Origin of the sequence: Flavobacterium subsaxonicum WB 4.1-42 = DSM 21790 (assembly GCF_000422725.1) — a bacterium.
GTDB lineage: Bacteria > Bacteroidota > Bacteroidia > Flavobacteriales > Flavobacteriaceae > Flavobacterium > Flavobacterium subsaxonicum.
This window is the reverse complement of record NZ_KE383910.1, coordinates 260,388-318,058: the sequence shown is the minus strand read 5'-3', so window position 1 is coordinate 318,058 and position 57,671 is coordinate 260,388. Positions and strand designations below refer to the sequence as shown.

At 41.6% G+C, this 57,671-nt stretch carries 49 protein-coding genes and 1 tRNA gene (1 of these 50 only partly in view); 19 read left to right on the top strand and 31 right to left on the bottom strand.

Annotated elements, in window-relative coordinates; all coding sequences use genetic code 11:
• Both G509_RS0118160 and G509_RS0118155 read left to right on the top strand, forming a co-directional pair.
• Positions 1–1,625, top strand: partial view of a S41 family peptidase gene (locus G509_RS0118160; RefSeq protein WP_026992840.1) — the 3' portion only. It extends 16 nt beyond the left edge of the window; 1,625 of the gene's 1,641 nt are visible here — the last part of the coding sequence; its start codon lies off the left edge, out of view; its stop codon occupies positions 1,623–1,625.
• A 46-nt stretch (positions 1,626–1,671) separates the two neighbouring features.
• Positions 1,672–2,169 (top strand): DUF2947 family protein, encoded by a 498-nt coding sequence (locus G509_RS0118155; RefSeq protein WP_026992839.1) that lies wholly within the window; start codon positions 1,672–1,674, stop codon positions 2,167–2,169.
• A 135-nt stretch (positions 2,170–2,304) separates the two neighbouring features.
• Here G509_RS0118155 and G509_RS0118150 read toward each other — a convergent pair whose 3' ends face one another.
• Positions 2,305–2,658 (bottom strand): hypothetical protein, encoded by a 354-nt coding sequence (locus tag G509_RS0118150; RefSeq protein WP_026992838.1) that lies wholly within the window; start codon positions 2,656–2,658, stop codon positions 2,305–2,307.
• Positions 2,659–2,700: 42 nt separating this feature from the next.
• Between G509_RS0118150 and G509_RS0118145 the strand changes: the two genes are divergently transcribed.
• From G509_RS0118145 to G509_RS0118135, 3 genes are all read left to right on the top strand, one after another.
• A complete protein-coding gene (locus tag G509_RS0118145; protein WP_026992837.1) occupies positions 2,701–3,552 on the top strand; it encodes a sulfurtransferase in 852 nt (283 codons plus the stop codon).
• A gap of 196 nt (positions 3,553–3,748) precedes the next feature.
• Positions 3,749–5,734, top strand: coding sequence for a KUP/HAK/KT family potassium transporter (locus G509_RS0118140; RefSeq protein ID WP_026992836.1), 1,986 nt, complete (start codon positions 3,749–3,751; stop codon positions 5,732–5,734).
• A complete protein-coding gene (locus tag G509_RS0118135; protein ID WP_026992835.1) occupies positions 5,734–6,549 on the top strand; it encodes an OmpA family protein in 816 nt (271 codons plus the stop codon). Before G509_RS0118140 ends, G509_RS0118135 begins: the two co-directional genes overlap by 1 nt.
• Positions 6,550–6,730: 181 nt before the next feature.
• Here G509_RS0118135 and G509_RS0118130 read toward each other — a convergent pair whose 3' ends face one another.
• The 10 genes from G509_RS0118130 to G509_RS0118085 form a co-directional block, all read right to left on the bottom strand.
• Complete coding sequence (locus tag G509_RS0118130; protein ID WP_026992834.1) at positions 6,731–7,492, bottom strand: LytR/AlgR family response regulator transcription factor; 762 nt, start codon at positions 7,490–7,492, stop codon at positions 6,731–6,733.
• Positions 7,493–7,988: 496 nt separating this feature from the next.
• Positions 7,989–9,032 (bottom strand): sensor histidine kinase, encoded by a 1,044-nt coding sequence (locus tag G509_RS0118125; protein WP_026992833.1) that lies wholly within the window; start codon positions 9,030–9,032, stop codon positions 7,989–7,991.
• Positions 9,025–10,242, bottom strand: coding sequence for an ABC transporter permease (locus tag G509_RS0118120; RefSeq protein ID WP_026992832.1), 1,218 nt, complete (start codon positions 10,240–10,242; stop codon positions 9,025–9,027). Before G509_RS0118120 ends, G509_RS0118125 begins: the two co-directional genes overlap by 8 nt.
• A gap of 296 nt (positions 10,243–10,538) precedes the next feature.
• Positions 10,539–11,285, bottom strand: coding sequence for an ABC transporter ATP-binding protein (locus tag G509_RS0118115; protein WP_026992831.1), 747 nt, complete (start codon positions 11,283–11,285; stop codon positions 10,539–10,541).
• Positions 11,286–11,513: 228 nt separating this feature from the next.
• Positions 11,514–12,764 carry an efflux RND transporter periplasmic adaptor subunit gene (locus tag G509_RS0118110; RefSeq protein WP_026992830.1) on the bottom strand — a complete coding sequence of 417 codons (1,251 nt, stop codon included), beginning with the start codon at positions 12,762–12,764 and terminating at the stop codon, positions 11,514–11,516.
• Positions 12,765–12,773: 9 nt separating this feature from the next.
• A complete protein-coding gene (locus tag G509_RS0118105; protein WP_026992829.1) occupies positions 12,774–14,090 on the bottom strand; it encodes a TolC family protein in 1,317 nt (438 codons plus the stop codon).
• A gap of 594 nt (positions 14,091–14,684) precedes the next feature.
• Positions 14,685–15,131 carry a GNAT family N-acetyltransferase gene (locus G509_RS0118100; RefSeq protein WP_026992828.1) on the bottom strand — a complete coding sequence of 149 codons (447 nt, stop codon included), beginning with the start codon at positions 15,129–15,131 and terminating at the stop codon, positions 14,685–14,687.
• A complete protein-coding gene (locus G509_RS0118095; RefSeq protein ID WP_026992827.1) occupies positions 15,128–16,105 on the bottom strand; it encodes a DUF4837 family protein in 978 nt (325 codons plus the stop codon). Before G509_RS0118095 ends, G509_RS0118100 begins: the two co-directional genes overlap by 4 nt.
• Positions 16,106–16,126: 21 nt before the next feature.
• Positions 16,127–17,866, bottom strand: coding sequence for a lytic transglycosylase domain-containing protein (locus G509_RS0118090; protein ID WP_026992826.1), 1,740 nt, complete (start codon positions 17,864–17,866; stop codon positions 16,127–16,129).
• Positions 17,867–17,958: 92 nt separating this feature from the next.
• A complete protein-coding gene (locus tag G509_RS0118085; RefSeq protein WP_026992825.1) occupies positions 17,959–19,149 on the bottom strand; it encodes a phosphoglycerate kinase in 1,191 nt (396 codons plus the stop codon).
• A 398-nt stretch (positions 19,150–19,547) separates the two neighbouring features.
• Here G509_RS0118085 and G509_RS0118080 point away from each other — a divergent pair, with 398 nt between their 5' ends.
• The 4 genes from G509_RS0118080 to G509_RS0118065 all read left to right on the top strand — a co-directional run bounded on the left by G509_RS0118080 (position 19,548) and on the right by G509_RS0118065 (position 24,156).
• Complete coding sequence (locus G509_RS0118080; protein ID WP_161627186.1) at positions 19,548–20,117, top strand: peptidylprolyl isomerase; 570 nt, start codon at positions 19,548–19,550, stop codon at positions 20,115–20,117.
• 40 nt (positions 20,118–20,157) lie between these two features.
• The gene (locus G509_RS0118075) at positions 20,158–21,306 is read left to right on the top strand and encodes a DNA polymerase III subunit (protein ID WP_026992823.1); all 1,149 of its coding nucleotides are present in this window, start codon (positions 20,158–20,160) and stop codon (positions 21,304–21,306) included.
• Positions 21,307–21,312: 6 nt separating this feature from the next.
• Positions 21,313–21,699, top strand: a complete 387-nt coding sequence (locus tag G509_RS0118070) for a hypothetical protein (RefSeq protein ID WP_026992822.1) — start codon at positions 21,313–21,315, stop codon at positions 21,697–21,699.
• 252 nt (positions 21,700–21,951) lie between these two features.
• On the top strand, positions 21,952–24,156 hold the full coding sequence (locus G509_RS0118065; RefSeq protein ID WP_026992821.1) for a beta strand repeat-containing protein: 2,205 nt from the start codon (positions 21,952–21,954) through the stop codon (positions 24,154–24,156).
• Positions 24,157–24,234: 78 nt separating this feature from the next.
• Here G509_RS0118065 and G509_RS0118060 read toward each other — a convergent pair whose 3' ends face one another.
• The 7 genes from G509_RS0118060 to G509_RS0118030 form a co-directional block, all read right to left on the bottom strand.
• Positions 24,235–26,523 (bottom strand): helix-turn-helix domain-containing protein, encoded by a 2,289-nt coding sequence (locus tag G509_RS0118060; RefSeq protein WP_026992820.1) that lies wholly within the window; start codon positions 26,521–26,523, stop codon positions 24,235–24,237.
• Positions 26,524–26,643: 120 nt separating this feature from the next.
• The gene (locus G509_RS0118055) at positions 26,644–27,228 is read right to left on the bottom strand and encodes an OmpH/Skp family outer membrane protein (RefSeq protein WP_026992819.1); all 585 of its coding nucleotides are present in this window, start codon (positions 27,226–27,228) and stop codon (positions 26,644–26,646) included.
• A 231-nt stretch (positions 27,229–27,459) separates the two neighbouring features.
• The gene (locus G509_RS0118050; protein ID WP_026992818.1) at positions 27,460–28,314 is read right to left on the bottom strand and encodes a class I SAM-dependent methyltransferase; all 855 of its coding nucleotides are present in this window, start codon (positions 28,312–28,314) and stop codon (positions 27,460–27,462) included.
• Positions 28,315–28,824, bottom strand: a complete 510-nt coding sequence (locus G509_RS0118045) for a hypothetical protein (protein WP_131450736.1) — start codon at positions 28,822–28,824, stop codon at positions 28,315–28,317.
• Positions 28,825–28,835: 11 nt separating this feature from the next.
• Positions 28,836–30,707: a tRNA uridine-5-carboxymethylaminomethyl(34) synthesis enzyme MnmG gene (gene mnmG, locus G509_RS0118040; RefSeq protein WP_026992816.1), complete on the bottom strand. Its 1,872-nt coding sequence runs from the start codon at positions 30,705–30,707 to the stop codon at positions 28,836–28,838.
• A gap of 98 nt (positions 30,708–30,805) precedes the next feature.
• Positions 30,806–31,225 (bottom strand): rRNA maturation RNase YbeY, encoded by a 420-nt coding sequence (gene ybeY, locus G509_RS0118035; RefSeq protein WP_026992815.1) that lies wholly within the window; start codon positions 31,223–31,225, stop codon positions 30,806–30,808.
• Positions 31,225–34,554 carry a DUF4175 family protein gene (locus G509_RS0118030; protein ID WP_026992814.1) on the bottom strand — a complete coding sequence of 1,110 codons (3,330 nt, stop codon included), beginning with the start codon at positions 34,552–34,554 and terminating at the stop codon, positions 31,225–31,227. The genes ybeY and G509_RS0118030 overlap by 1 nt, the downstream gene beginning before the upstream one ends.
• Before the next feature lie 202 nt (positions 34,555–34,756).
• Between G509_RS0118030 and gltX the strand changes: the two genes are divergently transcribed.
• Positions 34,757–36,268: a glutamate--tRNA ligase gene (gene gltX / locus G509_RS0118025; protein ID WP_026992813.1), complete on the top strand. Its 1,512-nt coding sequence runs from the start codon at positions 34,757–34,759 to the stop codon at positions 36,266–36,268.
• 29 nt (positions 36,269–36,297) lie between these two features.
• On the opposite strand, the gene G509_RS0118020 is transcribed toward gltX, so the two are convergent.
• A complete protein-coding gene (locus G509_RS0118020; protein ID WP_026992812.1) occupies positions 36,298–36,975 on the bottom strand; it encodes an outer membrane beta-barrel protein in 678 nt (225 codons plus the stop codon).
• 53 nt (positions 36,976–37,028) lie between these two features.
• Between G509_RS0118020 and G509_RS0118015 the strand changes: the two genes are divergently transcribed.
• The 3 genes from G509_RS0118015 (at position 37,029) to G509_RS22475 (ending at position 39,447) form a co-directional block, all read left to right on the top strand.
• Positions 37,029–37,820 carry a hypothetical protein gene (locus tag G509_RS0118015; RefSeq protein WP_026992811.1) on the top strand — a complete coding sequence of 264 codons (792 nt, stop codon included), beginning with the start codon at positions 37,029–37,031 and terminating at the stop codon, positions 37,818–37,820.
• A gap of 95 nt (positions 37,821–37,915) precedes the next feature.
• Complete coding sequence (locus G509_RS0118010) at positions 37,916–38,920, top strand: SPFH domain-containing protein (protein ID WP_026992810.1); 1,005 nt, start codon at positions 37,916–37,918, stop codon at positions 38,918–38,920.
• 233 nt (positions 38,921–39,153) lie between these two features.
• Positions 39,154–39,447, top strand: coding sequence for a hypothetical protein (locus G509_RS22475; RefSeq protein ID WP_035739304.1), 294 nt, complete (start codon positions 39,154–39,156; stop codon positions 39,445–39,447).
• Positions 39,448–39,505: 58 nt separating this feature from the next.
• Here G509_RS22475 and G509_RS0118000 read toward each other — a convergent pair whose 3' ends face one another.
• The 5 genes from G509_RS0118000 to G509_RS0117980 all read right to left on the bottom strand — a co-directional run bounded on the left by G509_RS0118000 (position 39,506) and on the right by G509_RS0117980 (position 43,012).
• Positions 39,506–39,958: a hypothetical protein gene (locus tag G509_RS0118000; protein ID WP_026992809.1), complete on the bottom strand. Its 453-nt coding sequence runs from the start codon at positions 39,956–39,958 to the stop codon at positions 39,506–39,508.
• Between the two features lie 95 nt (positions 39,959–40,053).
• Complete coding sequence (locus G509_RS22470; protein WP_035739302.1) at positions 40,054–40,290, bottom strand: DUF6327 family protein; 237 nt, start codon at positions 40,288–40,290, stop codon at positions 40,054–40,056.
• Between the two features lie 3 nt (positions 40,291–40,293).
• Entirely contained in the window at positions 40,294–40,650 is a 357-nt protein-coding gene (locus G509_RS0117990) for a competence protein (RefSeq protein WP_026992808.1), read from the bottom strand.
• Between the two features lie 16 nt (positions 40,651–40,666).
• Positions 40,667–41,011 (bottom strand): YtxH domain-containing protein, encoded by a 345-nt coding sequence (locus G509_RS0117985; protein WP_026992807.1) that lies wholly within the window; start codon positions 41,009–41,011, stop codon positions 40,667–40,669.
• Between the two features lie 315 nt (positions 41,012–41,326).
• Complete coding sequence (locus G509_RS0117980; RefSeq protein ID WP_026992806.1) at positions 41,327–43,012, bottom strand: glutamine--tRNA ligase/YqeY domain fusion protein; 1,686 nt, start codon at positions 43,010–43,012, stop codon at positions 41,327–41,329.
• A 173-nt stretch (positions 43,013–43,185) separates the two neighbouring features.
• Here G509_RS0117980 and folB point away from each other — a divergent pair, with 173 nt between their 5' ends.
• A complete protein-coding gene (folB, locus tag G509_RS0117975; protein ID WP_026992805.1) occupies positions 43,186–43,545 on the top strand; it encodes a dihydroneopterin aldolase in 360 nt (119 codons plus the stop codon).
• Positions 43,546–43,587: 42 nt separating this feature from the next.
• Here the strand turns inward: folB and G509_RS0117970 are convergent, their stop codons facing one another.
• Positions 43,588–45,528, bottom strand: a complete 1,941-nt coding sequence (locus G509_RS0117970; protein ID WP_026992804.1) for an LTA synthase family protein — start codon at positions 45,526–45,528, stop codon at positions 43,588–43,590.
• Positions 45,529–45,684: 156 nt separating this feature from the next.
• Between G509_RS0117970 and G509_RS0117965 the strand changes: the two genes are divergently transcribed.
• Positions 45,685–45,755: transfer RNA gene (locus tag G509_RS0117965), tRNA-Cys, on the top strand.
• Positions 45,756–45,807: 52 nt separating this feature from the next.
• Here G509_RS0117965 and G509_RS0117960 read toward each other — a convergent pair.
• The 3 genes from G509_RS0117960 to rnr all read right to left on the bottom strand — a co-directional run bounded on the left by G509_RS0117960 (position 45,808) and on the right by rnr (position 49,512).
• A complete protein-coding gene (locus G509_RS0117960) occupies positions 45,808–46,491 on the bottom strand; it encodes a LysE family translocator (protein WP_026992803.1) in 684 nt (227 codons plus the stop codon).
• A gap of 55 nt (positions 46,492–46,546) precedes the next feature.
• Complete coding sequence (locus tag G509_RS0117955) at positions 46,547–47,215, bottom strand: head GIN domain-containing protein (protein WP_026992802.1); 669 nt, start codon at positions 47,213–47,215, stop codon at positions 46,547–46,549.
• A 110-nt stretch (positions 47,216–47,325) separates the two neighbouring features.
• Positions 47,326–49,512: a ribonuclease R gene (gene rnr, locus G509_RS0117950; protein ID WP_026992801.1), complete on the bottom strand. Its 2,187-nt coding sequence runs from the start codon at positions 49,510–49,512 to the stop codon at positions 47,326–47,328.
• A gap of 119 nt (positions 49,513–49,631) precedes the next feature.
• On the opposite strand from rnr, the gene G509_RS0117945 reads away from it, so the two are divergent.
• The 3 genes from G509_RS0117945 to G509_RS0117935 all read left to right on the top strand — a co-directional run bounded on the left by G509_RS0117945 (position 49,632) and on the right by G509_RS0117935 (position 52,251).
• Entirely contained in the window at positions 49,632–49,871 is a 240-nt protein-coding gene (locus G509_RS0117945) for a hypothetical protein (RefSeq protein WP_026992800.1), read from the top strand.
• 619 nt (positions 49,872–50,490) lie between these two features.
• The gene (gene rpiB / locus G509_RS0117940; RefSeq protein ID WP_026992799.1) at positions 50,491–50,919 is read left to right on the top strand and encodes a ribose 5-phosphate isomerase B; all 429 of its coding nucleotides are present in this window, start codon (positions 50,491–50,493) and stop codon (positions 50,917–50,919) included.
• 189 nt (positions 50,920–51,108) lie between these two features.
• Complete coding sequence (locus tag G509_RS0117935; protein ID WP_026992798.1) at positions 51,109–52,251, top strand: ATP-binding protein; 1,143 nt, start codon at positions 51,109–51,111, stop codon at positions 52,249–52,251.
• 4 nt (positions 52,252–52,255) lie between these two features.
• On the opposite strand, the gene G509_RS22465 is transcribed toward G509_RS0117935, so the two are convergent.
• From G509_RS22465 to G509_RS22460, 3 genes are all read right to left on the bottom strand, one after another.
• Positions 52,256–53,656: a serine hydrolase domain-containing protein gene (locus G509_RS22465; RefSeq protein WP_051200363.1), complete on the bottom strand. Its 1,401-nt coding sequence runs from the start codon at positions 53,654–53,656 to the stop codon at positions 52,256–52,258.
• A 188-nt stretch (positions 53,657–53,844) separates the two neighbouring features.
• A complete protein-coding gene (locus tag G509_RS0117925) occupies positions 53,845–54,201 on the bottom strand; it encodes a hypothetical protein (RefSeq protein WP_026992797.1) in 357 nt (118 codons plus the stop codon).
• An 86-nt stretch (positions 54,202–54,287) separates the two neighbouring features.
• Complete coding sequence (locus tag G509_RS22460; protein WP_131450735.1) at positions 54,288–55,376, bottom strand: DUF2971 domain-containing protein; 1,089 nt, start codon at positions 55,374–55,376, stop codon at positions 54,288–54,290.
• 37 nt (positions 55,377–55,413) lie between these two features.
• On the opposite strand from G509_RS22460, the gene G509_RS0117915 reads away from it, so the two are divergent.
• Positions 55,414–57,534 carry a Tex family protein gene (locus G509_RS0117915; protein ID WP_026992796.1) on the top strand — a complete coding sequence of 707 codons (2,121 nt, stop codon included), beginning with the start codon at positions 55,414–55,416 and terminating at the stop codon, positions 57,532–57,534.
• Positions 57,535–57,671 lie beyond the last annotated feature (137 nt).

Here is a 57,671-nt window from a genome sequence, read left to right as displayed (position 1 = left end):
AGAAAAAATATGTGCTGCCGGTTGTTGCTGTGGGGTTTCTGTTTGTTGGGGCCAGCTTTAAAGACGATTTTTTTGAGATCGCCAAGCAAATAGAAATTTTTACCACGCTGTTTAAAACCGTTAACACCAATTATGTAGACGAAACCAACCCCGGGCAGCTTATGGATAAGGCCATTAAAAGCATGCTGGCCGACCTGGACCCCTACACCAATTATTTTAACGAGGCCGATGTAGCTAAATTTAAAATTAACAACACCGGAGAGTACACCGGCATTGGTGCGCTTATTACCCGTAAAGAGGGCAAGCTGATTATTAAAGAGCAGTATAAAGATTACCCTGCCGATAAAGCGGGCCTTAAAGCCGGCGACGAGATTATTGAAATTGGCGATATTAAACTGGCCGACTTTAAAGAAGATGCCAGCGAGCTGCTTAAGGGGTCTAAAAACACTAAAATTGCCATAAAATACCTGCGCCAGGGCAAGCCCTATACTACAGACCTTGTTTTAAGCGAGGTAGACGTTAAGGCCGTGCCGTATTTTGGCCTGGTAGGCAAAGAAACCGGCTATATTGTACTGTCGCAGTTTAACGGTAAGGCTTCCGCCGAAACCAAAGCTGCCTTATTAGACCTTAAAGGCCAGGGCGCTAAAAACATTATACTGGATTTAAGGGGCAACCCGGGCGGGCTGCTAAACGAGGCCGTAAACATCTGCAACCTGTTTATTCCGCAGGGCGAAATTATTGTTACCACAAAATCCAAGAACGAAAAATACAACAACACCTACAAAACCACTAAAGCGCCGGTAGATACCGAGATTCCGTTAGTGGTACTGGTAGACGGCAAGAGCGCCTCGGCGTCAGAAATTGTTTCCGGGGCCCTTCAGGATCTGGACCGTGCCGTTATTGTGGGCAGCAGGAGCTTTGGCAAGGGGCTTGTGCAGCGCCCGTTAGACCTAACCTATGGCACACAGGTAAAAGTTACCATATCGCGCTATTACACCCCAAGCGGCCGTGGTATCCAGGCGCTGGATTATACCCATAAAGATGCCGACGGCAAAGCCATACGTATAGACAAAGCCAACTACAACGCCTTTAAAACCCGTGCCGGCCGTACCGTGTACGATGGTGGCGGTATCTTGCCCGATGTAGAGCTGGAAGAATCTAAACAAAGTGCCATTGCCGATGCCCTTGTGCGCAAAGATGGTATTTTTAACTACGCTACAGAGTATTACTATAAAAACCCGAATTTAGGCACCAAGACCCCAACGGTTAGCGATGCCGACTTTGAGGCTTTTAAAGCCTACCTTAAAAAAGAGAAATTCGAGTTTGATACCGAGACCGAAAAAGCCCTTAAAGAAACCCTGGTAGTAGCCAAAAAAGAAAAGGTTGATGCCAGCATTGCCACCGAGTACCAACAGCTGCTTACCGCCCTGCAGCGCAGCGAAGAAAAAGAGCTTACCGCCCACAAGCAGGAAATAAAGCAACTGCTTACCGATGAGCTTATAAAACGCTACCAGTACAAAGAAGGCCTTTACAGGTACTACGTTACCAGCAACCCCGAGATACAAAAATCGGCCACCCTGTTAGGTAACGCCACAGAATATAAAAAGATATTGACTAAGAAGTAATATCAACCCCATCCTGTAACCGGATGGGGTTTTTTATAAGGATGCAATGAAGATTTACGATTTTAACGAATTAGCAAGTAATACCATGCCAATGGAGGATTTTGAGTTAAACTGGCGATTTGACGATGAAAAATACGATAAGCTACCCGAGAAGGATCTCAGGCTGATCAAGCCTTTAAATCCTGTTGTTTCAAAATTTTTATGGGATTATATTTCTAAATCAGGATTACACTCTGATATTCCGTTTAAAAAAGATTATTTCGAAACAATAGAGCAAATTACGATTACTGCTGATAATAAAAAGGATGTCAAAAATTGGCTTTACCAGTGCGATCTTCCATTAGATAATCAGGTCTGCCTATCATGGCTGCCCACAACTGCTATAATGATACCCTGGAAGCTATTTATCCAATATTTTGACAGCTTTTACTATTCAGTCAGCGATGACCTTACAATTGTAGATGAGAGTTTAAGCTGTGCGCTGTTTTTTCATCATTCAGGTGAAATATATTTCGGGAGAACAACCAATTTTACACCAATTTAAATCCTATAGGCACTTGCTACTACGTTACCAGCAACTCAGAAATACAAAAGTCTGCCACGCTGTTAGGTAATGCCACAGAGTCCAAAAAGATATTGACTGAGATGTAAAATCGAGGTTGTTAAATTGAGCTTTTATTTAAACTGTTTTTGGTTTTATAAACAATAGTATTAATGACCAAATTTGAAATAAGCTAACAATGACAGTTATAATTCCATTTAATGGATATTCTTTAAGGTAAGCAATAGTTGCCGGTAAACCCAGCAAGCCAAACAGGAATAAAAACAATAATACATATTTTATCCACTCTTTACCCATTCTTACAAGTATCCCAATACCTATCAATATTCCTAAAGTAAGAATCTCAATACATATCACAAATGCCGATGAAAATATATCCTGAGAAAGTATCGCGTTGATCAGTCCCAGTGCAGTCGATATAAAAATAAGGTTAGATGATTTTATGTAATTTAGATTCGAAGATATTTCCATTTAATTTTTTTTGCAAATATAGATTTAACATAGTACTAAAAAATGAATTTCAATAAGATTCCCTCCCCCATCATCCAGCCCGAAGAACTTATAACTGCTTCCGCAGCAATTATATTGATAGATGCCAGTGCCGGACCCAACGCTCCAGAAAATTACGCCAAGCAACACCTTGCCGGCGCGCTGTATGTAAACCTCAACACCCAGCTTGCCAACGTTCCGGCCAATGCAGGTAACGGCGGCAGGCACCCGTTGCCGTTACCCGGGCAGTTTGCACAAGTATTAGGCCAACTGGGCATTTCGGCACAAAGCCATGTAGTAGTTTACGATGATAAGAATGGTGCCAACGCAGCGGCCCGCTTTTGGTGGATGCTCAGGGCAGCAGGGCACACCAATGTGCAGGTGCTAAACGGCGGTTTTCAGGCGGCGGTTGAGGCTGGGTTTCCTGTAAGCAGCGGTACAGAGCAGCCTCAGCCCACAAGCCCCTACCCTTTTACACACTGGCAACTGCCTACTGCCACGATTGACGAAGTAGAGGCCGCTGCCGCAGATATAAACCACATGGTTATAGACGTTAGGGATGCCGACCGCTACAACGGCCTTACCGAGCCTATCGACCTTATAGCCGGGCACATTCCAGGGGCAGTAAATATTCCGTTTTCCACCAATTTAGATGATAACGGTTTGTTTTTATCGGCTACAGCCTTAAAAGATAAATACATAACTGCCTTAGCGGGTACAGCACCCGCTAAGGCAATAGTACATTGCGGCTCTGGCGTTACGGCCTGCCACACCATTTTGGCTATGGACTATGCCGGGCTACCCCTGCCAAAATTGTACGTAGGTTCGTGGAGCGAGTGGTCGCGCAGCAATAAAAAGCTGGTAACTAAGCCTTAAAAAATTTAGGGTAGTATGCAGGCCTACTGCATTATAGTCAAAAAGCCTATAAGTTGCTAACAAACATTATAATTTAGATAATAAACAGCAACATAGGCGTACGAAACCTGCATTTTCGTTATAAAGTAAATATTAGGCACTAACAATGGCTATTGATTTAAAATCTTGTAACTTTGTTGTTTAATTCAATCTTACTGTGAGTCACAAAAACCTTAACAAGGTAACTGTAGGCGGACTATTAGTTACATTGGGTATTATTTACGGAGACATTGGTACGTCGCCATTATACGTAATGAAACCACTAATAGGAGACCATCCTATAGTACCGGAAATTGTACTTGGTGCTTTATCCTGTATTTTCTGGACACTTACACTGCAAACCACCCTAAAGTATGTTGTGCTTACACTGCAGGCAGACAATAAGGGCGAGGGCGGTATATTTTCTTTATACACCCTTGTAAAAAGGCTTAAGAAAAAAGGGCTCATTATACCGGCCATACTGGGCGGTAGCGCCTTGCTTGCCGATGGTATTATTACCCCACCCATCTCTATATCATCTGCCGTAGAAGGGCTTAAAATGTACAAACCGCATTTAAATACCGTGCCTATTGTTATAGGCATCTTGTTTGTGCTTTTTGTTATCCAAAAATTTGGGTCGTCTATAATAGGCAAGTTCTTTGGCCCCATGATGCTGCTTTGGTTTGGTATGCTGGGCATACTGGGCATTATACCTATGTTCGAAAACCTTGCCGTATTAAAAGCACTTAACCCCTACTATGCCATACACTTACTAAGCATACACCCCGATGGGTTTTATGTATTGGGCTTTGTGTTTTTATGTACCACTGGTGCCGAGGCACTTTACAGCGATATGGGCCACACCGGCCGCAGCAACATTAGGGTAAGCTGGGTTTTTGTAAAAAGCATGCTGGTTATAAACTACTTTGGCCAGGGCGCTTACTTAATAGAGCATTCGGGTAAAACACTTAAAGCACTAAGCACCAACCCGGGCATACCGGCCAACCCGTTCTACCTTTTAATGCCAGACTGGTTCCTTCCTTTTGGTATTGCCATTGCCACATCGGCAGCGGTTATAGCCTCTCAGGCCTTAATTAGCGGTTCGTTTACGCTTATAAGCGAGGCCATGCGCCTTAACTTCTGGCCAAAAGTGTCGATAAAATTCCCGACCGAATTAAAAGGCCAGATCTACATACCGTCTATCAACTGGCTGTTGTTCTGGGGCTGTGTATTTATAGTACTCCATTTTGAAGAATCGGGCAACATGGAAGCCGCCTACGGCCTTGCCATTGTGCTTTGTATGATAATGACTACCACCCTGTTGGGCTACTATATGGTTATGAAACGCTACAACAAGTTTTTTATACTTGCCGTTATAGCCGTATACTTTACCATAGAATTCTCGTTCTTAATTGCCAACATGAGCAAGTTTAACCACGGTGGTTATGTATCGCTTATAATTGCCGGTATGCTGGCCGCCACTATGGGCGTATGGCATGCAGCTAAGAGAATACGCAGCGAATATACAGAGTTTACCAAGATAGACAACTACAAAAACGTACTTGCCGAGCTTAGTAACGATGACACCATACCCAAATATGCCACCCACCTGGTGTACATGACCAACGCTAACCTGGGCGATGAAATTGAATCTAAAATTATCTACTCCATACTGCAAAAAAGGCCTAAACGTGCCGATATTTACTGGTTTGTACACGTAAATGTGGTAGACGAGCCATACCGTATGGACTACCGCGTTAGGGAAATTATGAAGGACGATGTTATACGTGTAGACTTTTACCTGGGCTTTAGGGTGCAGCCGCGTATTAACCTTATGTTTAAGCAGGTAGTGCGCGATATGGTTAAAAAAGGCGAGGTAGATATTACCAGCCGTTATTTATCGCTTAACAGGAACAATGTAATTGGCGATTTTAAGTTTGTAATTATAGAAAAATTCCTGTCGTATGATAACGAGCTGCCTTGGTACGAGCGTATAATTTTGGATATTTACTTTATGCTTAAAAAAGTGAGCCTTTCTGAAGGGCGTGCTTTTGGGTTGGACAGCAGCTCGGTTAAAGTAGAAAAATTCCCTATTGTTATACACCCGCCTGAGGATATCAGCCTGTGCCGTATAGACGACCCTTACCATAATCATCATAGCTAATGACACGTGTTTTGTATTTATTGCTACTCATGCTCCCGCTTGCTGTACAGGCGCAGGAAGAAACAGTTTATTCGGTTTACTTTGAGTTCGATAAATATAACCTTGATGCCAAGCAGGGCAACAATGTGGTGGCTTTTATTAAGGCCATAGACACCGCCCGCATAGAAACCATACAGATATATGGCTATTGCGACGACCGTGGCAAAGATGCCTATAACTTTAAGCTGTCTAACAACAGGGCCAACACCATTAGAGATACCCTTACCGGCCGTGGCATTAAAAACAAGATTATTGTTACCATAGAGGGCAAAGGCCGTATCTTACTGGAAGAAGATATAGACAATGTTAGCGAGGCGCGCTCCAAGAACCGCCGTGTAGACGTTGTGGTAAACTTTAAGCCGGTACCCCCGCCAAAACCTGAGCCCGGTTTTTACACCGCCCTAAAAAAGGACCTTATTGTAGGCGACCGCATTTACCTGGAAAATATTTTGTTTGAACGCGGCAGCAGCAAGCTAACCGCCAAATCGCGGCTGGAGCTCGAAAAAGTAGCCCGCCTGCTGCAAAAATACAAGAACCTTAACTTCGAGATACAGGGCCATATTTGTTGTACGCCATCCTTCCAGAAAGAAGCCATAGACAAAGATACCCGCAAGCGCGAACTCTCTAAAAACAGGGCATTTACCGTTTTTAAATTTCTCGTTTCCAAAAAAATAGCCTCTATACGTATGACGTATAAGGGCTATGGCAACACCCAGCCCCTGGGCAAAGGCACCGAGTACGACAGGCGCGTTGAGCTTGTTATTACAAAGGCGTAGAGTTTCTCATTTTTGTCATTCAGAGCGCAGTAGAAGAATCCTAAAAAGTTAAGAGATTCCTCCTTCGTCGGAATGACACAGCCTGTACCCTATCCTACTTTGACACAGCGCGGGAAAACTGTAAACTGTAAACTGTAAACTGATCACTGCAAACTGCAAACTGTAAACTGTAGACCGCCCCCTAATCAATAGAATTATCCTTAATAAACTCCTTAAAGGCAGCCTTATACTGGTCGGCAACAGTAATCCGCTCTTTGTTGATGATAACCTGGTTACGCTCAATAGTCTCCACTTTATCTAACGATACAATAAACGACCGGTGAATACGCATAAACTTATCTGCAGGCAGGTCTTCTTCCAGCGCCTTCATGCTCATAAGCGTCAGTATGGGCTTAGGGTTGCCTTCAATCCAAATTTTAATATAATCCTTAAGCCCTTCAAAATAAAGCACCTCGCTTAGTTTTATCTTAAGCTGCTTGTATTCCGACTTTACAAAAATAAACTCCTTGTCCTGTTTTGCAGGTGCGGGTGCAGCTACTGCAGTAGCCGCCGGTGCTGCCTGCCCCTGGTTATTAACCAGTGCGAACCATTCTTTTGCGCGCGTGGCAGCGTTATAAAACTCATCAAAGCCAAAAGGCTTCATAAGGTAGTCCAGTGCTTCGGCTTTAAAGCCATCCAGGGCATATTCGTTAAACGCGGTGGTAAATATAACGCGGGTAGTCTTTGGCAGTGTTTTAGAGAGCTCCAGGCCGCTTAACTCCGGCATCTGGATGTCCAGGAAGGCTAATTGCACATTGCCACCGTTAATAGCCTCTAAAGCTTCGAAACCGTTGCTGCATTTTTTAACCAGCTCTAAAAACGGCGTTTTTTGCACATAGCTTTCCAACAGGTTTAGGGCCATGGGTTCATCGTCTACAATTATGCATTTTATTTTAGTAAGCATACCGGGTATAATTTTAACTACAAGTTAGTGAATTTTATTTTTGATGGAACATAGCGGATCTAATGGAACGCGGATCTTACGGATGCTATGCAGCGCGGATTGCCCGTAGAGACGCATTGAATGCGCCTAAAGTACTTATTGGCATTGCCTCGTTTGAAAGACCTTACCCCCAACCTCTCTAAAGGAGGGGAGCGTGGAGACGTATACTGTTTGGTTATATAATTAAAATAGCGATAAGAACAGTTGAGTGAAGCTGCCCCCCTCTCCTTTGGAGAGGGGCCGGGGGTGAGAACTACAACCGTACTATCTTTCTTTTATACCCTGAGTACAGTACAAAACCACCCCGGCTTTCAGCCACCCCTCCAAAGGAGGGGAATGCCACGATTGCTGCAAAAATGCATCATTTACAAGCCCTGACCACCACAAAATACGTAACCCGCAGTGCTATGAATCACTGCGGGCTAACCAACAAATAACCAATCTAACAATAAAAACTTTAATTTTTTATATCTATTTGCAGCCGTGCTATAAAGCTGTCTCCATGGGGTTCGGCGGTAAACGTATATCCCCCGGGATAGATAAGCTGCAGGCGTTTTTTAATATTTTGCAAGCCAATGCCACTACCGCTCCTGTCGGTTTCATTCTTGGGCAGGTTCCTGTTTTTAGTTTCAAAAATAATGGTGCTGCCCTCCATGTGCAGCGAAAAAACAATTTCCTGTTGCTGCGTGGCCGACACTCCGTGTTTAAAGGCGTTTTCGATAAGTGGCACAAACATTAAGGGGGCAACCTGCAAATTAGGTGGCAGCGGCATAAAATTGGTTGTAATAACCGTATTGCCCGATGTGCGCAGCTCCATAAGCTCAATATATTTTTGAATAAATTCTACCTCTTTGGCAAGGCTTACGCGTTCGGTATTTGATTCATACAGCAGGTACCTCATCAGTTTGCTCAGTGCCAGTATGGTTTCTTTAGCCTTATCGGGCGAAAGGTCTACCATTGCATAAATATTGTTGAGCGAGTTAAAGAAAAAATGCGGCTGCAACTGGTAGCGCAAATGCTGCAACTCCGACTCCAATCTTGCATTCTCGGCCTCTTTTTTCTCAGCTTCGGTTTTAATCCAGCGCTCAAATATCTTGAGCATTACCGCAAATATTACCGGTAGTATAAACGAGAGCGCATCTATATAAATAAAAAAGCTCATGGGTGGCCCCTCGCCTTTTGGCTTTCCGGGCATGCCATCCGGGTAAAAATAGTCGCGGGTTACAACACGTATGCCTATAAACAGGGCAATAATAAAAACGTTGATAATAAAAAACACCACTATCCTTTTGGTATGCAAAAACCGGTCTACCAATACAAAATAGTTAAAGTAAAACAGCACGGCATACAACGCCAGGGGTATCCAGGAACGCTCTACCAGCATGTGAATTTCAGACGACTGGCCTGATGATAACAAATACGGCAGGCTAAAGAGCACTGTCCACACCAAAAGATGCAACAGCGGGGTGTAATACTTTTTGTTTTTAAACAGTTTATTCATAACGTAATGCGGTTATAGGGTCTAACGCTGCGGCTTTTTGCGCAGGATACCACCCAAAAAATATACCCGTTACGGCACACACGGCAAACGATATTACTATACTAAACATAGTAACGCTTACCGGCCAGCCCAAAAAGAACGAGATACCCAGGGTAGAACCTAAACCCAAAGCTACGCCAATTATCCCACCTGTAATACTGATTATTATGGCCTCGGTTAAAAACTGAAGCAAAATATCGTTGCCACGGCCCCCTACGGCCATTCGCAGGCCAATTTCGCGGGTGCGCTCTTTTACCGATACGTACATAATGTTCATAATACCAATACCCCCAATTAGCAGCGATATACTGGCAATGGCAACCAGCAACACAGTAAGCATCTCTGATGTGGAGCTGAACATCGTTATTAATTCCTGTTGCGAGAACACGTTAAAATCATCCTCCTGAACATCCGTCAGCTTATGGTTGGCGCGCAGTATTTTGGTCATTTCGGCTACAGCCTTATCGGCATCCGCCTCGCTGGTAGACGATGTTACTATCGATTGTAAATACGTAACCGCCAATATCCTTTTTTGCACGGCAGTGTAGGGTGCCAGTATTACGTCGTCCTGGTCCTGACCAAAGGTATTCTCACCCTTTTCGCCCAGTACGCCAATAACTTTAAAGGGTATGCTGTTAAAACGGATGGTTTTGCCAATTGGGTTTTCATCCTTAAACAAATTATCTACCACGGTTTGGCCTATAACAGCCACTTTGGCAGATGATTTAACATCGTCATCGGTAAACATAATGCCATCTTTAACATCCAGCACCCGTACTTTTAAATACTCCGGTGCTACGCCATAAATGGTAGTGGGCCAGTTTTTTGCCCCGTTGATAGACTGCCCGCTGCTGTTTACCAGTGGCGACGTATTCTCTGTATATTTCGATTCTTTTTTGATAGAAGCCAGGTCGGCCATGGTAAGCGACTGCATCGTGCTGGGGTCCTGCCTTACTCCGCCCTGCATGCCGGCCCCGGGGCGAATGGTTATCATGTTAGAGCCCATACTCGATATTTGCGATTTAATGCTCTCTTTAGAGCCCTCGCCAATAGCAAGCATAGCAATAACCGATGCCACCCCTATTATAATGCCCAGCATGGTTAAAAACGCACGCATTTTGTTTAGCGTAAGCGCCTTAAAAGCTATTTTTAAAAGATTGGATATCTTCATGGTTATTATTTTAATTGTGCTTTTATGGATGATTCATCACTTGCACAAGACTATATGTTCACTCACAACTTTGTAACTCTGTTACTTTGCAACTTTGTAACTGTTTAAAACGGGATCAACAAAGAACACAAAGCCCTGTGTGTAAGGCCCTGTGCCCTTGCTTTTCCCTCAACTAACAATGTGAACAGTAAAAAAATATGAACGTTTTATGTAATCTGTTTTAATGAGCAGCCTATCGAAAAACTTTGAAACTCTGCTACTTTGAAACTTTACTACTCTGCAACTCTGCAACTTTGCTACTCTTCGACCTCCACCGGCAACTCCGCCAGCGATTTTGCGGCATTTTGTATGTTTAGCACCGGGGCATCTTTAGTAATAACACCATCTTTAAGTACTACAGTACGGCCGCTAAACGTAGCAATATCGGGCTCGTGGGTAACAAAGGCAATGGTTTTGCCCTCGCTGTTAAGCTTTTGGAACAACGCCATAATCTCGTAAGATGTGCGGGTGTCCAGGTTTCCGGTGGCCTCATCGGCTAAAATAACTACCGGGTCGTTTACCAAAGAACGGGCAATGGCTACCCTTTGCTGCTGACCTCCCGACAGCTGGCTTGGGGTATGATGTAAACGGCCCGATAGTCCTACCAAATCTAAAGCATGAATGGCCCGTTCCTGCCTTTCTTTTGCCGATACCTTGTTGTTGTACAACAAAGGCAGCTCTACATTTTCTATGGCTGTGGTGCGCGGCAGCAGGTTGTACGACTGGAAAATAAACCCAATCTTCTGGTTCCTGATAACCGCCAGCTCATTACGGCTTAGGTTTTTAACCGCTATGCCGTCTATTTCGTATAATCCGTCAGACGCCTGGTCCAGGCAGCCCAATATATTTAGCAACGTACTTTTACCCGAGCCGCTGGTGCCCATAATGGTAACAAACTCGCCCTGTTGTATAGAAAAAGAAATCCCTCTTAAGGCACGCACAATCTCGTCGCCCATTTTAAATTCCCTCTTAAGATCCTGTATATTGATGATGGTCTTGCTCATAATTTTTTGGTTTTTGAAACCTGTAAGATTCGGTTGGCATTCCCCCCAGGGCGATGCCCCGGGCTAATATCTTGAACCCTTTCAGGGTTACCAGGATTGCTGTACATTGCATGCCTCAATTTAAACTGAACACTGAACACTGAACACTGAACACTGAACACTGAACACTGAACACTGAACACTGAACACTGAACACTGAACACTGAACACTGAACACTGAACACTGAACTACTTCCTCTTCCCCGGTGGCTTAGGCATAAACGGGCTGGACGAATCTCCGCCTGCGGCAATTTCTACGCCCGCTACCGCAGCCTCTAACGATGTGGCAACCTCATCGCCGGCATTAAGGCCACTTATAATCTCGTAATTAATGCCGTCGTTCTTGCCCACCTTAACCTCTTGTGGGCGAATGCCTTTTACATCCTTAACCCAAACGGTTTTAATATCTTTATTCTGAGGGGCTTTTTCGGCTGTAGCCGATGGCATTGCGTTTTCTCCTACCAATGGTTCAGATGGCTGCGGTACACCGCCGTTAGCGCCGTTATATTGCTGCACCAGTTGTGCATCAGGCTCAAAACTAAAGGCTTTGGCCTCTAACGTAAGTACATCTTTAAGCTCCATAGTATAGATAGAAACAGTAGCCGTAAGGCCCGGTTTAAGTTTTTCGTCGGGGTTATCGGCCTTAATAATAACCGTATACGTAACCACGTTAGATGTTACCGTGCTGTTTAATCGCACCTGCGTAACCTGCCCGTTAAACTCTTCGCCTGTAAAGGCATCTACTGTAAACACCACACGTTGCCCCACCTTAACATTGCCTATATCGGCTTCATCTACATCGGCTTCCACCTGCATTTGTTTCAGGTTTTGCGCTATGGTAAACAACGTGGGCGTGCTGTAGCTTGCGGCCACGGTTTGGCCCTCATCTACATCTTTGCTTAGCACTACGCCGTCTATGGGCGAATATATATTGGCATAGCCTAAGTTTGTTTGCGCCTTTTTAAGGTCGGATAGTTTTTGCACTGCCGTGCCCTTGGCGGTATTAAGGTTGTATTCGGCTTCCTGATAATCGGCCTTGCTAATGGCACTGGCCTGGTACAGCTCTTTTTGCCTGCTAAAAATAGTTTGCAGGTAATGCTGCTGGTTAACAGCCACATCATAAGCCGATTTTGCCTGAGACAACAGCTCCTGTAGGTTCTCTTTATCCAGCTCGGCAATCAGCTGTCCGGCCTTAACCTGAGAGTTATAGTCTACATAAATTTTCTCTACAACGCCAGATACCTGTGTGCCTACCTCAACCTGTCGTGTAGCCTCTATGGTTCCGGTAGCGGTAACTACGGTGCTAACATTGCCCTTTACCACTTTGGCGGTTTGCAATGCCAGCGGCTGTTCTTTTTTACTAAACACAAAAAAGTAAAGTAGCGCCCCTACTGCTGCCAATAGTACAATGCCTGTTATTATTTTGGTTTTATTGCTCATGGTTTCTTGTTATATTTTTATTGCGTTACCCTGGTAAAACTGGAGTAGCTGGTAGTATAAAGCGCTGGAAAATTTTGTTTGCAGGTACTGCTGCTGTGCCGTTTGGTACGTGTTTTTGCTTACCAGCAAATCTGTTGCGCTAAGCGATCCCAGTTCTGATTTCTTCTGAGCCATCTCGTAGGCCATTTTGCTCGATGCCTGCAATGCTTCGGCAGCCTGCATTTCGCTTTGTACCGACACCGCATTTTGCCAGGCGCTTTCTATCTTTAAATACAATTGCTTGGAGGTAGATTTTGCCGTTAGCTTAGACTGCTCTATAGTAATCTTGGCCTGCTCTACCGCGCCCTTGTTCTGGTATTTGCTGAATATTGGCACGCTTAACGACAGCCCCGCCGTTTGGTAAAAGTTGTTGTCTAACTGTGCAGAAAAATTATAGCTCTGCGTGTTGGTGTACCCTGTGTTTAACCCGGCATAGAGGCTAAGTGTTGGCAGGTAGCCTGCTTTGGCCTTCTTAAGGTCGTAAGTAGCAATATCTGTTTGCAGTTTAGCGCTTTTTACCTCGGGCATAGCCGCAACAGCAGTTTGGTATACCTGCTGCAAATCCGGAATAATAATCTTGCTGTCCGGCAGTTCCGGCGTGGCAACTTCAAACTCAGCGCCCGGCTCTAATTCCAATAATTGTTTAAGGGTTATTAGTTGCTGACGGTAATTGTTTTTTGCCGTTACCACGCTGTACTGGTCGTTGCTTAGCTGCGTTTGCAGGTTGGCTACCTCTATACCGGCTAACGACCCTGCCTTAAACTTGGTGTTGGCCTGGTTTACCTGCTCCTGAGACGAAGCCACAGCATTCTCAGCCACCGTAATGCCTTCCTTGTAGTACAGGGCCTGCAGGTAAGCCTGCGTTACGCTAAGAATGATGCTGTTTTTAGCTTCGCTGACAAAAAATTCATTTTGCCTGATCAATAGCTCGTTTTGCTTAATAGTGTTGTTTATGTAGTTACCGTTATAAAGCGTTACCTGCGCCGTAACCCCCAACGATGTACTGTGTACCATCTGGGTTACAAAGTTGCTGGTAATAGGGTCTATACTGGTACCATTATTCATGTTTTGCTGCGCCGATGCACTAAGGCTCGGAAACCTGGAGTATTTAGATTGTGTGTAGGTAACCTCTGCACTCTGTTTGTCGAACTCGCTTGCCTTAATGGTAATGTTGTTCTCTGTAGCATAGGTTAAACAGTCGTCCAGGGTCCAGGCTTTCTTTTCCTGTGCAAAAACTGCCTGCGAAACCGTAAGCAGTAATAGCGATATGTTTAGAAGAAATTTCATTGTTGTCCCTGATTTATAGTTCAAAGTAACAACAGGAAACTACCTTAAAAAGAAGCTAATAGACGTTAGGCTCAATTGTCTATACTAAAACATGATTTTTATCGACGGAGGATTTTGGGTTGGTGTGTTTTTATCGTAGAGACGCATTGAATGTGTCTTAAACAAAGTAATAGAAGACGTTTGTAATTTGAGTGAGCACACAAGAGTGAAGCAAAGGCCTTAAACTTTGTTGCGTTAAGCAAAATATAAGTTGAGGCGTTAAAAATCATTTGCTGTTTGAGCGCAAGCGAGCCTGCCTGCCGGTAGGCAGGTTCAAATGATTTAGCCCAAGCTTATATTTTGTAGCATAAAAAGTTAGAGCCTTGAATTTTTGGTTCTTTTGTTTCAAGACAAAAGAACAGATAACCACCCCACAGGAGGATGCCAATCAGTAATAAAATTTATATTCGGCTAAAGCCAAATATAAATTACAACAGATTATGGGAGACGCATGCAATGCGTCTATACAAGCTGCATAGCACGTAAAATCCGTGGAAATCCGCGATTGCCAGCATCCGCGACATCCGCGTGCCATTTTACACGCAACGTGGAATTTTACCCCTTGTGCATCCTGATATGCGGAATATCATCTTCCAGGTAGCCTTCGCCATCCTGCACAAAGCCGTGGCTTTCGTAAAACTTTTTAAGGTATAATTGTGCCGATATGGTTATGGCCATTGTATTATAATGCTCTTCTATCCCCGCAATAGCGGCCTGCATAAGGTTATGGCCCCATTTGCGGTCGCGATACTCTGTATTAATAACCACACGGCCAATGGAAGCATTATCAAAATAATAACCCGGGCCAAAAAGGCGGGCATAGGCTACTATATTACCCTCATAAACGCCTAACAGGTGCAATGCCTTCGCATCTTTACCGTCAAGATCTGGATATACACAGTTTTGCTCTACTATAAACACGTCGCTGCGCAATTGCAGGGCTTGGTATAGTTCTGTTACAGAAAGCTCGTTAAACGGCTTTATTTTAAATTGTATGCTCATTGAAATTTAACCGACTTAATTATAGATTCGAGGTCGATGATAAGATCGCGCTTAGGCGATGACGGACTGTATATAAACCCTTCGATTATCAGGTAGCAGGCGTGCTTATCATCGCGTATGGCGTAGTTAACAAAAGGGCCGTTCATAAAATCATTCTCCATTTCCCAGTTGCCGCGCGTTTCAAAAGCGCGCTTATCGTTAAAACCGGTCATGAACAGGTAGGGCGAATAGGCCTCTTCGGTAACCATAAAGGTGCCCGACTCCTGCCCGTGTATGTATAAACTGCCAATAGAATCGCGCATTTTTATAATGTTGGCCGCGATTTCTTTTTTGTTTTCTATGGTAACATAAGGCACTTTATAAAAAAGTATGTTGGTGTTACCCCCGGGAATGTCTTTTTTAAGCCACATAAAGTCGCCGTTCTGGAGGGCGTATTTGTAACTGGCCGGCATTTTAATACTGATGCCGTATTTGGCTGCAAAGGCCGATGTGTTTAAAAGCCCAGCCTTTTCGTTGCGCTTTTGGTTTTCTACTACTTCGGTTTGCCTGATTATGCGAATCATCTCATCAGCATGCATCTGGATCTGTTTTAAGATCTCATCAACCGTTTTACCGGTAATGGTAAACATATTTTGCGGCTTGCAGCTGCCATCCTGCTTAGTCTTGAACCCTTTTTTTGGGCCTTTGTCTATAACAATAATGTTGCGGCCGTTTTTAAGGTCGCCGCTAAACGACTGCTCGTGGTACTGGTTAAGGGTAAACAGCGGTTCCTCCTGCGTTAGGCCATCTACCGGGGCGGCAAATTTTTTACGCAGGCTGTCGCCTACCTCGCCATTCCAAAGCACATCGCTAATAATAATGGAGATCTCGTTAATATCTCCCGCCGACTGCCCGTTGGCATCGGTAGCTTTTTTACACGAAAAAGTGCAGCAAATAATTACTATAATAGCTATTATTGGCTGCACCTTTTTCATAAAAAATATGTTGTTAGGCATTTAGTTAACGTCGCCTACTTTCAGTGTCATTCCCGGCTTAATGCTTTCGCCGTTAATTTCGTTCCACTTTTTAAGGTTCTCAACAGTAACACCCGGGTGTTTTCTTGCAATGCTAAAAAGCGAATCGCCTTTTTGTACCACATACATCCTTGCCTCTGCATAACTTGCTTCGCGGGCACGTTTAGATGCCGCAGCAATAGCCGATTTTGGCTCTGCAGCCGGTTCGTCGCATACGGTAGCTTCGGCAACATCGTTATCGGCTTCTGTAGCAGGAGCCGCAGTTGTCTTTTCTTTTGTTGGCTTGCTAACCTCTTTAAAGGCAATAGCTTCTTCGGTAACCACCGGCACTTTAATAATGCTGGTTTTCTGGATCTTTAGCTTTTGGCCTGCCATAATATTGTTGCCTTTAATCTTGTTCCATTTTCTAAGCTCGGCAACAGTACAGTTATTTTTATCGGCAATTTCGCCAAGGTTATCACCACGCTTAATTACATAAGTCTTGGTAGTAACGGTGCTTTTCTTTTTGTATGAAGATGCCACTGCTTTAGAGCTTCTTGCCGGTGTAGAATCTGCCGATGCAATAGCGGTTTCTCTATCAATGCTAAAGTGTGGTTTTTCTCTCTTGCTTTCTTCGTGGTCTATAAAAGCATAAAAGGCATTTTCGTTAGAGGTTAATAACCCAATTTTTTCTTTAGGAAGCCTTAAAAAGTGGGCTTTCTCTTTAGTGTACGGTATAACATCCAGCTTGTAAATAGGGTTTAAAAACTGTAGTTGGTTAACCGGCACATCTAACAACTGGGCAATTTGCTTAAACGACATTTGGCGTTTTACCATAATGGTATCGGTCTCAAAATACGTAAGCGGTGCTTTTTTAGCCTTAATACCGTGTTCTTTAGCATATTCGTAAATATACATGGTAGCTAAAAATGTAGGGTTGTAAGCCTGTGTTTCTTTAGGAAGGTTTTTACGAATGTTCCAGTAGTTTTTGTAGGTACCAGAACGGCGTATGGCTTTGGTAACGTTACCCGGGCCTGCGTTGTAAGAGGCAAGAACAAGGTCCCAGTCGCCAAAAATGTTGTAAAGGCTGCTTAGGTACTGGCAGGCAGCTTCGGTAGCTTTTAAAGGGTCGCTGCGCTCATCTACATAGCTGTTAACCTCAAGGTTGTATTGTTTACCCGTTGGGTACATAAACTGCCATAAGCCTGTAGCGCCTACCCTTGATTTTGCCCTTGGGTTAAGAGCCGACTCTATAACAGCTAAATATTTTATTTCTAAAGGCACGTTGTACTTGGCAAGGTGCTCTTCGAACATAGGGAAGTAATATTCTGATATGGCCATCAAGCGCTCGTAGCTTTTTGGCCTGTTTTTTAAGTACGCTTTAATAATATTCTCCAGTCCTTTGCTGTACTCAATGTTAAAAGGCGACTTGGCATCTAATTTGGCAAGCCTTTCTTTAAGCAATGGGGTCGACAGGCTGTAATCTACCTCTTCATCAGGGTTAATCCTGGCCAGGTCTTCCTGCATGTTGCTAAACAAGTCTTCGTTATTAAGCTCGTTTAGCCACAGGCTGTCTATTTTGGCCATTTGCTCGTTGCGAACAAAGGTAGATTTAAGCGAATCAAGGAACGATAATTTAATTTCGGGCCTTGCGGCCGATATGTCTGCCTGCGCACTTTCCTGGGCGAAAACCCCAGCCGAAAGCATAGCAAGTACTAAGGACAGTGTTCTTTTTTTATTCATAATTTACTCTTTAGTAGTTAAATTACAACGTATTGCAAAGCAACAATGTTAACTATAACTTTGATTTTTTAATTGTATTGTAAACTTTAACACTATGCCTCTAAAATGGCAGCAATGCCGGGCAGTGTTTTTCCTTCAAGCATTTCGAGCATGGCACCACCACCGGTAGAAACATAGCTCATTTTATCTTCAAGGCCAAATTGTTTAACAGCAGCCACCGAGTCGCCACCGCCAACAAGCGAAAATGCGCCTTTCTCAGTAGCTTCGGCAATAAAATTACCAAGGGCAATAGTGCCTTTAGCAAAGTTTTCCATCTCAAAAACCCCTAATGGGCCGTTCCATAAAATTGTTTTAGACTCCAGGATAACTTTTTTAAAGTTCTCAAGGCTTTTAGGACCCGCGTCCAGGCCTTGCCATCCGTCCGGAATTTCCCTTACATCAACAACCTGTGTATTGGCATCGTTCTTAAAGCCATCGGCAGCAATAACGTCTACAGGAATATGTACCTGTACATTCTTTTCTTTGGCTTTAGCCAAAATCTCCAGGGCAAGTTCCTGCTTGTCGTCCTCGCAAATAGAGTCGCCAATCTTGCCGCCCTGTGCCTTAATAAAGGTAAAGGTCATACCTCCGCCAATAATCAGGTGGTCTACTTTATCAAGAATGTTCTCGATAACCGTAATTTTAGAAGAAACTTTGCTACCGCCCAAAACAGCAGTAACCGGTTTCTCGCTATTTTTTAAAACTTTGTCAAGGCTTTCGATCTCCTTAGCAAGTAGCGTTCCAAAAACTTTATCTTCAGGAAAATAATTTGCAATAATTGTGGTCGATGCATGCGCACGGTGTGCGGTACCAAAGGCATCATTAACATACACATCGCCAAGCTTGGCTAATTTTTGGGCAAAATCGGCATCGCCGGCCTCTTCTTCTTTATAAAAACGAAGGTTTTCCAACAGCAATACTTCACCCGGCTTAAGGTCTGCCGAAGCCTGCTCAGCCTTAGCGCCAATACAGTCGTCTACAAACTTAACTTCAACGCCAAGCACTTCAGATACTTTGGCAACAATATGCTTAAGCGAGTATTTTTCTTCAACACCCTTTGGCCTGCCAAGGTGCGACATAAGGATAACGCTGCCGCCTTCCTGTAAAATTTTATCGATGGTTGGTTTAGCAGCTTCAATACGGTTAGCATCGGTTACCTTAAAGTTCTCGTCTAACGGAACGTTGAAGTCTACTCTAATAACTGCTTTTTTATCTTTAAAATTAATATCAGAAAGGGTTTTCATAAACTGTGTTTGCGTTTGTTTAAAATATGTGGAAAGGCAAATATAGTTTTTTTTGTTAATAAATAGCCAACATATTGTTGACAAACATTTCTATATTTACAATAAAACATTGTAAAACAAAGGCTTATTGCTGTGTTAAATTTTTTAATGTGACGTGAAACCGTACAAATTTGTAATAAGATTTTTTGATTGGGGATGAGCGAAAACGATTAAGCTACTGCGTTTAAAGTTTAATGCTATGCGTTTTTAGCGAGGACAATAGATTTGGAGTTTAATTTTGTATGCGTAAGACTAATAATTAGAAACGCTAACCAATGTGGCATTTATCAAGACAGGTTTATATTTATAAATTGCACCACAAAAAATACTATTTTTACCACCCTATTAAAACCCCAACAATGAAACACTTACTCCTATTTCTTTTGCTGCCGCTGTGTAACTATGCCCAAACAAATTTGATGTCTAAAGAGGAGGCTAACAAGTATTTATATGATAAAAGTACAAAAGTAGCCATTACACACATTTGTGAGAAACAACCCTACTACCCAATAGTGAGCCCTTATAAAGAAGGCGAATTTATTGAGAAGGATGGCAGGATTTTACAGGTTACCAAAATTGCTAAAGACGAAACGTTTTGCGTTGCCTATATTTTTTTAGACGGAAGCAAACTTTCTGAAAAAGAGATAGCAGACGTAAGAGAAGAAATTCTTAAAAAACACAAAGAGGGTGCAGCGTTTAAAGATCTTATAAAACAATATAATACCGATGGCAACCCTAACTCTGAATATTTTTCGTTTTCAGAAAAAGGTATTGTACCGCAATTTACAGCTGCCGTTAAAAGCCATAATCCCGGCGATGTTTTTACTATAGATGTGCCTCAAAAAAAATGGTATTATGTAGTTATGCGTCACGCCGATAATTTATTACCGGTTTACGTTACCCGATCGGCGGCGCTTCCTAAAAAGTAAAACATAAACGTCATCTCCTAAAATCTCCTATATTTGCCCCATGCTTTTTTCAGAAATTTTAGGCCAGGACCACATAAAGAGCCATTTGGCCACCAGTGCCAATAGCGGCCGTATACCTCATGCCCAGTTATTTATAGGCCCGGAGGGCAGTGGCACCCTGCCGTTGGCCATAGCCTATGCCCAATATATTTTATGCGCCAACACCAATGGCGAAAACAAAGAGGGCAACGCTGCCTGCAACCTTAAATTCCAGAACCTGTCGCACCCCGATTTGCATTTTGTGTTTCCGGTGGCGGCCAACAGCGAGGTTAAAAGCCACCCCGTTAGTGCCAACTTTTTAAAGCACTGGCGCGAGTTTGTAGCCGAAACCCCTTACGGCAGCCTGTTTGACTGGTACAAAAAAATTGACATTGCCAATAAGCAGGGCCAGATTGGCGTTGATGAGGCTACCGAGATCGTTAAGGCCTTATCGTTAAAGGCTTACGAAGGTGGTTACAAGGTGATGATTATCTGGATGGCCGATAAAATGAATACCGCCACGGCCAATAAACTGCTGAAGCTTTTAGAGGAGCCGCCCCAAAAAACGGTATTTTTACTTATTGCCGAAAGCGAAGACGATTTGCTGCAAACCATACTCTCCCGCTGCCAGGTGCTGCATTTTAATGCGCTGCCGGAGCAGGTTATTGCCGACGGACTTGTTACCCGCAAAAATGTAGAGCCTAAAACGGCACTTAAAATGGCGCACCAGGCACAGGGCAACTACAACAAGGCGCTTCACCTGCTGCATAAAACCAACGACGAGCTGCCTTTTGAAGAGTGGTTTGTTATGTGGGTACGTGCCGCCTTTAGGGCTAAGGGCAACGCCGCCGCCATACACGACCTTATTGCCTGGAGCGAGCAAATTGCCAGTATTGGCCGCGAGGCGCAAAAGCAGTTTCTTAATTTTTGTATCGATATGTTTCGGCAGGCACTGCTTATCAACTACAACGCTAAAGACCTGGTTTACATGGAGCCAACGGTTGAAAAATTTAAGCTCGAAAATTTTGCCCCTTTTGTAAACGGCAGCAACATTAGCGATATTTTTAAAGAACTTAGCGATGCCCTGTACCATATTGAGCGCAACGGTAATGCCAAGATTATTTTAACCGACCTTTCTATAAAACTTACACGTTTAATCCATAAAAAATAGATACTTATGAATTTACAACCGGCCGTACTTATAACGCTTGCGTTTTTCGCAATTACCTTTATACAATCGGGTTACGATAAAATAATGGACTGGAGTGGCAACATTGCCTGGCTTAAGGGCCACTTTGCCAACACGCCAATTAAAAACCAGGTACCACAGTCGCTTTTAATGATCCTTGTTTTAGAAATTTTTTCGGGCGCATTCTCCATCATCGGTATTATAGAGCTTATGGTTAACGAGGGTACTACGTTTGCTATCATGGCTGCCATACTATCGTCTATTACCCTGCTGTTTTTACTGTTGGGTCAGCGCCTTGCTAAAGATTATGATGGCGCCCGCACCATTGTTATCTATTTTATTCCCGCCGTTTTGCTACTTAGCTGGCTGGGATAGGTTTTCAAATAATTAGATCGTTGGATTTTTAGACATCGAAATATAGCATAGCCGCTTCAGGATTCTGGAGCGGCTGTTTTGTTTTATACCGGGCGGTATAATTTCACACTCCGTTTATCAAAAAAATTATTTAATCGATAAAAAACTACAATCATCTAAAAAATAACGAAATAGTATTGGTTTGTATTTAATTTTTATTAATTTTTGTAGTTATATCAATCTGATGACCCTATATACCTAAAATTTATATTTATGAATAAAAAAACTACTATTCTTAAGGCACTTTTGGCTAACCTTAAAATGCGCCAGATGCTTGTTTTCGGTTGCCTTATATTTGGTACCGGGGCTATGGCCCAAACCACATTTTATATTAAGCCCGAAGCCACCGGAACCGGAGACGGTACCAGCTGGGAAAACGCCGGTGCCGATATTCAGTTAGCTATTAATACTGCCGTGGCAGGCGACCAGATATGGGTGGCAGCCGGAACCTATAAGCCTAACCGCGAGGCTAATGCCCTTGATATTATTTTGGAAGCCGACCCCGATAATGCTTTTGTGCTAAAAGAGGGTGTTGCGCTGTACGGTAACTTTGCCGGTACAGAGGCTACATTGCAAGAACGCGACCTTACTATTCTTACCAACGCCAGTATTTTAAGCGGCGATTTTTTGGGAGACGACCAGGTTATGGAAACCGCAGTAGATTTTTCTATTATCAATAATACAGAGAATGCCTACCACGTGGTGCTTAGCGTAGGTGGCACCGATGCGCCTATTACAGCAGCAACTGTTCTGGATGGTTTTACCATTACCAATGGCAACAGTAGCACATCGTTTGGCACCCTTACTGTAAATGGCGTAGCGGTAGGCAAATTTACCGGTGGCGGCATGGCCAATTACAATGCATCTTCGCCAACTATTGCCAACATTTTATTTGTAGCAAATGCAGCAAGCTATGGTGGTGCCATTTACAACAGAAATTCTTCTCCTTTAATCAGCAATAGCACTATTGCGGTAAATCTGGCAGAGTTTGGCGGGGGTATTACTAACGCTTTTAGCGCGGCTCCTATTTTTACTAATGTTATTGTTATTGATAACCAGGCTACAGCCGGTGGTGGGGTTTATAATTACGAAAGCGCTGCACCGGTATTTAATAACGGTGGCATTTTTCAGAACCATACGTCGCTGGGCAGTGGTGGCGGTGTTTTTAATAACAATGCAGCACCGGTATTTACAAACGTATCAATATCAGAAAATACTGCAGTAGGCAATGGCGGCGGTATGTTTAGTACCGTAAATGCTGCAGTTATTTTAAACGGGTTAACAATTGCTAATAACAGCGCTGTAAATGGCGGTGGTTTATATAATGATAATCAGTCTAATACCGCATTAAATGATGTTATTTTAATGGGCAACGAGGCCAGCGATAATGGCGGGGGTATCTACAATTTTAATTCGGCTCCGGTATTAACCGATGTAGAAGTTAAACAAAACAGTGCCGCAAATTTTGGCGGCGGTATTGTTAACTGGTCTGCCGCCAATGCACAGCTTACCAATGTTACCATAAACAACAATACAGCTACAGGCGGTGCAGGTATTTTTAATAACTTAAATTCGGCAGCAGTGCTAACCAATTCGTTGGTTAAAGATAATAACGCTACCGGAAACGGCGGCGGAATTTATAACCGCGAAGGCTCCAGCCCCATAATTACCAACGTAGTAATTACAGGCAACACCGCTGTAAGTGGTGGCGGTATCTATAGCCTTACAGATTGTATGCCTATACTTACCAACGTAACCATTACCCAAAACACCGCTACGTCTCAGGGTGGCGGGCTTTCCAATAATAATTCGTCGCCAATTTTGCGCAACAGTATTTTATATAATAATACCGATACTGCGGGGGTTAACGTATTTAACTTTAACGAAAGCACCACATTTTACTACTATAGCTTAGTACAATTTTCGGCTGCTTTTGGATGGGATGCCCTTGGTTTTGATGGTGGCAACAATATCGATGCCGACCCATTATTTTTAGGCCAGAGCTTTACTTTTCAAGAAGATAGCCCGGCAATTAATGCAGGTAGCAACACTGTTTTTGCGGCAGAGCAAACCCCGGACCTTTCGGCTATTACAACAGATCTTGCCGGTAACGACCGTATTTATGATGATGTTATAGACCTGGGTGCTTTCGAATATCAGGGCGTACTAAACAGGCCCGATGTTAAGGCTGTAAGCATTACCTATTACCCTAATCCGGTTACAAACCAGCTTAATATACAGGCCGTTGCAGCAATATCTAAAGTTAGTGTTTACAATATGTTAGGCCAGGAAGTTATTACCGAAGACTGGAACACCAACACCGGTGTGCTAAACATGGCACAGCTAAAAGCAGGCAACTACATTGTAAAAGTAACTGCCGGTAAAACCGTTACCAACAGCATTATTGTAAAGCAGTAAATATTTTTTCGCTCCTTTCGGAACTAAATACAAATCACATATTTAAAAAAACAATAAGCCGTTCCACATTGGGGCGGCTTATTTTGTTGCAGTAAGCCCGGCTTTAAACAGGCGCAGTTCGCCCCAGGTAAAGGTATCGCCATACTTTTCCTTAAGCGGCGTTAAAGATTCTCCCTCAAAACCCTCAAAAGCGGCCGTAAGCGCATCTATTTTCTCCTGCGGCAGTACATCTTCAATTGTGGCCTTACCTACTTGTATAAGGCCTGCAAAATGGCTTAAAATAGTAGTCTCGGTTAATTTACGGCGCGTAGCAATCTCGGCAATGGTAAGGTCTTGTTTCCAAAGCTCAAAAGTTTCTTCCAGCGTGGTCTTTTTGGGCTCACCGGTTTTTTTCTTTTTAGGGGCGTAGCGCTCGGCGGCGTAGTCCTCCCCTTCTTCCTCCACAAGCGTGGTTGGGTTGGCGCGCATTATGGCACGAATATCTTCAATTTTATTTTTACGATAATTTTGTATCTGGTTGGTTATTAGGCTTTCGCGGCTAATGGGTTCGCCGGCAAGCACCACCTCCATAAGGCGTTTGGCCTTAAGCAGGCGCATAAGTGCCCCGGTTTGCAGGTCTTCCAGTTCGGCCAGTTCTTCAAAAAAAGCCTTGGCCCTTTTAAGGCGCACCACCTCTTCCATCTTGCTGTACAGGCCGGTAGCCATGCTATCCATAGCAGGGAAAAAATACTCCACCGCTTTTATAACCCGCTCATTCACAAAATTTAGGTCTACCGTTGGCTGCGCAAAAAGGCTATCCAGCTGCCTGATAAATTTGCCCGATGCATCCAGCACCCCGTGTATGTTATCTTCCTGGCGGTGTGCCCATTCGCGGTAGCGGTGCTTAAGCGATTTTTCGCCCTCGCCCAGGTAACTCATCTTATGCTTTTGCCAAAGCGTGGCAAGGTCTTTCCAGTCGAAGCTGTCTTTTAAAAAGTTACCAATAAAATTAGTGGTTTCACGCTGTAGCGATGTTTCCATCTCGTCTTCGCCGGCCTTTCCGCTGGCATAATCCATCACATCGGCATCGTTGCTAATACCGTTCATACGCATTGGAGAAAGCAAAATAAGCCCCTCTAACGAACGTAAACGCGAAAGAGCAACATAAGCCTGCCCCGGCATAAAAACCTGCGATACATCCAGCACAGCTTTGTCAAACGTTAGGCCCTGGCTTTTATGCACCGTTATGGCCCACGCCAGCTTTAGCGGATAATGCACAAACGTGCCCAAAACATCCTCTTTAATTTCTTTGGTAATATCATCTACCAGGTAGCGCACGTTTTTCCATTCGTATTTATCGGCCTCAATGGTAACGTTCTCCTCCGGAAAATGCACCAGTATCTCTTCTTTAGAAAGCGATTTTATGATGCCTATCTTACCGTTAAAGTATTTCTTTTCCGGCGAAAGGTCGTTTTTAACAAACATAACCTGTGCCCCTACTTTAAGGCGAAGCGTATGCTCTACCGGATGCATTTTTTCCGGGAAATCATCTACAATTTCCGGAATATAAAAATGCTCTGTGCCCTCCAGTTCATCTAACGCAGTGGCGTTCATAGCATCGGCCTTGGCGTTGTGGGTGGTAAGTGTAATATAGCCCTGATTGTTCTTAAGGTCGAATTTGGGGTTAACAAACTCGTTGAGCACCTTAAGGTCATCGGTGGTTATAATATTGTTTCTAAGATTGTTAAGCACATCTATAAAACGGGCATCCGTCTGGCGGTAAATTTTGTCCAGTTCAATATACATGGGCGGGTTTTGCTGCACCACCTGCGAGTGGAAAAAAAACTTGCCCTGATAAAATTGCCTCAATACGGCCCATTCTTCATTACGCACCACCGGCGGCAGCTGTAATAAATCGCCAATGTAAAGCACCTGTACCCCACCAAAAGCGGTATTGCGGTGGCGGATGCTGCGCAGCATATAATCTATTGCATCAAGCAGATCGGCACGCAGCATACTTACCTCGTCTATTACCAGAAGCTCCATGTTTAAGATAACCGACTTTTTTTCGGCACGCATGGCAAAGTGCCTGCGCAGGCTGTCTTTGGTTTCAAAGCGCACAGTATCAGAAAATTGCGGCGGTTGGCTATTAGTAGGTAAAAACCCTGCAAACGGCAGCTGAAACATGGAGTGTATTGTTACCCCACCCGCATTTAGCGCGGCAATGCCCGTTGGCGCTACAACAACCACATTTTTATGCGTTGTTTTAATAATTTCTTTAAGCAGCGTGGTTTTACCCGTGCCTGCTTTGCCGGTTAAAAAAACCGACCTGTTAGTCTGGTTGATAAACCGTAACGCGTAGGTTGCTGCTGCCGAAAGATCTTGCATTATATTGTGAATTTTGGTGTCTGAAAAATAATTCTTTTTTCGAAATTCTATCGCCTCTATTGTAAAAAAAATGCTTCCGATTAACGGAAGCATTTTAGTATCAGCTACATAAGTAACTAATTATTTTTTCTCAGCAGCAGCTGCATCTTTAGCAGGCTCTTCTTTAGCAGTACCTTTGTAGTTACTGTTAAGTTCTTTTAGTATTTCTTCGGTAATATCGTAACCATCTTTAGCATAAAGAATGCTCGATGTTACATCGCCTGTACCATAAATATAGTCAAAGCCTTTTTTCTTACCGTAATCTTTAATGTATTTCTTCATTTTGCTTACAGCACTGTCATTTTTAGCACCAAACTCATCCTGAAGTGTTTTAACCATACCCTCCTGCATCATACCAAGCTCACGCTCCCTTTTTTGAAGTTCCTGTGCTTTTAGCTGTGCCCACTGCGGCCCTTTTGCGTTAGCTTCGTTTTGTGCCGCAGCATAATCCTGCTTTAATTGCTGCACTTTAACATCAAGCTCCCTGCCCATTTCTTCCTGCTTAATTTTGCTTTGAGACTCCAGGTCTTTAAAAGCTTCGTACTCTTTAGATAATTTAGACGTATCTACATAAGCAGTTTTAAATCCTGATGCAGCTGTGCCTTTATCATTGTTACAAGAAAATAATGCAAGAGCAAGGCCAAGTAGTATTAACGATTTTTTCATTTCCTGATTTTAGAGGTTTAAAAATTTTGGTAAATGTAATAATTACTTATCACCTACCAAAACGTTGTTTTTTGTTAATTTTTAAGGTATAAATTTTATTTATTGATAACCAAATCGCCATAGAATAACCAAATCAAAACCGGCTTTAAATAAAGCGTTCTAAGGCATTTTTTAAAATTAGCCAGTAAAAGCCACATTTAAGGCTGTGAAACAGCCAGAAATAGCCTGTATTTAATTTTTAGCGTTTTTTATCACGTAAATATGCGACGAATACTCCAAATTTTTCTTGGCTTTTAAATTAGAACGCAATCCGGTTAAAAACCCGCCGATAAAATTCATTTTACCGGTTTTATATTTTTCAGATAAAAGGCTCACATAAAAACTATCAAATTTCATGGGCAGCACTTTTACCAGATCCATTTGCTGCGCACCAAAAAGTTTTTTAATGGCTGTTTTACTAAAATGCCATAAATGCCTTGGTACATCGTAAGCTGCCCAGTAAATGCCGTAATGTTGCGCATCATACGATTTGTAGTTGGGCACCGCAATTACAATAACACCGTCGGGTTTTAAGATACGTTTTAATTCAGCTATCTGTTTTTGCAAATCGGGCACGTGCTCTAAAACATGCCACATGGTAATAACATCCATACTGTGACTTTCTATCTCCTCCAGGCTTTCGGCAAAAGTAATGTGCTTAGATTGTGCCAATGCCTTAGCTTTTGCGCTTGGCTCAACACCCAATACCTGCCAGCTGTTTTCCTGTGCTTTTACCAAAAAATCTCCGGTACCGGCTCCAATATCCAACAGTTTACCTTTTGCGCCCCAAAGGCCCTGTATAAGCTTTACTTTATCGCGCAGTGCTTTTTGCTTTACGGCCTGGTACAATTTTTCGAATAACGAACGGTGGCCATCCGTATGCGATATATAATCGTCGCTTTCGTAATAACGGGCAAGATCCTGCAATGCAGGCTGCGGATGCGTTTTTAAAAGTTGAAGCTCCTGGTCTAACAACAGCTGAAATGTTTCGCCTGAAACAGAATGATCTTTTACAGTAATGTAAATACTTGGGTCTTTAAAATCCATTTATAGGTTATTGAATTCGTCTTTTAAACTTTTAAGGTAATCGGCCGTCAGGTTTTTATACAGCGACTCATCAGCAAGGCAATCTTCGTTATTATCGTTTATTACCGAAATGGCAATAAATTTTGCCGAAGAGCCAATTTGGTTGGCAACATTTTCTACGTTGGTAACCATAAAGTCGGATACTACAAAATATTTTTCGAGTTCGGCATTTTCGTACAGCATAACCCTTAGCCTGTGCCCGTCTACATTTACCCAATAGGCAACATCGGTATACTGCCCTACATTGTACTTATCAGCCAAAAATTGCTGAAACGGAATTTTGCGTTGGTTGTTCTCAAATATAAAAGCGGTTAAGCCTTTATCTTTTCCTAAAACCGGCTTACCGTTGGGCACTAAAATATAATCATGTATTTCTACGGTATGCCTCGGTGTAATGCAAGACGTTGTTGCAGCTACCATTATAAACACCAAAAACCCTCTTATAAAAAGGGTTTTTATTGTACGTTCCACGTGAAACAATTTCATCGGCCCATGTGAATTAACAGCACAGAAACATCGCTTGGCGATACACCGCTAATGCGGGATGCCTGAGAAATGGTTACCGGCCTTATGTTTTTAAGTTTTTCGCGCGCCTCGTAAGACAATGACTTAATTTTGGAATAATCATAGTCGGCCGGGATTTTTACATCTTCAAGCCTGTTGAGCTTATCGGCATTATTTTTCTCTTTTTCTATATAGCCGGAGTATTTAACCTGTATCTCGGCCTGCTCTATCACTTCCCTATTTAGGTTGTGGGTTTTTACATATTCCTGCACTTTTTCGAATTTAAGGATATCATCAAGGTCGATCTGCGGACGCGAGAATACCTTAAACATTTTATCCGACTGTGTAATTAGGCTCGATTCTTTAGCTTCCAATATGGGGTTAGCCTCGGCCATGGTTACACTCGTTTCTTTAAAGAAATTTACAAAAGCATCGCTCTCGTCGCGTTTCTTTTCCATGCGGCGAAGGCGGTCTTCTGTAGCAAGGCCAATTTCGTATGATAACGGCGTAAGCCTAAAATCGGCATTATCCTGACGAAGCAGGGTGCGGTATTCGGCACGCGATGTAAACATACGGTACGGCTCTTCGGTTCCTTTAGTAATAAGGTCGTCTATCAGTACGCCAATATAAGCCTCGTTACGTTTTAATATAAACGGCGCTTTGCCCTGTACTTTTAAGCTGGCATTTATACCGGCCATTAAGCCCTGCGATGCTGCTTCTTCGTAACCGGTAGTACCGTTTATCTGGCCTGCAAAATACAATCCGTCTACCAGCTTAGTTTCCAGCGAATGCTTAAGCTGCGTTGGCGGAAAGTAATCATATTCTATAGCGTAGCCCGGGCGAAGGAATTTTACCTTCTCGAAACCTTCTACAGATCGCAGTGCCTTAAACTGAACATCCTCCGGAAGGGAGGTTGAAAAGCCATTTACATACACCTCTATCGTGTTCCACCCTTCGGGCTCTACAAACAGTTGGTGACGGTCTTTATCGGCAAAACGGTTTATCTTATCTTCTATGCTTGGGCAGTAACGCGGGCCAAGGCTTTTGATGCGGCCATTGAACATAGGCGACCTGTCAAAGCCTTCTTTCAGGATGTCGTGCACCAGTTGAGACGTGTACGTCATATAGCAAGAACGCTGCTCTTTTAGGGGCTGCGTTATATCCAGGTACGAAAACTTATCAGGGTTTTCATCGCCAAGCTGCTCTATCATTTTAGAATAATCTAACGATCGGCCATCAACCCTTGGTGGGGTTCCGGTTTTCATACGGCCACTTTCAAAGCCAGCGCGAACCAGGTCTTCGGTAATTCCGTAGGCAGCACTCTCTCCTGCCCTGCCGCCGCCAAACTGTTTCTCACCAATATGGATCAAGCCATTCAGGAAAGTCCCGTTGGTAAGCACAACCGCTTTAGCTTTAATTTCGATACCCAACGATGTACGGATACCCACAATTTTACCATCCTCGATTATAACGCCGGACACCATTTCCTGATAAAAATCAAGGTTAGGAGTACGCTCCAGCATTAGCCTCCACTCTTCGGCAAAACGCATACGATCGCTCTGTACACGCGGGCTCCACATGGCGGGGCCTTTGCTCTTGTTAAGCATCCTGAACTGGATGGCGGTCTTGTCGCTCACTATCCCCGAATACCCGCCAAGGGCATCGATCTCGCGAACAATTTGCCCCTTAGCTATACCACCCATTGCAGGGTTGCACGACATTTGGGCAATGTTTTGCAGGCTCATTGTAACCAATAAGGTTTTAGAGCCCATGTTAGCTGCGGCTGCAGCAGCTTCGCTGCCTGCATGCCCTGCGCCAACCACTATAACATCATAAACTTCGTTAAACATTATATTCTTCCTCTCATTGTTCCACGTGGAACCATTATAAAATTTGTTTCAGATTAATTGTTCCACGTGGAACAACTATTATTATAGTAGGATGATTATTATTGTTCCACGTGGAACAAGGCTATCTTCTCCTCTTCTTTAGCGCGCATAACTGCAACGTCATCTTCTGTTTTATCTTTGTAGCCACAGTAATGCAATACACCGTGCGCCATAACGCGCTTTAATTCTTCTTCAAAAGCTACATTAAAATCTATAGCATTATCTTTAACACGCTCTGTAGATATAAAAATATCGCCGCTTATTAAGTTACCCATAGAGTAATCAAAGCTAATAATATCGGTAAGCGTATCGTGGTTTAAAAACTCAATGTTCTTTTCTAAAAGATAATCATCATTACAAAAAATGTAGTTTATCTCGCCCTCGGTCTTATCTTCAGAATCTATAATTTCTGAAATCCATTCTTCATATTTAGCTTCATCCGGAAGCTCAAAATCATTCTCGTAATTAAAACTAATCATTATTTCTTGAAATAGGTTTGCACCTTTTGGTTAAAATTTGGGCGCAAAGGTAAGGTTTGTCTATTTAAAATCTCTACGCTATTTAAATATTCTTTTAGCGCCTCAGGCAGCTGCGCTGCCGTATTGTTAAACTCTTTTTTATTGGTCTGGCTTTGCCTTTTGTTTTCTTCGCCCTGTTGTTTCATGGCTTTATCAAGCTTGAGCAACTCGTGGTTTAGGTTCTGCATTTTCTGTGCCGTTTGCGCGTTAAAGCCTTTATTTAGCAATTGCTTTTCTATATCCTTCATTTGCTTAACAGCACTCTGGCCATTGCCGCCCATGCCCTGCTTTTCTAAAGCTTGCTGCAATTGCTCGCGCAGCTGCTGCTGTTCTTTATAAATTTCTAAGAGCTTACCGGCATCACCTTCGCCATTCTCGCCACCTTCGCCTTCGCCACCCTGTCCGCCTTTACCGTCTTTCTTGCCACCGGGCTTTTGTCCGTCGCCGGGTTTACCTTCTCCGGGTTTGTTGCCGGGGTTAGAACCATCCTGCATTTTCTGGCCAAGGCCTTTTTGTTTCTGAATGATATCTGACAATTGCGGGTCTGAACTCTGCCCTGATTTACCCTTGCCTTTACCCTGCCCTGCGCCAGATCCGCTTAATTCCATTTGCATGTTATTAAGCACATCGCTTAAAAAGTCGGCCAGTTTGTTGGCCGATGTTACCGCATACTGCTGGTTAGACACACCACGAGCCACCACGTTATCGGCAAGATCTGTTAAGGCTTTGTCTACGTAATAATGTACATTGCCCACCTCTTTAGTTATCTCTTCGGTTATTTTAGGATTGCGGAGCGACATGGCAAAAAGGCTATCATCTACATGGCCAAACTGCAGTTTAAGGTCCTGTTGTTTTTTAAGGTACTTAGCAAAGTTAGCCGCGCGGGTAGACGAACCTTTAAACTGGCCCATTACCGTTTCCTGGCTAAAAGAGTACGCTAAAAGATTATCCAGTATCTGGCGAAGCATTTTTACATCTTCCTGCATCTGCTCCATATCTCCGGCCGACATTGCCTTCATCATCTCGCCGCTCATCTCCTTCATTTTCTTAGACGCCGATTTTTGCTTGGGCTTGGCTTTTTCTTTTTTGCTATCGCCGGGCTTTTGCAATTCTTCCTCGGCCTTTTTCATATCCTCTTCTATACTCTTTTCCTGCTTTTCATCGGCAGGTATTTCCATAGGCTTTTTAAGCTCTTCGTTTTGTTTTTCCAGGTCGCGCATTTCGTCCTGCACCTTATCAAACTCCTTGTTTATCTCCTGCTGCTTTTGGGTATTGTTATCTTTATCTTCGGCAAGCTTATCCTGTTTGTTGGCAAGCTTGTCTAATTTATCGGCAATCTGCTCTGCCTTTTTCTCTACATAAAAACGCTTGGTAAGCTCTACTAACTGCTCTAAACTTTTAGTTTGGTTTTTAGATTGCTGTTTAAGCTGGTCTACCTTATCAAACAATTCTTCTTCTTTAAGTTTGTTGGTAAGCTCTTTTAATTCGTCTAAAAGTTTCTTGTTTTTCTCGGCTTCTTTTTCGTTTTTCTCAAGGCGTTTTATCAGCTCTTCTTTAAACTCATCTTTCTTTTCAGGTTGAAACTGCTCCAGGTTTTCTTCCAGTTTTTTAGAAAATTCTTTCATCATCTCGTCCTGCTGTTGCTGGCGGTTGATAAAATCCTGGATCTTTTTCTGGTCTTTAAAATCCATATTGGTTTTTTCTTTACCCATTTTTTGCAGCTTGTCTAACTCGCTAAGCTGCTTATCCTGGTTCTTGATAGATTTTTCCAGACTATTTATATTGCTATTCTGCTCCTGCAATACCTGCTCCTGCTGCTCATCCTGCGTTAGCTCTCTGTGCGAGAAAACCGACGACTTGCTGCTCTTGTAGCTGTGCACGGCATCGTTATCAAAAACCTCAAAATAATATTCGTAGTTAACGCCGTCTTTAATGTCGAGCCCGTTAGGAAAGGTATAATAAAACCTATCTACCGCTTCGCGCTTTACCGGCAGGTTAGCACGTTTGGCAGCATTGGGGTTATCCTGCGGATAGTACACCACCTGTAATTTTGTTAACCCATAATCATCCGAAACCTGACCCAGTACAATGTCCTTTTTTAGCTTTAAACTATCAGGGGCCGTTTGTACGGCAATGGTTGGGTACTGATCTTTGATAGTTGTTATCTGATATTGCAGCTTATCGTGGTGTTTTACCTTATTATTAGACGTATAGATTTGATAATCTGTGTTTTGTAGTATCGATTTAGATAAAGCAAAGCCATTTTCGCTTTGCGCGAAGTTAGACGTGCTTCCGTTACTGGTCCACTCGATAGAACTGGTGGCAAGGGCATCTATTTTCCAGGTTACTTTGGTACCCTCCGGCACAACAGCGTTGCCTGAGCCCTTAACCGCCTCGGCTTTTTTGCCCAGATAGGCAGGAAACTGCAACGTCATTTCAAAATTAGCTATGGTAGGCACAGCTACTACATTAAGCTCATACGGCTGCGATGTTACCTCATTAGCCTTAAGCTCAAAATTGATGTTTTTAGTAGGGCGTTCAAACTTATAGGTAAACACACCCGGCTTAACGGTTTCTAAATAATAATTTTCGTTGCCAATGGTAATCATGGCATTTTCTGGTATTACAGTTCCACGTGTTTTAACCTCCAGAACAAAGTCGGTATCCTGTTGTGCCATAAGCGAGTTATTAACCACAACAAATTCAAACGGGGCCGGTGGCGCGTAATGCGTATCATAATGCACTACCCTATCGAAACTTTTGGTAAGCACGGCAGAGTTTCCGCTTATCATAAAAAATAAAATAAGCAGCAGCGGTACGGCAACATAGGGCACGTACTTTACATTCTTTTTAAAATTTACAGCATTGGTAAACGGCACAGGTTGCAGGCTGTTTGCTTTTTGCTCTATAGAGGCGAGCAAAAGTTCTGACTGCTGTGGCTCGTAAGACAGCTGTAAAAAATTGGTAAGTTTATCTTTTACTTCGCTAAAGTGGCTGCCTATTATGGCCGATGCCTGTTTATAATCGATACCCTTTTGCAGTTTAAATAATTTAAACAGCGGGAAAAGTATAAACCTGAACAGCAAAAACAGCTCTACCACTATAAATACCCAAAACAGGGCTACACGCCCACTGCTGGGCAGCCATAAAAAATATTCTACAAGCAGCGTGGCTATAAGATAGAGCAGCCCTATGCCTACAAAAAATATAGAACCACGAATAAGCTCGTTAGTGTAATACTTTTTTATAAAGCTTTCGAGCTTGGCGTATATGATGTTTTTTGCTTCCAAAATGTTTATAAATAGCGTATATTGTTAATAACCGATAAAAATACAAATTCTATTGATGCGATATTGTTAATTTGTGGATTTGATGATGCGTTAATTAGAATAGTACCAATACCGTAGGGTTAAATCATCAAATCAACGCACCATCAAATCAACAAATACACAGATTACCCTATCTTTGCACATTAAAACAAACTTATCAACAATGTCTAAGCCAGTTCGCGTGCGTTTTGCACCCAGCCCTACAGGGCCTTTACACATAGGCGGTGTAAGGACAGCCCTTTTTAATTATTTATTTGCCAAAAAACATGGCGGTACTTTTTATCTTAGGATAGAAGATACCGACCAGAACCGTTTTGTACCCGGTGCAGAAGAATATATTATAGAAGCGCTTAACTGGTGCGGCATTCCGTTTGACGAAGGCGTGGGCAAAGAGGGCAAGTACGGCCCCTACCGCCAGAGCGAGCGTAAAGAAATTTATAAACAATATGCACAGCAGCTTTTAGACAGCGGCTGGGCGTATTATGCTTTTGATACCGCCGAAGCCTTAGACGAATTGCGTAAAAAAGATGAAGCCGAAGGCAAAACCTTTATTTACAACCATGCCAACCGTGGAACATTAGAAAATTCGCTTAATATTCCGGCCGACCAAACGCAGCAGCGTATTGTCAATGGCGCTGAGTATGTTATTCGTTTTAAGACACCTGTTGGCGAAACATTACATCTTAATGATATAATTCGTGGTGATATTAAATTTGATACCAACCTTTTAGACGATAAGGTTTTGTTTAAAAGCGATGGTATGCCAACCTATCACCTGGCTAATATAGTAGACGACCACCTTATGGAAACTACCCACGTTATTCGTGGCGAAGAGTGGCTGCCATCTATGCCGTTACACGAACTGCTTTATAAGGCTTTTGGCTGGGAGGCTCCGCTATTTGCCCACCTACCGCTTATTTTAAAGCCGGTTGGCAATGGCAAGCTTTCTAAACGCGATGGCGATAAACTGGGTTTCCCGGTTTTCCCGTTGGAGTGGACCAACCCAGATGGTACAAAATCTATGGGCTACCGCGAGCAGGGTTACCTGCCGGAGGCCGTTGTTAACTTCCTGGCCCTGTTAGGCTGGAACCCGGGCACCGACCAGGAACTGTTTACTTTAGATGAACTTGTGCTATTGTTTGATTTAGAAAGGGTACACAAAGCCGGCGCTAAGTTTGACCCTGAAAAAAACAAGTGGTTCAACCACCAATACTTTGGCAGGCAGGATAACGCAAGCCTTGCAAAGCAACTGTCTCACGTGCTTCTTGAAAAAGGCATTAACTGGCCTATAGAAGATGTTATTACTATTGTTGGCCTGGTTAAAGAGCGTGCTACATTTGCCAGCGAGCTTTGGGACCTGAGCGATTACTTTTTTGTTGCACCTACAGCATACGACGAAAAAGCATCTAAAAACTGGAAAGAAGATACCGGCAGCATTTTAGCCGAGCTTATTACTGTGCTTGAAAACACGCTTGATTTCTCTTCGCACAATACAGAAACCGTTACTAAGGGCTGGATGGAAGAAAAAGGCATTGGTATGGGCAAAGTTATGCAGCCGCTTAGATTAAGCCTTGTAGGGGCATTAAAAGGCCCTCACCTGTTTGATATTATATCAATAATTGGTAAAGAAGAAACCATTACAAGGATACAGAAAGCAATAGAAACTTTTAAATAATACAAAGCCTCCCAAACCGGGAGGCTTTTTTAATCAAGAGAATGACCAAAGTAGTACGTAAGGGTAAAACTTAAGTAACTGTCTTTACCTGTAAACTGCGTGTACGGAGACGAACCCGGAAAATTTCTGTACGTATCTGTAATGCCTTTATAATACCTCAGGCTTCCTTCTAAGTTTACATAGCGAACGCTTGGCCCAAATGCAGCCAATACATTAAACGCCATAGTTTCGCCATAGCCATCAAGTCTCATATATTCGGTATCCATACCATAAGGGTCCAGTAAATAGCCTTCTTTAGATTTATCTGTAGGTATAAAGTTGCCAAAAAACGCAAACGATGGCCCTGCACAAAAACCAATGGCCAGGTCATCGTCTAAAAAATGAAGTATATCATAATCATAAATAAACGATACATTAGACCTGTCTAAGTGAAATTTAATCCACTCCGGAGAAGCCAGTTCATTCTCGCGGCCAATAAACTCCATCCTGTGCCTTGATACGGTAATTTCGGTAAGTATTTCAGAATTTTCGCTAATGGGTATGGTGCCCACTAAGCCAATTGTAAAACCTGTATTAGACCTCGAAAACAAAAAATCGCCTTTCATGTAATATTCGTTAGCACCTGCAGTTACACCAAATCTGGAATCGTATTGCGCATGAATTGTAAGGGCAAACAAAAGAAAATTAAATAGTAAAACTTTTTTCATTAAAATAAGCTATTTTCGCAAATATCAATATTTTTACGAGATATTTAACATTTATGAAGAAAATATTAATTGCATTTATGGTATTAAGCCTGGCTACATCCTGCCAGGTCGAAAATGTAAATTATACTGTGCCAATAATGGTTACTTACGAGCCGGAAAGCGTACTTACAACATCGGCATCTTTAGGGGGGCTTGCATTGGGCGATGGCGGACTTACAATTAGCGAATATGGCCTTGTTTACAGCACCAATGCACAGCCTACAATTAACGATACTAAAATTGTTGAGGGTACCGGTTATGGCGAATTTTTTAAAAGCTATACTAATTTTTTACCCGCAACAACCTATTATTATAGAAGTTATGGTGTAAACCAAACCGGCACCGGCTATGGCGAAATCTATAGTTTTACAACACAGCAAAATGCTGCGTGCAGTTTTAATGTTGATAATGTGTTAGATACCGGTAATTATTTTGGAACGCTTGCCATTGATTATGTAAACCGCGATTTTGACCAAACATCCTTTTTTGACGGCAACGTTCAGTTTATTACCAGTACAGACTGGAGCGTTATACGCATAGAACTTATATTTAACGAAGTTAACGCCCAACTGCCTAAAACCGGTACATATCAAACTGTATATAATTTTAATGGTTTTCAACCATCTGAAGGCCAGGTAATGCTTAGGTTGTCTAACTATAACAGTGGCGATATTGGTGGTTTTGGGTCAGAACCGGGTAAAACAGTCTATGTGCAAAATAATAATGGGGTAGTAAGCTTTATATTTTGCGATGTAGAACTCAACCAATATTACACGCTAAACGGCAAATTTACCTATACAGAATAATTTATAGCAATCTACTAATACAAACCTCCCAAACCGGGAGGTTTTTTTATGTTTATTAAAATCGTAACTTACCCATTCAATTAAAAATCAATCTCATGGACAACATTCCTATTTATGTAATTCTGTTTTTTGCCTTCTTTATTTTCCTGTCGTCGTTCTTTACCGTTAAACAGCAAACATCGGTAATTGTAGAGCGTTTTGGTAAATTCCAGAGCATCCGCCAGGCAGGGCTTCAGTTAAAAATACCTGTGGTAGATAAAATTGCCGGCAGGATAAACCTTAAGATTCAGCAGCTGGATGTTATTATAGAAACCAAGACCAAAGAAAACGTGTTTGTAAAAATGAAGGTTTCGGTACAGTTTAAAGTAATACAGACCAACGTGTTCGATGCTTTTTATAAGCTGGAATATCCGCACGACCAGATAACCAGCTATGTGTTTGATGTAGTGCGCGCCGAAGTACCTAAACTTAAACTCGATGATGTTTTTGAACGTAAAGATGATATTGCCATTGCCGTAAAGCGCGAGCTTAACGAGGCTATGACTACTTATGGCTACGATATTATTAACACCCTGATTACAGATATTGACCCGGATCCGCAGGTTAAAAATGCCATGAACCGTATTAATGCGGCCGACAGGGAGAAATCAGCAGCCGAGTATGAGGCCGAGGCACAGCGTATTCGTATTGTAGCAAAAGCTAAGGCTGAAGCCGAAAGTAAACGCCTGCAGGGCCAGGGTATAGCCGACCAAAGGCGCGAAATTGCCCGTGGCCTTGTAGAGAGTGTTGATGTGCTTAATAAAGTGGGAATTAACAGCCAGGAGGCATCAGCACTTATTGTGGTTACACAGCATTATGACACCCTACAGGCTATTGGTGCAGATACCAACTCTAACCTTATTTTATTACCAAATTCGCCACAGGCTGGCAGTGATATGCTTAACAACATGGTAGCATCATTCACAGCTTCTAACCAGGTAGGCGAAGCTATGAAAAACGCCAAGAAACGTGCCCCTAAAGAAGAATTTAACAGGCCCGACTACCATAAACTTACAGAGCCAAAACCGGAAGACGATACCCCACCGGAAAATAAAGTGTAATACAAAGGCTTCTCTTAATTGGGAGGCCTTTTTGTAGTAGTTATACCTACAAGGTCTTAGAGACCTTGCAGGAATCTAAAGTCTACGTACATTGCTAACCTGCAAGGTTTTAAAAACCTTGTAGGTTTAAAAAAAGCAATCTTTATCTGTAATTCAAGTTAAAATATACACCCTGATTAAACTATTTATTTAATTACATGTCTTATCTTTAAACAATTAAAAACAAAAAAGTTATGAATACTAAATGGTTAAAAGTTATAATGCTGGCAGCATTATTTGCTACAGAAGGAGTTAATGCTCAGGAAAAAGTTACCAAAGGTAAACCTGACCACGTTAAAATGTTTGCAACGCTTGATACCAATAATGATGGTAAACTAAGCAAAGCAGAAGTTGATAAATCAGATAAAAATAAATTTAAAGAAAACTTTGCCACCATAGATACCAACAAAGATTCGTATTTAGATAAGGCCGAAGTTAAAGCCTATAAAGACAAAAAGAAGGCAGAAAAAAAGTCTGCAAAACAATAATAAAAACAAAAGGCTTCCTAGATTAGGGAAGCCTTTTGTTTAATATAATAAATTTTAATCATGGCTTGCCTCTTGGTATACCTTTTTGCCAAACTATATTTTCAGAGCGGCTTAGTATTATTAGTTTGTTTTTAGATTTTAGACTGAGTGTAATATCTCGGTAAGCATTACCACCTCCTCCAATAACATCTATGTGCTTATTAATTTTATATCTGCCATTAAAAAACGCCGGATATTTTGATACAATAACAATACTATCGTTATTAATAATTGTATAGGTATAGTTAATGGGATTATTATCTAAAAGCTTACCAAAACCTGACAAATCTACATCAAACCGATTGCCATCTATTGTAATAGTATGTTGAAAATCGTATTGTTTACCGTCTTTAATTATCTGTTGTACAACCCAATTACCGTTAAGTTTATAAGTAATTTTTGAAGGATATAATACAATTAAAATTACTGCCAGCAGAAATATCAAAATTACAGCCTTAATAAAGAGTTTCATACAATGATATATACTGCAATATACAATTTTATTTTTTTATATAAACAAAAGGCTTCCTTGGATAAGGAAGCCTTTTGTTATATGCAAAGCGCTTGCTAAAACATTTTTTTAAACAAAAATGTAAGCAAAGCACTTTTTATAGGGCCGCTAAAAGCGCCTAATGTTCCTAAAATCTTTTTAGGGGTCTCCCCTATCATGTTTCCGGGTTTAAGGCTTTCTTTAGTTTCGTCCAGGTCTTTTTTAAACCGGGCAAAGGCAAGGTCTTTTTCTAACTTAAGAATCTGCAGGTCTCTATTTATCTCGTCGAACGTATGGTATACTTTAGTGTTCATAGCTTAATCGTATTTTTTTAAAAATATCCTTGAGAATTGCGAAAGCAAAGGGCCCTCTACAATTTTGTCCTGAACTTTGTACACCACAATGGCCAGCACAAGATAAATAAAACCAACGGTTAAAAATCCGTAAGCAAAATTATCAAACCAATAGCCAAAGCCTAAGGCCAGGGCAATAGAAAAAAACAGTGTAACGATCATTAGCATAGTTGCAAGCAAAAATAGCTTAAGCATCATTGCTGTAGATTTCATAGCGATCTTAAAACCCCAAAGTTTGTAGTAGGCTATATTAGCATCTATCAACCTTTTGGCTTCGTTTTTAAGATCTTCGGCGTTTTCTTTTATTTCTTCAAATGCCATGGGCGAGGTTTAATAATTATTTTGCTTCTGAAGTATCTTTAACGGTTTGTTGTGCGCCGCCTTTTAATGCTTCCAGTTTTTTCTCTAATGTAGCAATAATATCGTCTGCTTTATCAGTAACGTTAGATACTAAAGTATCAAGGCCACTTTCAAGGTCGTGTTTGGTACCGCTAAATTTACCTTTTACAGTTTCGGTAAGTTCAGCCAGCTTATCTTTAATTTCGTCTGCTTTGCTGCCTACACCGTCTTTAATTTTTTTTCTTGTTTTTGCGCCTTCGTCCGGTGCAAATAAAATTCCAACTGCTGCTCCTATTGCAGCACCCGCAAGTACTGCCACTATTGTTCCTGTTTTACCAGCCATAATTATAATTTTTAAAATTAATATTTGATTATTTCTTTAATTATTATAAAGGTATCTGATTAAACATTTGTAGGATGTTAATATGTAGTTAATTGAACGCTAAAGTATGCTAAAAAAGAAAATAAGCCGATTTAAGCCCTTTAAAAATCGCGAACGATAATTATCATTTCCTACAAAAAATAATGAGGCAGCGTGCATTTATAGAGGTCACTTTTAATAGTAAACAGCTATACCATTTTTAATTTCAATCGAAAACATAAATAATAAAAAAACTCCCTGTTTAAAGGGAGTTTCTATAAATAAATACTATTAAGACTATTCTTTGCTTTCTACTTTTGCCCAGGTATCTCTTAGGCCAACCGTTTTGTTAAAAATCAATTGTTCGGCATTGGTATCTTTATCTACACAAAAATATCCAAGGCGCTGAAACTGGAAACGCTCGCCTGCCTCTGCACTTTTAAGGCTTGGCTCTAAATAGCCGGTAATAACCTCTAAAGAGTTAGGGTTAATGTATTCTTTAAAATCTACCTCTTTATCGCCATCGGGGTTTTCGTGGGTAAACAACCTGTCGTACACCCTTACCTCTGCCTTAACAGCATGCGGTACAGACACCCAGTGCAGGGTACCTTTTACCTTACGCTGACTTGCCTCGCTACCGCTACCACTACGGGTATCAGGGTCGTAAGTGGCATGAATTTCGGTAATATTACCATCGGCATCTTTTACAACAGCCTCGCCTTTAATAATGTAGGCGTTTTTTAGGCGCACTTCTTTACCAAGGGTTAAACGGAAGTATTTGTTGTTGGCATTTTCCATAAAGTCTTCCTGCTCAATATACAATTCTCTGCTAAATGGCACTTCCCTAAACCCTGCCGACTCATCTTCGGGGTTATTTTCGGCTTCAAGCCATTCTTCCTGCCCTTCCGGGTAGTTGGTAATTATAAGCTTAACAGGGTCTAACACAGCCATTACACGGGGTGCCGTTTTGTTTAGGTCTTCGCGAACGCAAAACTCTAATAACGAAACATCTATAAGGTTCTGGCGTTTTGCTATACCAATAGTATTGGCAAAATTACGGATAGAAGCCGGCGTGTAACCCCTTCTCCTCATACCGCTAATGGTGCTCATACGTGGGTCGTCCCACGCGGTAACGTATTTTTCCTGAACCAATTGCATAAGCTTACGCTTACTAACAACAGTATGGCTAAGGTTACGGCGGGCAAACTCGCGCTGTTTAGGGCGTGTTGTTGTGTTATCGTAAATCTGGTCTAAAAACCAGTCGTATAATTCTCTGTGAGGCAAAAACTCCAGCGTACAAAGCGAGTGCGATACCTGCTCTATATAATCGCTTTCGCCATGTGCCCAGTCGTACATTGGATAAATAAACCATTTTTCGCCTGTACGGTGGTGGTGCTTGTGCAGTATGCGGTACATAATAGGATCGCGCATAAGCATATTAGCAGATGCCATATCTATCTTAGCCCTAAGTACATAAGTGCCTTCGGCAAATTCGCCTTTTTTCATTTGCTCAAAAAGGTCCAGGTTTTCCTGCACAGAACGGTCTCTGTGCGGGCTATTGGTACCCGGCTGCGTTGGTGTGCCTTTTTGTTTGGCCATATCTTCGCTGCTCTGGCTGTCTACATAGGCCACTCCCCTTTTAATAAATTCTACAGCCCAGTCATACAATTCCTGGAAATAGTCAGATGCATAACGCTCTTCTGCCCAGGTGTAGCCCAGCCACTCTACGTCTTTTTTAATGGCATCTACAAATTCCTGCTCTTCTTTGGCAGGGTTAGTATCGTCAAAACGTAAGTTTACGGGTGCATTGTAGCGTAATCCTAAGCCAAAATTAAGGCATATTGCGCTGGCATGCCCCAGGTGCAGGTAGCCATTAGGCTCTGGCGGGAAACGAAAGCGCAGTTTATCTTTTGCGAAGCCGTTAGACAGGTCTTCTTCAATAATCTGCTCAATAAAATTCAGTGATCGCTCTTCGGTTAACATAGCTTGTGTAAATAAGATTGCAAAGGTAATTAAATAGTAGCAAAGTCTATAAAGTCATAAAGTTGAAAGTCTACAAAGATTTACTGAACTATGCAATTCTTTATCACTTTATGACCTTAGACTTTAGACTTCTTGTAACTTTGCGACTTTAAAACTTTGCAACTATCTACAAAATGGGAATTATAAAACTTAAAAACATACGCACTTTTTCTTACCACGGCTGCCTTGTGGAAGAAAGTAAAATAGGGTCTGATTACTCGGTTGACCTGGAAATTAAGGCCGACTTAAGAAAATCGATGGAAACCGATGAGCTTGAAGATACCGTTGATTATGTGCATCTTAATAAAATTGTAATGGAAGAAATGGCCATACGGTCTAAACTGCTGGAGCATGTTGCCCAACGTATTGTAAAGCGTGTGTTTAACGAAATACCGGCAGTATCCAGAGTTGTACTTGAGGTATCTAAACTTAACCCACCTATTGGCGGCGATGTAGAGGCTGTTACTATTCAACTGGAAGAATTCAGGGCTTAAATACCTGAATATAAAGCATAAAAAAACCGGCTAATTGCCGGTTTATTTTTTATGTGGTATCTTGTAAGTAGCATCGTTATACAAATTAAAGGCGGCTGTAACGTGTGCCAGGGCATCTTTAGCCAGCTCTGGGTCTAAGGGTGCCGGTACCATTTCGGTATCGCTTATTAGTTTAAATTGAACAGGATCTTTAAACGGCTGCATAATAACTACCTGATTGTCTACCCTAAATGCATTGGCATCATGAAACTGCATTATAGCCCTGCCTTTTACATGGTTGCTTAATTTAAACAAATCCCTTCCCGGCATGGGCGTTTGTACGGTTATGCCTGCCCTGTCCAGTAAAGATGGTGCCATATCTATCTGGCTGCAAAGCGTATTGTATTTCTGGTTTTTAGCAATGCCTGGACCTATTAGCAGCGCCGGTATGTGGAATTTATTAACCGGTACCAGGTTTTTACCCACAGTACGGGTGTTATGGTCGGCAATTACTATAAAGATGGTGTTTTTAAAATAGGCCTCTCTTTTAGCCATTTCAAAAAATTTACCAATGCTAAAATCGGCATATTTAATGGCGTTATTAACCGTAGTTTTCTTTTTATCATGCAGTTGTATGCGTCCATCAGGAAACTCAAAAGGGTCGTGGTTGGATGTAGAGAACATTAACGAAAAAAATGGCTTTCCCTTTTGGCTTTTAAAGTAATTGTTGGCTTTAGTAACCAGGTCTTCATCGCTATAGCCCCAGGTTCCCTTAAAGGCATATTTATTGCCATCGGCATCAAAATCGTCCTGGTCTACAATGTCTTCAAAGCCATTACCGTTAAAAAACGATGCCATATTATCAAAATTAGCCATACCCCCGTAGATAAAGCTGGTTGCATAGCCACGCTCTTTAAACAAATCGGCCAACGAAAAGAATCCTGATTGCGAGTTACTTAGCTTTACCACACTTTCTGAGGGCGATGGTAAAAACCCGGTAACCACAGCCTCTATACCCCTAACACTCCTCGTACCTGTGGAGTATAAGTTAGTAAACAAAAGGCCCTCTTTAGTAAGTTTATCAAATTCCGGCGTTAACGGTAATCCACCCAGGCTGCCAACATATTCGGCACCCAGGCTTTCCTGTAAAAAAATAACCACGTTATACTGCTGGTTGCTAAGGCTATCGGGCGTTTGGGTATGCAGTAACGGGATAGCAGCATTTGTAAAGTCTGATGCATTAGCCGTCATGTACTTTTTAACCCTGTTGTAGGCTTCCGCCTTATCCATTTTGCCGTACATTTTTACGGCATTGTCTTCGTTCTTTAAGCAATAGCCTGCAAAGGCAACGGTATAAAACGAATTTAACCCCAAACAATTGGTTAACTGATCGAACGAGAAAACTGCATTACTTGCGTTTATAGGACGTTTTGAGGTTAAACTGCCCCTTGCTCCTAAAAACAATAAAAAACCTATTAGAGGGAATAAAATAAGCCTCTGCTTGTAAGCCACGTAAGGTGTAGCAAATACTTTAAACCTTTTTTTGACCAGAAAGTAGATAAAAGCGGTTACAACTACTACTGCAAAGATTAAAGATGGCAGGTAGCTTTTTACCAGCGTACCCATAACTTCTTTAGGATAAACCAGGTAATCCAGGAAAATTCGGTTGGGTCTGGTATCGTATTGCTTTATAAAATTGGGCGTTGCCAGCTCCATAAACAATAGTATTACCAGAAAAAAGATATAGTAAATGTTTATAAACCTTTTAAAATAAACAAGATACCTATACGGCACAAAGGTTAAGATTACAAAAGGCAAAAACGAAAGATAGCACAGCAAAATAAGGTCGAAACGCAAGCCAATAAAGAAAAGTTTCCAGTATTGGGGGGTTTCGGCAACCCTTGAATTAAAAATAAAATATAAAATTATCCTGCTTAAAGTAGTAATTGCAAGCCCCAATATTATAAAATTGAACAACGATTTAAGGTACCGGAACTTTTTCATAAAATAATTGTATAAATTTTTGCGAATATATAATTATTTTTAGATTATTTTAACATTATTAAATTTCTAAGTAAATCTTAAGAATGTAAAAATTAGATAGCATTTTACTTGCGTTACTGCAAAATATATGTAAATTTGCCAACCGTTGAAATAAAGGGCATCTTGGCCGAGTGGCTAGGCAGAGGTCTGCAAAACCTCGTACAGCGGTTCGAATCCGCTAGATGCCTCTTAATAAAAAACCCGCTACAAGTAGCGGGTTTTTTTATGCTTAAAAGCTATTTAATTTTGCTTTTCGAACTGATTTATAGTCGATTTCATTTCTTTAGGAAACCAGCCCTGCACCAATAGTGCAATGCCAAATATCATAAGTACAACACTTATACCCCTTTTTATCTTAATGATGTTAGCGGTTGTAAGCTTGCTCCTTAACTGCTTGGCCAATGTAATTTTACCAAGGTCTATTATAAAATAAGTACCTACTACTGCTGTAAAAAACACAAACATTCTGGATGGTTTAAGGTCTAACTGTGGGCCCCAGGTAATAATAATACCCAGCCAGAACAGCAACACCCCAATGTTTATAAAGTTTAGCAAAAAGCCTTTAATATAGAGGCTTAGGTAATCTTTACGTACATTTTTAATGATGTCTTTAGCCGAATCATCTATAAGTTCGTTCTTGTTTTTGTTCACTTTTAAGAACGATATAATTCCGTACGTAAGCATAATTATGCCTCCAAAAATAAACAGTCCGGGTTCGTCCTTAATTTTTTCGAGCAGTTTATAACTGCTAAAATAAGCTATCAGTATAAAAATTATATCTGATGTTATGGCGCCCAAATCAAAGGCAATGGCGGCCTTAAAGCCTTTTAATACACTGGTTTCCAGTAGTACAAAAAAAACGGCTCCCGGCATTACGCTTAGAAAAAAACCCAGTGGAATGGCACTTAAAATATCCTGTAACATTAATCGCGTTTAGAGATGGCAAGTTACCATTTATAATCTAATTTTTAAAAACCTCTTATTTTATGATGTTTATGGTACCGCCGGCAACCTTTTTCTGGTTAACCTGCTTAGGGTTACCATAAATGTTGATCTCTCCACCGGCACGGGTTTTAGCCTCAACCAGGTCTGTAGCGGTTATAGTAGCCTCGCCACCGGCATTAATAGAAATATCGGTTTGTGTGGTATCCAGCCCTTTGCCCTTTAAAATAGCACCCGATGTTAACGTAACATCATGGTTTACAGCCTTTCCGGTAAGTTCTAATTTACCGCCGGAGTTACCTTTGGTGGTTAGTTTTTGCACGTCTACATTAAGCTTAATGGTAGAACCTTCTTTAGCATTAACCTCAAAGGCAGTAGCTTTAAAGGTATCGGCAGAGCCCACGTACGATCCTTCGCTTGCCTCTACCACCAATACACTTTTGTAGTAAACGGTAGCTTCAATATCCTCACCCTTAAGCAATTCTGTAAGTTTCATTTTAATTTTAAGATCGTTATTTTTGGTAACAACCTCTACGTCTTCGGCCCTTGATCCTTTAATAACTATCTTATTTTCAGAGCTTTTAACAAGGGTTACATTGATTTTATCAAACACCCTTACGGTAGTAAAATCGCCCAGGTTTTTGGTTACCTGTGCCGATATAAACTGGCTTAAGCCTAAAAAGGCTATTAATAGTACTTTTTTCATTTTCGATTTATTTTTTGATTATCTGATGCAATGTATTGTGTGCAAAAACACACCAAAAAAGGCTTAATATTTCACTTTCGGACTTCGAGATTCAATAAAAGCCTGTTTAATTATTCGTTTTTACGCAGGTAGGTAAAGTCAAGTTGTTTTTTAACTAAATCGGCATTTTTTACCTTAACAAAAACCTCGTCGCCCAACTGAAGGATATTTTTTGTAACCTCGCCTACCAGGGCATACTGTTTTTCGTCGAAGGTGTAGTAGTCGTCTTTAATTTCTCGAATACGGCACATGCCCTCGCATTTGTTAGATATTATCTCTACATAAATACCCCACTCTGTAACGCCCGATATTACACCCAAAAACTCTTCGTCTTTGTGGTCTAACATATACTTAACCTGCATGTATTTAATACTATCGCGCTCTGCATTGGCAGCAAGCCCTTCCATGTTGGATGAGTGGTTACACTGCTCTTCGTACACTTCGGCATCTACGCTTGCGCCACCATCCAGGTAATGCTGTAACAATCTGTGTGCCATAACATCGGGGTAACGGCGTATGGGCGATGTAAAATGCGAATAGTAATCGAAAGCCAGGCCGTAGTGCCCAATATTGTGGGTGCTGTACTTGGCCTTGCTCATAGTCCTGATAGCCAGGGTATCTACAAGGTTCTGCTCTTTTTTGCCCTGAACATCGCTTAATAGCGTGTTTAACGATTTAGATATATCACCTTTAGACTTAAAGTTAATGCTGTACCCAAATTTAGATATAACCGTTTGAAGGTTAATTAGTTTATCCTGGTCGGGCTCATCATGTATACGGTATACAAACGTTTTTTCGGGGCGCTGTTTACCAATAAATTCGGCTACCTTACGGTTAGCCAATAGCATAAACTCTTCTATAAGATGGTTGGCATCTTTAGATACTTTAAAGAACACCCCAATTGGCTCTGCCTCTTCGTTCAGGTTGAATTTTACCTCTACCTTATCAAAAGAAATGGCACCGTTGGCCATCCTTTTTTTACGAAGTATCTTAGAAAGCTCGTTAAGCTTTAAGGTAGCAAACTGAATTTCGGGCGAAACCGTATAGTCTGCTCCGGTTAACGATATCTCTGCCGGTATGGTGTCTCCTTCGGTCTCTATAATATGCTGTGCCTCTTCATAAGCAAAACGCTGGTCGGAATATATTACAGTACGCCCAAACCACTGGTTTTTAACCTCGGCTTTTTCGTTAATTTCAAATATGGCCGAGAAGGTATATTTTTCTTCGTGTGGCCTAAGCGAACACGCAAAGTTACTCAACACCTCGGGCAGCATAGGTACAACCCTGTCTACCAGGTAAACGGATGTTGCCCTTTGGTAGGCTTCGGCATCCAGTATGGTACCTTCCTGCAGGTAGTACGATACATCGGCAATATGGATACCTACCTCATAATTACCATTCTCTAATTTCTGGAACGATAAAGCATCATCAAAATCCTTCGCATCCCTCGGGTCAATCGTAAAGGTTAATACATTACGCATATCCCTGCGCCTTGCAATTTCTTCCGGATTAATTTCGGTATCAATTTTTTGTGCAAACACCTCTACATCAATAGGAAAATCATACGGCAAACCGTACTCGGCCAATATGGCGTGAATCTCAGTATTGTGTTCTCCCGGTTTGCCCAGTACGCGTATTACTTCACCAAAAGGGCTGTCGGCTTTTGCAGGCCAGTCGTCCATCTTAACCAAAACAACATCGCCGTTCTCGGCATTGCCCAGTTTATTCTTCGGTATAAAAATATCAGTATACATTTTGGCGTTGGCAGTACTAACAAAAGCAAAATTCTTTTGTATGTCTATAACACCAACAAACTCTGTTTTAAAGCGTTCCAGTATTTCTACCACTTCGCCTTCGGGCCTCCTGCCCTTTCTCCTGTTGTATATGTATACCTTAACCTTATCTTTATCAAGGGCTTTGTTAAGGTTATTGGTAGGTATAAATACATCTTCTTCCAGCTCGGGCGAAACAAAATAGGCTGTTTTCCTGCTGGTCATATCAATCTTTCCTTCTACATAGTCAAATTTAGCTATCACGCTGTATTTCCCTTTTTCTATCTCCTCTATCTTTTCCTGGGATGCAAGCAGCTTAAGTTCTTTAATAATCTCGTTCCTGCTTTGTGTATCGTTTAGTTCTAACACGGCAGATATCTGCTTGTAATTAAATGACTTATTGGGATCTTTTGCGAGTATCTTATAAATTTTTGCGGAAAAATCTTTTTCCTTTTTAGCTGACGGTTTTCCGTTTCTTTTACTCATACATTTTTTAAAATAATGCTGAAAATTACAAATAACTATTAGATTTAAGCCCCTCTTTAATGAAATAATAACTTTTAAATATTTAATTTTATACAGATATTACGTAATAATATCCTGACATGAAACATTTTGTAACCGCCGCCGTGTTTACTTACCCCCACGAAATTGCCATACTACGGCACCTGCTGCAGGATGCAGGCCTGCAATTTTACTTTGAAAACGAAACCATGCTTACCGTTGTACCCATGTATACCCAGGCACTGGGCGGCATTAAACTTAAGGTACACGTTAACGACCTGGATACCGTTAAGCTTATTCTTGACGAATTTGAGAGAGGCAACAATTTAAAAATCGTTTAAAATTTTATTTTCTTCAAAATTGTTATCAACACTTATTAATAACAACAATTCTTTTTTTAAAATTTATAAAATTTATGGTGGTTATTATAGCGTGTTAATAACCGGTATAACTTTTTTAATAAGTAGCCCTTTTACGAGTTATACAATCTTATACAAATGTTTCAACAATGTTAACAGAATGTAAATTTATAGAAATGAGCATTTTTCGTAATTTTCGCCAGGAGTTATTAACAATGGTTAAAATGTAATTAGCATTAAAAATGTTTACTAAAACCTTTGTTAATTACTGTTAATAAATCGTACAATGGGTCTGATAACTTCTAAGCAAAATTCTAAAAATAAATTTGCACAATTGGTTATCATTTCACATTATAAAAATTAGCTTACGATGTTAAAAAATCTTTCGTTTTTGATTGTATAGTTATCAACAAAGTTTGCGGTTTTCTATCTGCTTTGTTTTCAATGGCTTCGTAAACTTATAAACAATGTAGTTTTTTAACAGTTTTTAATGTATCTTAAACGCACGTGCATATACCTTAAAACTATAAATTATTAGTGTTTAATTGCTGTATTACAGTTTGTTTGATACCTTTGTATACGCAACATAACACAATTTCTTATGAAAATTTCTATTGGTAACGATCACGCCGGGCCAGACTATAAAAAAGCTATAGTAAAACATCTTGAAGCTAAAGGTATTGAAGTTATAAACCACGGTACCGATACAGCCGACAGTGTAGATTATCCTGATTTTGTACACCCGGTTGCCATTGATATAGAAAACGGAACCGTAGATATTGGCATTATCATCTGCGGAAGCGGAAACGGTGCTGCCATTACCGCCAACAAACACCAAAAAATTAGGGCTGCCCTGTGCTGGACCAAAGAAATCAGCGCACTGGCTCGCCAGCATAACAATGCCAACGTAATAAGCATACCGGCACGTTATACATCGATACAGCAGGCTATAGAAATGGTAGATACTTTTCTGGATACCCCGTTTGAAGGTGGCCGCCACCAAACCCGTATAGATAAAATTTCGTGCTAAGACTTTAGCCGTTATCATATAAAAATTCCGCCCCTTGAGGCGGAATTTTTGTTTTTATATCAAGGGCTATTGACGCAATTAACGTTAATTCAGTCAACCAACTGACGCAATTAATGTAAATTCAGTCAACCAACTGACGGAATTTACATTTTTTTTGTAATTTTGTATAGCTTATAAATACATAATGCTATGCCAAATTATTTTAAACGTGCTGTTTTAGAAGACTTTAAAAATAAAATTATACCCAATAAAGTGCTTATTTTATTAGGGGCAAGGCGTGTTGGCAAAACACAGCTTATAAAAAAGTATTTAGAACAGCTTGCCCCTCAAAGTTATTTGCAGCTTAACGGCGAAGATATTAACGATAGTAACCTATTGCAGGAACGCTCTGTAAGCAATTATACGCGGTTGCTTGCCAATGTAGATTTACTTGTTATAGACGAAGCACAGAACATTCCGCAAATTGGCGCCATATTAAAGCTTATTGTAGATAGTATACAAGGCATTAAGGTTATAGCCACAGGATCGTCTATGTTCGATCTATCCAATAACCTTGGCGAACCCCTGGTTGGCCGTAAAAACACACTCTACCTCTACCCGCTTGCGCAGATGGAATTTGCCGAATTTGAAAACTATAAGCAAACCACTGAGAATTTAGAACAACGCCTGCTGTTTGGGGGCTACCCTGAACTGGAGCAGTACCCTGACTGGGAAGATAAAAAAGAGTACCTGTTTGAAATTATAAACGCGTACCTGCTTAAAGACATACTTGTTTTTGAGGGCATTAAAAACTCTGATAAAATTTACGACCTGCTAAGGCTCATTGCTTTTCAGGTGGGTAAAGAGGTATCGTTGCAGGAGCTGGGCAATCAGCTTCAGCTGTCTAAAAATACGGTAGAAAAATACCTGGACCTGCTTACCAAAGTTTTTATACTGTTTAAGGTAGAGGGCTTTAGCCGAAATCTTAGAAAAGAAATTACAAAATCCAGCCGCTGGTATTTTTACGATAATGGTATTAGAAATGCCATTGTAAACAATTTTAGCAGGCTCGACCAGCGTACCGATACCGGAGATCTATGGGAAAATTACCTGGCGGCAGAAAGGGTTAAAAAGCAGCAGTATCACAAAATAAGGGCTAAAAACTATTTTTGGCGTACCTACGACCAACAGGAAATGGACTGGCTGGAAGAACACGGCGAGGCACTTGCCGGCTTTGAATTTAAATGGAGCGAAAAAAAGAAAGCCAAAATACCGGCGGCTTTTGCAAAAGCCTACCCCAATGCTGCTTTTGAGGTTATTAACCGCTCCAACTATCTGGATTTTATACAATAACCCCCTACTCCAATATCTTTAAAATGGCGTTGCCAAGGCCGGTAGTCTCGTCAGAATATGTATTGGTAAGCACCACCACGCCGCATTGTTTTTCTTTAATATAGCCAATATAGCTGCTAAAGCCGCCGGTACCGCCGTTGTGCCAAACCACAGTATTGCCTGCTTTAGTGTTTTGTATAACCCAGGCCAGGCCCATAGTTAATTTATTTTTTGTAAAGGTGGGTTTATGCGCCAGCTGCATGGCCGGTGTAGCATCTTTAAGGTTGGCATTAAGGTAGGTAGCCATATCCTGAATGTTAGAGCGTATGCCGCCCGCTGCAGGTATGCCCCCAAAATCCCAATGGGGGGTTTCAAGGCCATCGTTGTATCCGGTTACAAAATTTGCGGCCTGGGCGGCAGGCACATCTACAAAAGTAGCGCTCATTTTTAACGGATTGGTAATGTACGTAGCCAGCAGCGTTTGGTACGGCTGCCCATACGCCTTTTCTAAAATAAGGCCCAAAACCGCCACACCGGTGTTAGAATATTCTTCGGCAGTGCCTGGGGCCTGCGCTAATTTTAGTTTAGAAAGATAGTTATAGTACATAGCAGCCGTATAGTTTTTATACGGATCGTTCTCATCATAACCCTCGTGCTTTTCAAAATCGTCCGGCATCCGCGGAATGCCCGATGTATGGTTGGCCAAATGCTTTATTAGAATGGGCTTGCCATTAAACGTAAGGTTGGCGCATTGGGCAGGCAGGTAGTTGCGAATATCATCATCTAACAATAGTTTCTTGTCGATAACCGCCTGTGCCAGCAGCGTAGCGGTAAAGGTCTTGGATATCGACCCAATTTCGTACACCGTAGTGTTTTTGGGCAGCTGGGCCGAATTTTTTTCGGCTTCGCCGTAGTAGTAAAACTCGGTGCGGTTGTCTTTGGTAACCACAAGGGTAACACCAACAATGTGCGGGTCTTTCATAAAATCAACCACCAGTTTGTCTACCATAAGCGCAATGGGGTTATCCCTCTTGTTGCTTTTAAGTATGGGGCCTTTGCGTTCCACTTTCTCTACAAACGGGCGAAGTATAAACCCGTCAACCAGCCCATCGGGCGTGCAGGCAAGGAACATGCCAAAAACACCGCCATCAAACGTGGTTTTATAGACCCTGAAACCATCTTTATTATATGCAAACTCGGCCGAGAGCATTTGCCCGTTGGCCGAAAAAGAGTTGAGTAGGCCGGCAAACTGTTGTTCGGTTTGCTGCTCTTTAAACCGTGGCGAAAGCAGGCTGTAAACACCGGCATAGTCTACATTGTTGTAGCGTGTTTTTATTTGCTCCACCACCGTTTTGTAAACATCATCCTGCGCAGTGGCTGCGGTAACGGTAAACATAAAAAACAGGGCGTACAATAAAGTCTTCATAACGGTGTGGAATTAAGATGTAAACACCAAATTTAGAATTTTTAGGGGAGGTTTGATACATTATTATTCCTCAAATATTTTTGGGAATTATTTAATGCTCCTCCAGCCAGGCCAAGGCTTCTTTTTTTACTAACGAGTCGATATATATTTTTACTACATGATTACATCTCCATAACATAACCTTATGATTAACGACTAAATCTCACTAATTCATCAGGTAGTTGTGCTTCCAATTGATCGTCCCAATACGTACCTATTAAAATGTCATCGTTAATAAAGCCTTCTCCAAAAAATTGAGCTACTCCATTATTTAACCATTCTAAAGTAAAAATGTTTAAATTTAGATTTTTCATTACAATTTTTAGTTTTCTAGTTTGTGCTCCACCATCAAAGTAGGTAGAATCATACTCTCCTACAAAACTCTCATTATTCCCAATTTGTAAATCAGCGCTTTCAGTAAAAATCGTATCATTTGTGGTATTGTAAAATTCGCCGGTTAAATTTCCATTTGAAGTGCGCCGAAGATAAAAGCTTCCTAATATCATAGTGTTTAGTTTAAATGATAAACATACAAAATTCCTCCCTCAAAAAACATTTGGCATATTTGTATCGAGCACTGGTGCTAAATTCTTTATAAAATGAAATCATTTATACTGATTTCACATTTTCCATCAGAAAAATGTGACGTTGCCCAAGCTATTCCCTTATCTTTTTGTTCTTTGAAATAGTAGAAAATAAACACTTTTTCAGCAGTATGAAAAATTTCATCATAAATTTTGTTGGCTAGCCATTCAATTTCTGGTTTGTGTATAATTGATTCTAGCATTATGCTTATAACTCCTTTTGAATTAATTTTATAAAAATTTTGTTCAGTTATTTCGAAGGAAATATTTTTTGAATGTGTAATGGAGGCGGGAATTATTTTCAAATAGTCAACATTTTCGCCAAACGGATTCAAAACTCTGACAGCTTTAAATTTATATGACTTAGTTAAATGTTCAATTTGATAGAACTTTATGTCTCTGCCATATAGTGTACTAAACATTTCTAATTTATGAGCTTCAGGCATTCTCAAACCAAAATAAATTGATTTTAATGCTTGGTAATTATAGCATTGTTTTCCTGAATAATCAGTAATTATTCGATGTTCTTCCTCATACTCCCAACGCTTAGATTTGAAACCAGATAATTTATGAATAAGATTATTTTTTCTATTGTTGATATCCGCAATACTTATTTCTGGAGGTAATTTATTATAAATGACTGGAAAAGAAAATACTTTTTCGGTTTTAAAAGTTTGTATCAAGGTATCTAAATCGTATTCTATACAAAATCCCTTATGTGAATTAGCATAATGAGCCCAAAGTAATTCATCCAAATAATTCTTTGATAAAGAATAAATACCGATTCTTTTGTTTAAAGAAAGGAAATTTTCTAAAGCTTCATGTACATTGTGTAATTTTTGGTCTAAATTTTTTCCTAAAAGCCAGCTAATAGATTTAGACTGCTTAATAAATTTTTCAGATTTGATAATAGTTTCCCATGGATCATTAAGTTGATCTATACTGGAACTCCAAAAATAATTTCTCTCAATAGAACCTAAATCTCTTTTAAAGTCATCGTTACTACCGCCTCTATACTTATATACTAACATCTGAACCTGATTAATTCTACCAAACATACAAAATTCCTCCCTCAAAAAACATTCAAATAACTCCAATTAAATTGGCATATTTGTATCCCTTATTTTACAAGCCATGACAAACCTACAATACATACTGGGCCAGGTTGCTGCGCCGCAAAAAAGCATAGAAAACACCCTTGGGCTACTGGCCGAAGACTGCACTATTCCCTTTATTGCCCGTTACCGTAAAGATATGACCGGCAACCTCGACGAAGTAGTTATAGAGCAGATAGCCAAGCTTAGCCAGGCCTATGATGCCATTACTAAACGCAAAGATGCCATACTTAAAAGCATTGCCGAACAAAACGCGCTTACGCCCGAGCTGAACCAGAAAATAACAGCCAGCTTTGACCTTACCGAGATTGAAGACCTGTACCTGCCCTACAAAAAGAAAAAGAAAACCCGCGCCGATGCCGCCCGCGAAAAAGGGCTGGAGCCGCTGGCTAAAATTATCATGGCGCAAAATGCCGACGATGTCGATTTTATTGCAGCTAAGTACCTTAACGACAAGGTAGGTAACGAAGATGAGGCGCTACAAGGAGCCCGCGATATTATTGCCGAATGGATTAACGAGAACGTGTACATACGCAAAAGCCTGCGCCGCATTTTTGGCCGCAAAGCGGCTATTACTACCAAAGCGGTTAAAACTGCCGACCCGGAAAAAGCCAAGAAATTCGAGCAGTATTTAGACTGGAGCGAAAACCTGACCAAAGCGCCGTCGCACAGGCTGTTGGCCATGCTTCGCGCCGAAAACGAAGGTATTATAAAATTTAAGGTCGATATTGATAGTGAAGAAGCCATAGACCTGATGGACGAGGCCATTATTAAAAACAAAAAAGAAACGGCCGTACACCTAAAAAAAGCTATAGACGATAGCTACAAACGCCTGCTGGCACCGGCAATTTCTAACGAGGTATTGCTGGAAGCTAAAACCAAGGCCGATGCCGTAGCCATACAGGTTTTTGCCGGCAATTTGGGTCAGCTTTTATTAGCGCCGCCTTTAGGTGCCAAGCGTATTTTGGCCATCGACCCCGGTTTTAGGAGTGGCTGCAAAATTGTGTGCCTGGACGAAAAAGGCGACCTGCTGTATAACGAAACCATTTTTCCGCATGCGCCGCAAAACGAGACTGCCATTGCCATGAAAAAAATCCGCTCTATGGTAAACGCCTATAAAATAGATGCCATATCTATTGGCAACGGAACGGCAAGCCGCGAGACCGAGTATTTTATTAAAAAAATAGCGTTCGATACCCCGCCGCAGGTATTTGTGGTTAGCGAGGCAGGGGCATCGGTATATTCGGCGTCAAAAATTGCAAGGGATGAATTCCCAAAATATGATGTTACGGTTAGGGGCGCCGTATCTATTGGCCGCAGGCTGAGCGACCCACTTGCCGAACTGGTAAAAATAGACCCCAAAGCCATTGGCGTAGGGCAGTACCAGCACGATGTAGACCAGGGCAACCTTAAAAACGAGCTGGATACCGTGGTAATGCGCTGTGTAAACTCGGTGGGGGTTAATGTAAACACGGCAAGTAAGTCGTTGTTAGGCTACGTATCGGGCATTGGCGAAAAGCTGGCCGAAAATATTGTGGCCTACCGTAGCGAAAACGGTCCGTTTGAAGACCGCAGGCAGCTTAAAAAAGTGCCAAGGCTGGGGGAGAAGGCCTACCAGCAGGCGGCAGCGTTTATTCGTATCCCGAACGGCAAAAACCCATTAGATAACAGCGCGGTGCACCCCGAAGCCTACCCCATTGTCGAAAAAATGGCTAAGGACCTGAAACTTAAGGCAGCCGACCTGATTTCTAATAAAGAGGCCATTGCCAAAGTAAATGTGGCGGGCTATGTTACGCCCGAAATCGGGCAGCTTGGCCTTAAAGATATTTTAAAAGAACTGGAAAAACCGGGGCTCGACCCCCGAAAAGCCGCCAGGGTTTTTGAATTTGACCCTAACGTTAAAACCATTGCCGACTTACGTACAGGCATGGTACTGCCGGGTATTGTAAACAACATTACCAATTTTGGTTGTTTTGTAGATATAGGCATTAAAGAAAGCGGCCTGGTACACATCTCTCAGCTTAAAGAAGGCTTTGTAAGCGACGTTAACGAGGTAGTCAAACTTCACCAGCACGTACAGGTAAAAGTGGCTGAGGTAGACGAACAACGCAAACGCATACAGTTAACGATGATACTTTAAGAAGTTGATTTGGTGATGCGTTGATTTGGTTGTTGGTTGCGGGTTGTTAGTTGCCAGTTGATGGTTGTTGGAGTTTTTCCATTTCGACCGTAGCCCTCGCGTGGTTGTTTGATGTATTACTCTTCACGTACCGTCCT

Excerpts from the sequence above, each read along its gene's own strand:
- G509_RS0118155 (WP_026992839.1), top strand. The coding sequence starts at position 1,672 with ATGAAGATTTACGATTTTAACGAATTAGCAAGTAATACCATGCCAATG.
- G509_RS0118120 (WP_026992832.1), bottom strand. The coding sequence starts at position 10,242 with ATGAAGATATCCAATCTTTTAAAAATAGCTTTTAAGGCGCTTACGCTA.
- G509_RS0117960 (WP_026992803.1), bottom strand. The coding sequence starts at position 46,491 with ATGTTACAGGATATTTTAAGTGCCATTCCACTGGGTTTTTTTCTAAGC.
- G509_RS0117935 (WP_026992798.1), top strand. The coding sequence starts at position 51,109 with ATGCCAAATTATTTTAAACGTGCTGTTTTAGAAGACTTTAAAAATAAA.
- G509_RS0118000 (WP_026992809.1), bottom strand. The coding sequence starts at position 39,958 with ATGAAACTCTTTATTAAGGCTGTAATTTTGATATTTCTGCTGGCAGTA.
- G509_RS0118070 (WP_026992822.1), top strand. The coding sequence starts at position 21,313 with ATGAATTTACAACCGGCCGTACTTATAACGCTTGCGTTTTTCGCAATT.
- ybeY (WP_026992815.1), bottom strand. The coding sequence starts at position 31,225 with ATGATTAGTTTTAATTACGAGAATGATTTTGAGCTTCCGGATGAAGCT.
- G509_RS0118080 (WP_161627186.1), top strand. The coding sequence starts at position 19,548 with ATGAAACACTTACTCCTATTTCTTTTGCTGCCGCTGTGTAACTATGCC.
- G509_RS0118065 (WP_026992821.1), top strand. The coding sequence starts at position 21,952 with ATGAATAAAAAAACTACTATTCTTAAGGCACTTTTGGCTAACCTTAAA.
- mnmG (WP_026992816.1), bottom strand. The coding sequence starts at position 30,707 with ATGTTTAACGAAGTTTATGATGTTATAGTGGTTGGCGCAGGGCATGCA.
- G509_RS0118075 (WP_026992823.1), top strand. The coding sequence starts at position 20,158 with ATGCTTTTTTCAGAAATTTTAGGCCAGGACCACATAAAGAGCCATTTG.
- G509_RS0117945 (WP_026992800.1), top strand. The coding sequence starts at position 49,632 with ATGAAACATTTTGTAACCGCCGCCGTGTTTACTTACCCCCACGAAATT.
- folB (WP_026992805.1), top strand. The coding sequence starts at position 43,186 with ATGGGAATTATAAAACTTAAAAACATACGCACTTTTTCTTACCACGGC.
- G509_RS0118135 (WP_026992835.1), top strand. The coding sequence starts at position 5,734 with ATGACACGTGTTTTGTATTTATTGCTACTCATGCTCCCGCTTGCTGTA.
- G509_RS22465 (WP_051200363.1), bottom strand. The coding sequence starts at position 53,656 with ATGAAGACTTTATTGTACGCCCTGTTTTTTATGTTTACCGTTACCGCA.
- G509_RS0118150 (WP_026992838.1), bottom strand. The coding sequence starts at position 2,658 with ATGGAAATATCTTCGAATCTAAATTACATAAAATCATCTAACCTTATT.
- G509_RS0117985 (WP_026992807.1), bottom strand. The coding sequence starts at position 41,011 with ATGGCTGGTAAAACAGGAACAATAGTGGCAGTACTTGCGGGTGCTGCA.
- G509_RS0118085 (WP_026992825.1), bottom strand. The coding sequence starts at position 19,149 with ATGAAAACCCTTTCTGATATTAATTTTAAAGATAAAAAAGCAGTTATT.
- rpiB (WP_026992799.1), top strand. The coding sequence starts at position 50,491 with ATGAAAATTTCTATTGGTAACGATCACGCCGGGCCAGACTATAAAAAA.
- G509_RS0118090 (WP_026992826.1), bottom strand. The coding sequence starts at position 17,866 with ATGAATAAAAAAAGAACACTGTCCTTAGTACTTGCTATGCTTTCGGCT.
- G509_RS0118050 (WP_026992818.1), bottom strand. The coding sequence starts at position 28,314 with ATGGATTTTAAAGACCCAAGTATTTACATTACTGTAAAAGATCATTCT.
- G509_RS0118055 (WP_026992819.1), bottom strand. The coding sequence starts at position 27,228 with ATGAAAAAATCGTTAATACTACTTGGCCTTGCTCTTGCATTATTTTCT.
- G509_RS0118110 (WP_026992830.1), bottom strand. The coding sequence starts at position 12,764 with ATGAGCAATAAAACCAAAATAATAACAGGCATTGTACTATTGGCAGCA.
- G509_RS0118125 (WP_026992833.1), bottom strand. The coding sequence starts at position 9,032 with ATGAATAAACTGTTTAAAAACAAAAAGTATTACACCCCGCTGTTGCAT.
- G509_RS0117955 (WP_026992802.1), bottom strand. The coding sequence starts at position 47,215 with ATGAAAAAAGTACTATTAATAGCCTTTTTAGGCTTAAGCCAGTTTATA.
- G509_RS0118095 (WP_026992827.1), bottom strand. The coding sequence starts at position 16,105 with ATGAAAAAGGTGCAGCCAATAATAGCTATTATAGTAATTATTTGCTGC.
- G509_RS0118020 (WP_026992812.1), bottom strand. The coding sequence starts at position 36,975 with ATGAAAAAAGTTTTACTATTTAATTTTCTTTTGTTTGCCCTTACAATT.
- G509_RS0118100 (WP_026992828.1), bottom strand. The coding sequence starts at position 15,131 with ATGAGCATACAATTTAAAATAAAGCCGTTTAACGAGCTTTCTGTAACA.
- G509_RS0118015 (WP_026992811.1), top strand. The coding sequence starts at position 37,029 with ATGAAGAAAATATTAATTGCATTTATGGTATTAAGCCTGGCTACATCC.
- G509_RS22475 (WP_035739304.1), top strand. The coding sequence starts at position 39,154 with ATGAATACTAAATGGTTAAAAGTTATAATGCTGGCAGCATTATTTGCT.
- G509_RS0117990 (WP_026992808.1), bottom strand. The coding sequence starts at position 40,650 with ATGGCATTTGAAGAAATAAAAGAAAACGCCGAAGATCTTAAAAACGAA.
- G509_RS22470 (WP_035739302.1), bottom strand. The coding sequence starts at position 40,290 with ATGAACACTAAAGTATACCATACGTTCGACGAGATAAATAGAGACCTG.
- G509_RS0117970 (WP_026992804.1), bottom strand. The coding sequence starts at position 45,528 with ATGAAAAAGTTCCGGTACCTTAAATCGTTGTTCAATTTTATAATATTG.
- G509_RS0118010 (WP_026992810.1), top strand. The coding sequence starts at position 37,916 with ATGGACAACATTCCTATTTATGTAATTCTGTTTTTTGCCTTCTTTATT.
- G509_RS0118060 (WP_026992820.1), bottom strand. The coding sequence starts at position 26,523 with ATGCAAGATCTTTCGGCAGCAGCAACCTACGCGTTACGGTTTATCAAC.
- G509_RS0118145 (WP_026992837.1), top strand. The coding sequence starts at position 2,701 with ATGAATTTCAATAAGATTCCCTCCCCCATCATCCAGCCCGAAGAACTT.
- G509_RS0118105 (WP_026992829.1), bottom strand. The coding sequence starts at position 14,090 with ATGAAATTTCTTCTAAACATATCGCTATTACTGCTTACGGTTTCGCAG.
- rnr (WP_026992801.1), bottom strand. The coding sequence starts at position 49,512 with ATGAGTAAAAGAAACGGAAAACCGTCAGCTAAAAAGGAAAAAGATTTT.
- G509_RS0117925 (WP_026992797.1), bottom strand. The coding sequence starts at position 54,201 with ATGATATTAGGAAGCTTTTATCTTCGGCGCACTTCAAATGGAAATTTA.
- G509_RS0117915 (WP_026992796.1), top strand. The coding sequence starts at position 55,414 with ATGACAAACCTACAATACATACTGGGCCAGGTTGCTGCGCCGCAAAAA.
- G509_RS0118130 (WP_026992834.1), bottom strand. The coding sequence starts at position 7,492 with ATGCTTACTAAAATAAAATGCATAATTGTAGACGATGAACCCATGGCC.
- gltX (WP_026992813.1), top strand. The coding sequence starts at position 34,757 with ATGTCTAAGCCAGTTCGCGTGCGTTTTGCACCCAGCCCTACAGGGCCT.
- G509_RS0118115 (WP_026992831.1), bottom strand. The coding sequence starts at position 11,285 with ATGAGCAAGACCATCATCAATATACAGGATCTTAAGAGGGAATTTAAA.
- G509_RS0117980 (WP_026992806.1), bottom strand. The coding sequence starts at position 43,012 with ATGTTAACCGAAGAGCGATCACTGAATTTTATTGAGCAGATTATTGAA.